The sequence below is a fragment of the Salipiger sp. ABF4_146 genome (assembly GCF_056161345.1).
In genome coordinates, this window is sequence record NZ_JBSWYX010000007.1 from 1 (window position 1) to 56,519 (window position 56,519).

Below are 56,519 nucleotides of genomic sequence, written 5' to 3' on the forward strand. Positions count from 1 at the left end.
CGCCCTCGCCCTGATAATAGACCTCGGTGCCGGTGACATCCGAGGGCAGCAGATCGGGGGTGAACTGGATGCGGCTGAAGTCGCATTCGAGGTTGCGCGCCAGTGCCTTGATGGCGCGGGTCTTGGCCAGCCCCGGCAGCCCCTCGACCAGCAGGTTGCCGTTGGCCAGAAGGCCGATCAGCAGCCGCTCGATCACCTCGCGCTGGCCGATGATCGCCTCGCCCATGCGCGCGCGCAGGCTTTCGATCTGCGCCCGCGTGCCGGTTTCGGTCATGCCTTCCATAGCTGACTTACCCTTCCACCCAACTCACTCACCCGGAAACACCGTGCGCCAGTCCTGCGCCATGTCGACAATCGTCCAGCCGAGGCCCGGCCCTTCGTCGAGCCCGCGATTCAGCGTGCCGATGTGCCCGTCTCGGTCATAGGCGAACTCGCGCTCGGCATCGGTGTGATGCACCAGCAGCCCGAACGACGGACCGTCGCCGGAGGTGGTGTATTCGAGCATCTGGAAATCGCCGTCGGAATTGCCCGCCGCAAAGATCGGCTTCTGGCCGATGTGGCGGATGATGCCGACGGGCTTGCCCTCTTTGTCGTCAATGAAGGTGACGCCGCCGTTCTTGGTCAGCATCGGCGTGCCATCGACCACCTCATAGGCGGTGTTGCCCTCGGTGCCGACCACCTGCCAAGGCGGAATGCCGTAGGTGTCCTCCGAGAAGGCGCGAATGAAGTCGATGCCGCCGCCCGAGACGATGTAGGTGCTGAACCCCTCGTCGCGCAGGTAGCTGAGCAGCTCGAGCATCGGCTGGTAGATCATCTCGATATACGGCTTGTCCGTCGTCGGATGCGGGGCCGTCGACAGCCAGTCATGCGCGTCGCTCTGGAACTCGTCCACGGTCAGGCCGGAGTGCGAGACGTTGATCACCTCCAGCAAGCCTTCCATCCCGCTGGCGAGGATGCCCTCGACGTCGCCCTCGGCCCCCGCCTTCAGCGCGTCGGAGGTGAGAATATCGGGATCGGCCTCGGCCTTCTCCTGCAATACATCAAGCGCGTAGAGCGCCTGAAAATAGACCGGCTGCTCGGTCCAGAGCGTGCCATCGTTGTCGAACGTGGCAATGCGGTCGGGCGCGGGCACGAAGTCGTCGGAGGCGGGATCAGTCACGCTCTCGACGAAATCGACGATCGCCGCCTTGGCCTCGGTGTCATTCCACGACGGCAGCGGATCGGCCAGCGCGGGGGCGGCAAGGCAGATGGCTGCGAAAGCGGCGGCGCAAGGAGTATAGGGGCTGTGCATTGATGTCCCTTCCAAGATCGGGCGGCCGCAGTACGGCGGCCCCCAGACAATCATCAAATAAATGCGGGGCTGGCACGGTCCGCGCCAGCCCCTTGCTCAAAACGGCCGCGTCAGTTGCTGCCCATGTTCGCGAGGCTGTTGTTCAGCTCTTCCTGAATCTGGTCGATCGAGAAACTGTCCGGACGTTGCGACGGCGGATATTCCTCGAACGTGGCGAAGAACTTGGCGATTTCCTGCGCCGCGGGCGCAACCAGATAGGCATGGTCGCTCAGCCAGTCCCAGTAGGTGTTCGACGTGATGTCGGCCCGCTCGTAGGGATCAGCACGCAGATCGAACATCTTGGGCACACGCAGTTCGGTAAAGGGTTCGGCCCAGACGGCCATGGTGCCCTTCATGCGCTGCTCTTTGAACACCACCTTCCAGTTCTCATACCGCAGACCGACGATCTCGCCGTCATCGTTGAGATAGAAGAACTCGTTGCGGGCCCCCTCGTCGGTGGCACCGGTCAGGTAGTCGAGCTGGTTGTAGCCATCGAGATAGTTCTTGTACTCGGAGCCGTTGATCGTGGTGCCCTCCAGCAGCCGCTCCTTGATGTCGGTATCGCCGACGGCGGCCATGATGGTCGGGAACCAGTCGAGTCCGGAGAACATCTCGTTGTAGACCGTGCCCGGCTCGATGTGACCGGGCCAGCGGATCAGCGCCGGGACGCGATACGCGCCTTCCCAGTTGGTGTTCTTTTCCGAACGGAAGGGCGTGGTGCCCGCGTCCGGCCAGGTGTTCTGGTGCGGCCCGTTGTCGGTGGTGTAGATCACCAGGGTATTGTCGGCGACACCCAGATCATCCAGCGCGTCGAGCACCTCGCCGATCTGCGCGTCATGCTCGACCATGCCGTCGGCATATTCGGTCGGCGCGGTCAGACCCGGCTCGCTGCGGTTCTCGTCGCGCACGTGGGTTTTGTAGTGCATCCGCGTGGTGTTGTACCACGTGAAGAAGGGGGTGCCCGACTCCACCGCGCGGGTCATGAAGTCGATCGCCCCGGCGGCGGTTTCCTCGTCAACCGTCTCCATGCGCTGGCGCGTCAGCGGGCCGGTATCCTCGATCTCGCCATCTGCATAGGAGTGGAGCACACCGCGCGGGCCGAAGCGTTCGCGGAATTCCGGGTCCTGCGGGTAGTTGAACTGTTCCGGCTCTTCCTCGGCGTTGAGGTGGTAAAGGTTGCCGAAGAACTCGTCAAAGCCGTGCTCGGTGGGCAGATGCTCGTCACGGTCGCCAAGGTGGTTCTTGCCGAACTGGCCGGTGGCGTAGCCTTGATCCTTGAGGGCCGAGGCCAGCGTCACGTCGACAGCCTGCATCCCCGCAGCGGCCCCCGGAAGGCCCACTTTCGACAGGCCGGTGCGCAGGGTCGACTGGCCTGTCAGGAACGTCGAACGACCGGCGGTGCAGCTTTGCTCGGCATAATAGTCGGTGAACTTTCCGCCTTCGTTGGCGAGCCGGTCAATATTGGGCGTTGTGTAGCCCATCAGGCCGAAACTGTAGGTCGAAAGGTTGGTCTGGCCGATATCATCGCCAAAGATCACCAGGATGTTCGGCTTGTCAGCGGTCTCGTCCTGCGCCCAGGCGGCGGAACCGAAGGCCACCAGACTGCCGACAAGGGCGGCCTTGAGTAGGTCGGGTCTCATGAAAATCTCCCAAGTGTGTCGTTCAAAATCGAAACCTCATTCAATTGCGCGGTATTGCCCGTTTCCGGCGCGTATCCCGCGTGAGCGCCCACGTTTCCCGATGCAAAAGACCGGACCCCGATCAACATCGGAACAGCGCGAACCCACAACCATAAGGCTTACGGCAATCAATTACCTCCACCCCACGTAGCAACTATTTCAATTACCTCACGTAAATGCAACAAGCGCGTGATCTTCCGAGAAAATTCGTGACGCAACGGCAGAGCGCCGCCGATCGTCAGGCCAAAGAACTACTGGATCGACACATCAATCGAATACGCCACCGTCTTGCCCGCGTCGCGGTCATTGCCCATCAGGTAGACGCGGATGGTGTAGGTGCCGTCCTCGGGCAGAGGCACCGTTTCGGATCGGTCTTCGTCGCGCGCCCCGACATAGAGCGCCACATCGTCGCTGCCCGGCGGCAGCACATTAAGATAGACCGAGCCGTGGCCATCGCTGGCGCCGACCTTCAGGTCGACAAAAAGCTCCTGCCCGGCGCCCGCGCCAAGGCGATAGTCGTGATACGCCTGCCCGGTGATCTCGCCACTGATCATCGTGCCGTAGTTACCGGGCGCAAAGCTCACCTCCTCGCTCTGCTGCGCCAAGGATGGCAACGCCGTGACGGCAAGCATGCCAAGGGCCACAACGCCGAAAGCCTGTCTCATCATGTCTCCTCCCTCCGGGGCGCGCGGCGCTCAGGGCGCGGTGCACCAGCCTTACCCTAACGTAAACAACGCCTTTTGAGCAGACTCGGCGTGCTCGCGCACAGGATCTCACTGTTTGAGCGCCGATGACCTTCACATTTCGGAAACACTGTGTTTGCAGCAAGCGGGCTTCCGCCACGAGATCGGCGACATTTAGCCCATATTTTCCGTGGATTACCTTTCGGCAACGCAGAAAGGTCCTCTGTTACCGCTCTGAAACATCCGAAAATCATTCCTAGGCGCGGCCCCTAAAGCCTGTATTCTGCCTCAGTTACCAGTTTGACGTCATTTCGAATCATTAGTTGTTACGAGTCTCGCTCGGTCGACCAAGCGCCTTTAACTGCTCGGCATTGTGTTTTGTTTTTTATCTGCCGGGTACCCCACGGATGGGGGCCCCTGTCCCAAGGCCCCGATCCCAAATACGTCCCAATAGCGGCTCTGCCCGTGCCCGGCACACTCGTCTCCCCAGCGATCATTGCCAGCACGGAGGTTTCGTGAGGGATCAGGAAGCCGCGCAGATTACCTGCGCGGCTTCATACGTGCGCAATCCTGACAGAAATCTACGCTTAGCCCGCGATCTCGTCGCTTTGCCGGACCCCGGCCACCAGATCGTCGCCCACGGTCTGCAAGACATCCGCAAGCTCGGTGAACCATCCCTCACGGTGGCTCGACGCACGCCGCGCCAGTGCCACCAGCCGCGCCGGTTCCGGCTGCGCAAAGCGGCGCAGGCGCATGCCGGGCGAGGCGCGCAACTCGGTCAACGCCGCCAGCTCGGGCATCAAGGTCAGCCCAAAGCCCGCCGCCACCAGCCGCGACAGCGTGGCCAGCGAGGTCGCCCCCATGTTGATGCGCGCGTTGCCCCTGCCCCGACCGCAGACCGCCAGCGCCTGATCGGTCAGGCAATGCCCGTCCTCAAGCAGCAGCAACTGGCTTTCGGCAAGCCCTTCGGGGCTGGACACGCGCGCGATCTGATCGAGCCGCGTCGCGCTGCCGGCAAGCAGGAAGCGATCTTCGAAGAGCGGCAGCACCTCGATGCCATCGTCCTCGATCGGCAAAGCCACCAGCGCCGCGTCAAGCGCCCCATCCGACAGCTGCGCCAGCAGCCGCTCGGTCTTGGCCTCGGTCACTTCGACGTCGAGCGAGATGTCCTCGGCGCGCAGCGCCGCCAGCGCCTCGGGCAGAAAGTACGGCGCGATGGTCGGGATCACCCCCAAGGAAAGCCGCCCGGCCAACCCGGCACGCCGCCGCGCCGCCTGTTCCAAACCGGTGATTTCCGACAGCACCCGCTCGGCGCTGTCGAGAACCTCGCGCCCAAAAGGGGTCAGCACCACGTCGCGCGACTGCCGCTCGACCAGCGGACCGTTCAACGCGGCCTCCAACTCGCGGATCTGCACCGACAGCGCCGGCTGCGAGACATGGCAGCTTTCGGCAGCGCGGCGGAAATTCCGTTGCTCGGCAAGGGCTTTGAAGTAGCTCAACTGGCGCAGGGTGACAGGCATAATGTTTTCCTATCACAGCGCAAGGAAACCGCAATTGGGAACTTATGACAGCGCCTCTAGTTGATCCCTCAGCAAGACACTCACGGAGGACGTCATGAGCAAGCGACTGACCACGTCCGGCGGCGCGCCGGTTCCCACGAACGAGACCTCGACCACCGCCGGCCCGCGCGGCCCGGTGCTGCTGGAAGACTATCAGCTGATCGAGAAACTCGCGCACCAGAACCGCGAACGTATCCCCGAACGGGTCGTGCACGCCAAGGGCTGGGGCGCGCAGGGGACGTTCACCGTCACCCACGACATCAGCAAATACACCAACGCCAAGCTGTTCTCGAAGGTCGGCAACACCTGCGACATCCTCTCGCGCTGGTCCACCGTGGCGGGCGAACAGGGCGCGGCGGATGCCGAACGCGACGTGCGCGGCTTTTCGGTGAAGTTCTACACCGAGGACGGCAACTGGGACATGGTGGGCAACAACACCCCCATCTTCTTCATCCGCGACGCCTACAAGTTCCCCGACTTCATTCGCACGCAGAAACGCCACCCCAAGACCAACCTGCGTTCGCCCGAGGCGATGTTCGATTTCTGGGCCGCACAGCCGGAGTCGGTGCATCAGGTGACGATCCTGATGTCGGATCGCGGCATCCCCAAGAACCCGATGCACATGCACGGGTACGGCTCGCACACTTTCTCGATGTGGAACGATGATGGCGAGCGCTTCTGGGTGAAATTCCACTTCCGCAGCCAGCAGCCGATCCGCAACTACACCAATGAGCAGGCCGAGAAGCTGGTGGGCGAGACCCGCGAGAGCTATCAGGAAGACCTGTTCAACGCGATCGAGGACGGCAACTTCCCGAAGTGGGAGCTGAATATTCAGGTCATGCCCGAGGAACAGGCCGCCGAGCTGGACTTCAACCCGTTCGACCTGACCAAAGTTTGGCCTCACAAGGACTTCCCGCTGATCCCTGTCGGCATGCTGGAGTTCAACAAGAACCCCGACAACTACTTTCAGATGATCGAGAACGCTGCCTTCTCGCCGTCGAACAAGATCCCCGGCATCGGCTACTCACCGGACAAGATGCTGCAGGGCCGTCTCTTCGCCTATGCCGACGCGCACCGCTACCGTCTGGGCACGCACTACGAGGCGCTGCCGGCGAACGCACCGAAAAGCCCGGTGCATCACTACCACAAGGACGGCTCGATGCGGTTCTTCCCACCGCAGACCGGCCATATCGATGCCTATTACGAGCCGAACCAATACGAGGAATCGGCCAAGGCAGACCCGTCGGTTCAAGAGCCGCCGCTGAAGATCTCGGGCGATGCCGACCGGTACGTGCAAGAGGACAAGGACGCCGATTACGTCCAGCCCCGCGCGCTCTACGCCGAGGTGATGGACGACGATGAACGCAAGCGCCTGCATCTGAACATGGCCCGCGCCATGGCGCCGGTGTCCGACAGCGTGCGCGAGCGGTGGTATGCCGTTCTGGGCCGCGTGCACCCCGACTATCTGGCTGGTGTGAAGAAGGCCGCGGCAGACCTCGAAAGCGGCGATATCGACGACTATCCCGGTATCCCGGTGACCGACGACACGCCGGTCCGCGCCGCAGAATAAGCGCGTCCCCGCGGGGACACCACAGAGCGCGTACAAAGGGGCGGTGCCAATGCGGCACCGCCCCTTTCGTCTTTGCCGCGCAGCGCGCCGCGCCTCAGCCGATCAGACCGCCGCCCGCCGCATCCACCTTCTCGTAGTGGCTGCGCAGGCGCTGCAGCGCGATGCGCAACACAACCTTGCCAGAGCGCGCCGCCCAGCCCATGCGGCGCTCGGTCTCTTCCAACCCTTCAAGGTAACAGCAGCAGCGCAGCGCGGCATCACCCAGCCCCGGCCCAAGATCGCGCAACGCGCCGGTGAACCGCGCCCGTGCCGCATCGCCGCCCGGCGCCGGCAGATCGGCCGCATCCACCCGCACACCCGCGGTCAGGAACTGGTCCCAGTTCTGCGCAACGCGCGGCCCCATCTGCGCCAGTTCGAAATCCTCGCGCAGCCGCTCTCCGGCCCGCACCAAGCCCTCGTCGAGAAATCGGCGGCCATCGCGGTCGCGGCGCCGCGCCAGCGCCGCCAGTGGGCTCTCACTCAGGGCAAAACGGCGTTTGCCGCGCGGATCGGCGTCTTCCTCGGCCAGTGCCTCTTCGGCCTCACGCCCGCTGTCGAACCCCGCCTGCGTTTCGGCAAAGCCGCGCAGGCGACTCTCCTGCTCGGCCAGCAAGCGCCCCAGCGCTCCGCGCCCCGCGGCGGTGATCCGATAGCGCGAGATGCGCCCCGGGCTGTCGCAGCGGATCCAGCCCTTTAGCGCCATGGCCTGTGCCACCGGCGCCGCCACCACCGCCACCCGTGCCGAGCCGCCGTCGCCGCAATCGCGGACCACCACGGCCTTGTCCATTTCCGCCGCGACGGCCAGTACCGACCCGGTTTCGCAAAGCCGCCGCAGCACCCGGCGCGCCTCACGCGCCAAGGTCGCCGCGTCCGGTGCCAGATCTCCGCTCTCGGGGTGTTTCATCGCTCCGATCTCCTTCGCTTGCGGCACGTCAGCGCCCCCCGCCGCGCCCAACCGGCGCAGCGCCTCGTCCACCAGCGGATCGTCCCGCAAGGATTCCATCCGCCGCACCTGTCGCAACACCGTAGAGGCATGACAGCCCTGCCCCCGCGCCAGCGCCCGAATGCCCGCGCCACCTTCGGTATGCGCCAGATAAAGACGGGCCATCTTGGGCACCCAGTTCGGCAGCCCGCCGGTATTTGCGTGGTGTTGGCTCGAAATCATTGAACAAGTCCCCCTAAGCTACGCCCTGATTTTGCAGGGTTTTCCACAGTGAACCTGAAATCTGCGCGCTGCGATCTTAGGCAAAAGTTAATGATTTTAGGAATTTACGAGAGTTATCCACAAAATATAAACAACCCTGAAGGCCGCGTACGCAAACACTCGCGAGGCGGCAACATGCGGTCCTCCCGTGCAAAGCTTGGTCTGTGTTCCCAAAGCCGGAGACGACCAGATGCAAGACCTCCAGAGCCGCCTTGGCGCCATGCGCCGCCCTCGCCTTCTGGTGCGCGCCGCGCGGATCGGCGCAGGCGAATACCGCCGCGAGACTCATCTCACGCGGCTTCTGGCGGTCGCAGCGACGCCACGCCCCGGCGCTGCACTGATCCGCCTGATCGAACTGGAAGAGGATTTGGACGCGGCGCGGCAGCGACGCGCGGCAGGCTATTCCGCCTGCCGGCACGTCGAGATGCTGGCCGCGATCATCGGCGAGGCCCGCGCGCTGAGCGCCGAGGCCTGAGCGCCCGGCTTTAACCGGGCAGGCTCAAAGGAATGCGTCGGGCACCGCCGCCTTCTTGCGCGCCACATAGTCGGTCAGCGCAGCCTCGACATCGGCGTCGATGGCGGGCTGCTCGTAGCTGGCCAGCAGCGCCTTCACCCGCGCCGTCGCAAGCTGCATCGTGTCGCGCGCGCCCTCTTCCGACCACGTCTCGAAGGGTTTGTAATCAAACAGGTCCGAGCGCCAGAAGGCGGTCTTGAAGTTCTCCTGCGTGTGCGCGCAGCCAAGATAGTGCCCGCCCGGTCCGACCTCGCGGATCGCGTCCAGCGCCTGCGTGGCCTCGTTGACGGTCACCCCCTGCGCGAACTTGTGCAGCGCGCCAAGCTGGTCGGCGTCCATGACGAATTTCTCGTAGGACGCAACCAGCCCGCCCTCGAGCCAGCCGCAGGCGTGCAGCATGAAGTTCACCCCCGCCTGCAGCCCCATGTTGAGCGAATTGGCGCTCTCATAGCCCGCCTGCGCATCCGGCATTTTCGAGCCGCAGAAACCCCCGGCCGAGCGGTACGGCAGCCCCAGACGCCGGGCCAGTTGACCGACCCCATAGGTGATCTGCGCCGCTTCGGGCGTGCCGAAGGTCGGTGCGCCGGAGTTCATGTCGATCGAGGTGACGAAGGCGCCGAAGATCACCGGCGCGCCGCGGCGCACCAGCTGCGCGTAGGCGATGCCCGCCATGCCTTCGGCCAGCACCTGCGTCAGCGTGCCCGCCACCGACACCGGTGCCATCGCCCCGCCGACGATGAACGGCGAGACGATGCAGGCCTGATTGGCGGCGGCATAGACCTCAAGCGCGCCCATCATCGTGTCGTCGAAGGTCAACGGCGAGTTGATGTTGATCAGCGAGGTCATCACTGTGTTGTCGCGCACGAACTCCTTGCCAAAGAGGATCTCGCACATCTCGACGCTGTCACGCGCGCGGCCCGGCTCGGTCACCGCGCCCATGAAAGGCTTGTCGGACAGCGTCATATGGGCGTGCAGCATGTCGAGGTGGCGCTTGTTCACCGCCACATCGGTGGGCTCGCAGAGCGTGCCGCCGGAATGGTGCAGCCAGCGCGACATCTGCCCCAGCTTCACGAAATTGCGGAAATCGGCGATCGTGCCGTAGCGACGGCCGTTTTCGGCGTCATGCACGAAGGGCGGGCCATAGACCGGCGCCAGCACCAGCGCGCGCCCGCCGATCTCGACGCTGCGCGCGGGGTTGCGGGCGTGCTGGGTGATGCGCGCGGGCGCATGGCCGCACAGCTGCCGCGCCAGCCCGCGCGGAATACGCACGCGCTCGCCTTCGATCTCGGCCCCGGCCTCGCGCCAGCGCTCCAGCGCGGCGGGGTTGTTGACGAAATTGACGCCGATCTCTTCCAGCACCGTTTCGGCACCAGCCTCGATCATCTCCAGCGCCTCGTCATTGAGGACCTCGAAATTGGGAATATTGCGCTCGATGAAACGGGCCGTCTCGACCTGCGCCGAGCCACGCGCCGCGCGCCGTGCCGCGCCGCCGCCGCTGCGTGTCCGTTTCCGCGTCCCTGCCTCAGCCATGGCGTCCTCCGAATTTGTCCGCGCGCCCCTCAGTAGTAGCCCAGCCCGGCGCTGGCCAGAGCCGAGTTTTGCGCCGCCCTGCGGCCAAATGCGACATCTGCGCCGCCTGAACCAACTGAAACGGGTTCTTAAGCTGTATCCGGGTAGCATGTTTTATGGGTGCGGGGCTTTGCAAAGGCCAAAGGGGGCTCACCATGAAGGATGAGCAACTGCACACACACACGCGCGCGCTCGGCAGCGCCGAGATCGGCGCGCTGGCACATCTTTACCGCAGCGAGGTGTATCGCTGCACGATCTGGCGCACCCGGCTCGACACCACGACAAACTGGGCTGTGGTGACGCTGGGGGTGGCGCTGTCGATCGCCTACGCCGCGCCGGATGCTTCGCCGCTGCCGCTGGTGCTGGTCGGCATCCTCAACCTCTTCTTCCTCACGCTCGAGGCGCGGCGCTACCGCTATTGCGACCTGTGGCGCCGGCGGTTCCGCAGCATGGAGGTGAATTTCTACGGGCCGATGCTGGGCGCCTGCCGCGACGACACGCCCGACTGGGCGCAGAGCTTGTACCGTGATTTCCGCCGCCCGGCGTTTCGCATCAGTTACCTGCACGCCATGGGGCGTCGCATCCGGCGCAGCTACTTCTGGATCATGCTGATTCAGATCATCGCTTTTCTTGGCAAGATCATCGTCCATCCCACCCCCGTCACTTCGCTCCAAGAGGCGATGGATCGCGCCGCCGTCGGCTCGATATCCGGCGAGGTGATGGCCATTGGTGGGCTGATCTATGCGGGCAGTTTCCTCACGCTGGCGCTTTGGGCCCGTCAGAAGGACAGGAAAGATCAAATCGAAAACGATATCCCCCTGCCCGACGCGGTCTACTGAGGCGCGATTAAGCCGCGGTTCAGACCTGTGCCGCAAAGTCTCCGAAGCATCGCCCGGGAATGCTTGGCGAAAACGCTCGGCCCGACGCCGCGCAGCAACACACGGACAGTAGGAGGCGTGTATGGCACCGCTCGAAAGAATCGCCGCAGTATGGGCGCCGTCCGCGCGCTGCGCGCTGCTCGTCCTGACGTTGCTTCTGCGCCCATTTGAGGCCGCAGCCGAGGCGAAGGTGACCTATCCGCCCGAAAGCCAGTCAGAACGCCAGTCAGAACGCCTGTCACAAGCGGATCAAACACGGCACCAACAAGGGCACCAAACAGGGCATCAACAAAGCCAAGGCGGCTCGCAGGGCCACGGCCAAACCAGCGCAGATGGCGGGGCGAATGGCCAAGGATACGGCGAGGCACATGGCGAGGCACATGGCGAGACACATCCAGCGGCGCAGGCATCGGCTGGCGGACACGGGGCCAGCGCGGGCCATGCGGGCGGGCAGCAGGCCCGTCCCCCGGAGGATAACGGCGCGCTATGTCAGGGCTTCGGCCCGCAGACGCCGCGCGACATTGGCAATGGCTACGGCCTAAATCCCGCGGCCTTCAGCCTCGCCCCGCCGCCTGAAGAGATGAACCTGTGCAATATCCACACCCACACGAATGCCGAACACCTTGGTCCCGGCTTTTCGATCTACGCCGGGCCGGGTGAGCATGGCGGCTTCAAATGCGCCGGCTCCGGCACGCTGTCCGAAGCCGAATTGTCGCGCCCCCGCAGCGGCAACGCCCGGTTCGAGGGGGTCGCCCCCGGTGACACCATCGAGGTGCATTGGGTCTATTCGTCCTGCGCGGTCGCTCCGGGACCGGGGCTTGGCGCCTGCCTTTCCGACGCCTGCGCCAACCCTGAACTGCGGGTCGAAGCGCAAGTCTTTCTGGTGGTCAACGATCGCAATGCGCTCGACTTTCGCGACTTCATCTATTTCGGCACCCTGCGCGGCGGGCGCTATCAGGCGCGCAGCCTGCCCACCGGCACCGGCACGCCCGTGGTGTTTCGCGGATCGACCACCGGCCCAAACTACAGCCAGCAGGTCTGCTCACCGCTGCAGGTCACATGGTCGGTGCGTCCGCGCTGCGCCCGGCTCGACATCGCCACGCTCGACGCATGGGCCAGCATGGGCAACGTCTTTGAAGAAACCCACAGCCACGGCGTTAGGCGGCTGGTGACGGCCCCTGCCCTGCTCAGCCCCATCGACTAGCCGGACCGCAAACGGGATGCGCAGCACGGGCGTGAGTGCAGAGTTGGTGTCGCCCCGCTTGGAGCGCATCAGTTTGGGGGCCATCAGTTTGGAGCGCATCAGGGCAGACAAAGCCAACATGCAACGGTCCGCCCACGCAACGGTCCGCCCGCACCGCACCGCCCGCCACTCCCCATGGAAATGCGGCAAATCCATTCATGCTGCACCCAGCCTCTTGCGCGCCGCGCGCCGCCCGCCTAAAGCAGCCGCATGACCCAGCATGATCGCCTCCTTATCATCGACTTCGGAAGCCAGGTGACGCAGCTCATCGCGCGGCGCCTGCGCGAGTTGAACGTCTACTGCGAGATCCACCCCTATCAGAACGTCACCGACGCGTTTCTGAAGGAGTTCGCCCCCAAGGCCATCGTCTTCTCCGGTGGCCCCGACAGCGTGACGCGCGAGGGTTCGCCTCGCCCGCCCAAATCCGCCTATGATCTCGGCGTGCCGATCCTTGGGATCTGCTATGGCCAGCAGGTCATGATGCAAGACCTCGGCGGCAAGGTCGAAGCCGGCCAGAGCCACACCGCCGAGTTCGGCCGCGCTTATGTGACGCCGAACGAAGACCGCCTCGACCTGCTGTCGGGCTGGTTCCTCGACGGCACCGGCCGCGAGCAGGTGTGGATGAGCCACGGCGACCACGTCTCGGAACTCGCGCCCGGCTTCAAGGTCTTCGCCACCTCGCCCGGCGCGCCCTTCGCCGTGACCGCCGACCCCGAGCGCAAGTTCTACGCCGTGCAGTTCCACCCCGAGGTGCACCACACGCCGAACGGCAAGACGCTCTACGAGAACTTCGTCAAGGAAGCCGGCTTCACCGGCGACTGGACGATGGATGCCTACCGCGAAGAAGCCGTGCGCCAGATTCGCGATCAGGTGGGCGACGCCAAGGTGATCTGCGCGCTCTCGGGCGGCGTCGACAGCTCGGTCACTGCCGCGCTGCTGCACGAAGCCATCGGCGACCAGCTGACCTGCGTCTTCGTCGACCACGGCCTGCTGCGTCTCAACGAGGCCGACGAAGTGGTGGCGATGTTCCGCGACCACATGAACCTGCAGGTGATTCACGCACAGGAACAGGACCTGTTCCTTGGCGAACTCGAAGGCGTGTCCGACCCCGAGACCAAGCGCAAGATCATCGGCAAGCTGTTCATCGACGTGTTCCAGAAATACGCCGACGGCATCGAGGGCGCGCAATATCTTGCGCAGGGCACGCTCTACCCCGACGTGATCGAGAGCGTCAGCTTCTCGGGCGGCCCTTCGGTGACGATCAAGTCGCACCACAACGTCGGCGGCCTGCCGGAAAAGATGGGCCTCAAGCTGGTCGAACCGCTGCGCGAGCTGTTCAAGGACGAGGTGCGCGTGCTGGGTCACGAGTTGGGCCTGCCGGCCAGCTTCATCGGCCGTCATCCCTTCCCCGGTCCGGGTCTTGCGATCCGCTGCCCCGGCGAGATCACCCGCGACAAGCTCGACATTCTGCGCAAGGCGGATGCGGTCTATATCGACCAGATCCGCAAGCATGGGCTTTATGACGAGATCTGGCAGGCCTTCGTGGCGATTCTGCCGGTGCGCACCGTCGGCGTGATGGGCGATGGCCGCACCTACGACTACGCCTGCGCCCTGCGCGCGGTGACTTCGGTCGATGGCATGACGGCGGATTACTATCCGTTTAGCCACGAGTTCCTTGGCGAGACCGCGACGCGGATCATCAACGAGGTGAAGGGCATCAACCGCTGCACCTACGACATCACCTCGAAGCCTCCGGGCACGATCGAGTGGGAATGATCTGAGATATACAAAGGCCGGGGTTCGCCCCGGCCTTTTGCTTAGCGGGGTGCCGCCTGCGAACATCCGGCCCGGCGTTCAGCCCGCCACCAGCGAGCCCACCCGCGCCACCTGCCCGCCGCCCACCGGCGCGGCGACACCTGTGGTCGAGGGGCCGGAAGTCGGCCAGCCCTGCGCCACGCGCACCGCCAGAAAACCGAACGCCTGTGCCTCAAGCATGTCGCCGTCGAGCCCTGCGTCTTCCACCGGCACCACCGGGCAGTCGAGCCCGGCTTGCAGCATCGCCATCATCACCGGATTGTGGCGCCCGCCGCCGGTGACCAGCAGCCGCTCGGGCGGGATCGGGCAATGCTCCATCCCCTGCATCACCGCCGCCGCCGCCATCGCCGTCATGGTCGCGGCGGCATCCGCATCCGAAAGTTCGCGCACCAGATCGAGCATCAGCGAGAAATCATCCCGATCGAGGGATTTCGGCGGCATGCGGCGGAAAAAGCTCTCTTCGAGAAACAGCTCCAGCGCGCCGTCAACCACCTCGCCCCGCGCGGCCAAAGCGCCATCGCGGTCGCACTCGAGGCCAAGCCGCTGGCCGACCAGATCGTTGATCGGCGCATTCGCCGGACCGGTATCGAAGGCCAACAGCGCGCCGGGCGCCTCGGGCGATGCCTTGCGCGGATCGACCCACGTCAAATTGCCAACGCCGCCGAGATTGAGGAAGGCCACCGGGCGCGTCGCGCCGATCTTCTTGGCGCAAGCGAAATGATAGAACGGTGCAAGCGGCGCGCCCTCGCCCCCCAGCGCCACATCCGCGGAGCGGAAATCCCACACCACGTCGCGCTCCAGCGCTTCGGCCAGCGCGCTGCCGTCGCCCAACTGATGCGTGCCGCGCCCTTGTGGGTCATGCGCCAGCGTCTGGCCGTGAAAACCCACCAGTTCGGCCTCGGGGAACTGCGACAGCAGTTCAATATGCGCGCGCTGCGTCACCTCAAGCGCCGCCGCAAGCACCTCGGCATTGCCGTCGTCCGGCCAGCACCCGAGCGCGGCGCGCAGCACCTGACGCTCCGCCTCGGAATACGCCCGATAGCCCGTGCGTCCAAACTCATGGATTTCTGCGCCATCGGTGCGGATCAGCGCCGCGTCGACCCCGTCGAGAGAGGTTCCCGACATACACCCAAGTGCCCAAACGGAGCGTGCACCCAACTTGCCCTTCACCTTCGCCTTCCCCGCGCTTATAGGAACGATCGAACTATAGAAGGGATCCGCGATGACCTACCATCCCAAATCGGACTTCATGCGCGTCATGATCGAGCGCGGCTATCTGGCCGACTGCACCGATTATCAGGGCCTCGACGAGGCGCTGAGCAAAGGCGTGGTCACCGCGTATATCGGCTATGACGCGACGGCGAAGTCGCTGCATGTGGGCCATTTGCTCAACATCATGATGCTGCGCTGGCTGCAAAAAACCGGCCACAAGCCGATCACCCTGATGGGCGGCGGCACCACCAAGGTGGGCGACCCCTCGTTCCGTTCCGACGAACGCCCGCTGCTCGGGCCCGAACAGATCGACGCCAACATCGAGGGCATGAAGCAGGTCTTCGCGAAATACCTGCAATACGGCGGCGGCGAGACCGACGCGCTGATGCTCAACAACGCCGAATGGCTCGACGGGCTCAACTACCTGGAGTTCCTGCGCGACATCGGGCGGCACTTCTCGGTGAACCGCATGCTGAGCTTCGAGAGCGTGAAATCGCGCCTCGACCGCGAGCAGTCGCTGTCGTTCCTCGAATTCAACTACATGATCCTGCAGGCCTATGACTTCCTCGAGCTGAACCGCCGCTATGGCTGCGTGCTGCAGATGGGCGGCTCGGACCAGTGGGGCAACATCATCAACGGTATAGACCTGACGCGCCGGGTGCTGGACCACGAGATTTTTGGCCTCACCTCGCCGCTGCTGACCACCTCGGACGGGCGCAAGATGGGCAAGAGCCAAGGCGGTGCCATGTGGCTCAACTCCGAAATGCTCTCGCCCTACGAGTTCTGGCAGTTCTGGCGCAACACCACCGACGCCGACACTGGGCGCTTTCTCAAGCTCTACACCGAACTGCCGGTCGAGGAATGCGAGCGGCTGGGATCGCTGCAGGGCTCGGAGATCAACGAGGCGAAGATCATCCTCGCCAATGAGGTGACCACGCTGTGCCACGGCGCCGAGGCCGCCGCCACCGCCGAGGCGACCGCGCGCGAGGTCTTCGAGAAAGGCGGCGTCGGAGATGATCTGCCGACGCTGGAGCTTTCCGCCGATGAGATCGGCGATGGTATCTCGATCGTGCAGGTGATCGTCCGCGCCGGTCTTGCCAAATCGGGCAAGGAGGCCAAGCGCCTGATCGCTGAAAACGGCGCACGCATGGACGACGCACCGCTGACCGACGCCGGGCTGATGCTCGACGCGGGCAAGCTTGCAGAGCCGGTGAAACTCTCGGCGGGCAAAAAGCGCCACGCGCTGGTCAAGCTCGGCTGAGGCGCGGGGACAGCACAGCAGATCAGGGGCGGCGCCACTGGCGCTGCCCTTTTTTGTTTCCGCGCCGCCTGCCGTCCTGTTCCATCAGCGCCGCGCGATGTCCGTTGGCCTCCGCGCCGTCTGCCGCGACCGTGGCCGCGCTGCATCGGCCGCAAGATCAGGGCTTGCCCCCGGCGCGGCGCCGGGCCAGTCTCGCGCCGCAAGAGGACCCCATGACACAGACCACACTAGACCAAGGCGCCCCGCGCCGCAGAGCGCCCGCCGCATGAGCGCCGTTCAGTTGACCGGCACGATGACCGCGCCGCCCGACCGCGCCGACGCCGTGCGCGCCGCCATGGCCGAGCACGTCCGCCTGACACGCGAAGAGCCGGGCTGCGTGTTCTTCGAACTGCGCGAAACCGATCCCGGCGTCTTTGAAGTCTCAGAACTGTTCCTGAGCCGCGCCGCCTTCGAGGCGCATCAGGCGCGCACCCGCGCCAGCGACTGGTTCGAGATCACCGGTGATCTGCCGCGCGATTACGCCATGGCGGACCTGTGAGTTCTACTGTCACCGCCAGCGCGGCGCCCAATGCCGTGCCGCGCGCCGCGCTGTGGATGATCGGCTCGATCATCTCGTTCAGCGCCATGGCGGTGGCTGGACGCTACGTGAGTTCCGGCCTCGATACCTTCGAGATCATGCTCTACCGTTCACTGATCGGCGTCGCCATCGTCAGCGCCGTGGTGCTGGGCACCGGCCGCCGTAAGACCATCACCACGCGCCACTTCGGCACGCAGATCACCCGCAACCTGTGCCATTTCACCGGGCAGAACCTGTGGCTTTACGCGATCACCGTGATCCCGCTGGCGCAGGTCTTCGCGCTGGAGTTCACCGGGCCGATCTGGGCGCTGTTGCTGGCGCCGCTGGTGCTGGGCGAGCGGCTGACATGGCCGCGCGCCGCCGCGGCTCTGGTCGGCTTTCTTGGCATCCTGATCGTGACACGGCCTTCGCCCGAAACACTCTCTCCGGGGATCTTCGCTGCCGCCGGCGCCGCGATCGGCTTCGCCGGATCGGCGATCTACACGCGCAAGCTCACCCGCAGCGAAAGCACCCTGTGCATTCTGTTCTGGCTGACGGTGACGCAGGCGGTGATGGGGCTGATCTGCGCCGGCTTCGACGGACAGATCGCCCTGCCCTCTGCCGCGGCATGGCCCGGTGTGGTGGTCATCGGTATCGCCGGGCTCTGCGCGCATTACTGCCTGACGACGGCGCTTGGCCTGGCCCCAGCGTCGGTGGTGATGCCAATCGACTTCACCCGGCTGCCGGTGATCGCCATCGTCGGCATGCTGCTCTACGCCGAACCGCTCGACCCATGGGTGCTGCTTGGGGCCGCGATCATCTTTGCCGCGAATTACGCCAATATCCTGCGCGAAACCCGGGCCGCACGTCGCGCCCCCGCGCCGCGCGCCTGACCCGGGAATTTGACGCCGGCCGCACACGCAAGTACCTGTCGGGGCGGACGAATGGAGAGCCGAAGAATGCTGTATGAAACCGCCGCCGACTGGCGCGCAGCGCCCCGCAAACACGTGGTGCTCTTTGCCATGTCGGGACTGGGCAAAACCCATGTTTCGTCGATGCTGCGACAGTCGGGCGACTGGTTCCACTATTCGATCGATTACCGCATCGGCACGCGCTACATGGGCGAATATATCGCCGACAATGCCAAAGCCGAGGCGATGAAGAACCCGTTTCTGCGTGAACTTCTGCTGTCGGATTCGATCTACATTGGCTCGAACATCACCTTCGAGAACCTCACCCCCGTCTCCACCTACCTCGGCAAGCCCGGCGATCCGGCGCGCGGCGGTCTCGACATGCAGACCTACCGGCTGCGGCAGGACCAGTTCCGCCGGGCCGAGGAGCAGGCGCTGCTCGACACCGGCTATTTCATAGAGCGGGCGCAGCAGCTTTATGGCTACCCGCATTTCATCTGCGACACTGGCGGATCGATCTGCGAATGGGTGGATGCGGAAGACCCTGCAGACCCGATCCTGTCGGAACTGTCTCGGCAGGCTCTGATGATCTGGATCCGCGGCAGCGACACGCATACCGATGAGTTGGTACGGCGCTTCGATCAGGCGCCCAAGCCGATGGCCTACCAGCCCGAGTTTCTTGCGGCGGCTTGGACGGAGTATCTGGACGAAAAGGGCCTGTCCGAACGCGCCGTCGATCCCGACGACTTCATCCGCTGGACCTACGCTCGGGCCTTGGCCCACCGCCAGCCGCGCTACGAGGCTATGGCGCGCAACTGGGGGCTTACGGTGGAGGCCTCGGATATGGCGACCGTGCGCGACGAAGCAGATTTCGTGGACGTGGTGGCCCAGGCTCTGGCCGCGCAAACCTGAGCCGAGGTATCGCGCTACACGGCCCCGGCGGCACCTGCCATGTGTAAGTCGCTCCGGTGGCGGCATGCGCTTCGCGCCAATGCGTAGACCGGATCGCCGCTTGATAAGAGCTCTGCTTTTGCACTGGATTCCTTGTCTTGCCAAAGCAGATCCCGTTCTTCTCACCGTTTGTTCTCGCATGGCTCCCGCCTGGAGCTGAACTGCGCCACTTGAGCCGTATCTCGGCTGGCGGCCGTTTGTGCCATGAGCCCCGACCCTGCTTGTTCACGAAGCCGCGCTTTTCGTGGGCGATGGCGCCGCAGCGGTCGTACCGAGGCGGAACCCTTGGATCAGGTCAGACAGCTTTCCGGCATCCCCGCGCAGCATGTGGGCCGCGGCGGTGCTTTCTTCGACCATCGCAGCGTTCTGCTGTGTGACGCGGTCGAGATTGCTGACGCCGGTGTTGATCTCGGTGAGCCCCTGCGCCTGTTCCGATGCGACCCCAGCGATATTGCTTACCAGCGCCGAGATCTGTCCGACCTGCGCCACCACCTCGCTCAGCGCCTCACCCGAGCGTTCCACCAGTTCGACACCGTCGCGCACCTGATCTGCCGAACCGCTGATCAGCGTCTTGATTTGCTGCGCCGCGTCAGAACTGCGCTGCGCCAGTGCGCGCACCTCCGAGGCGACCACCGCGAAGCCTTTGCCGGATTCGCCTGCGCGTGCGGCCTCGACCCCAGCGTTCAGCGCGAGCAAGTTAGTCTGAAACGCGATGTCATCAATCACCCCGATGATCTCGTTGATTTGCTGAGAACTGCGTTCGATGCCGCCCATCGCCTCGACCGCGGAGCGCATCACCTCGCCGTTCTGATCCGCCAGTTTCGAGGCGGTTTGCACGCTGCTTTCCGCATCGCGGGCCGATTGCGCAGCGTCCCGCACGCTCGAAAGCATCTCATCCAGGGCAGCGGCGGTCTGCTCGAGGGTCGCCGCCTGTGTTTCCGTGCGGCGGGACAGGTCATCCGAGGCGCGGGCAATCTCTTCGGCGCTGCCATGGATGTTGAGCGCGCCGGAATGAACGTCATGCATCGCCGCCCGCAAGCTATCGACAGCGCGGTTATAATTGCCGCGAAGCTCTTCGTATTCTTCGGGAAATAGATCGCGGATATTGTGTTCGAGCGAGCCATGCGCAAGCTCGTCCAGCGCCTCGCTGAGATGGCGGACAACGCGGTTCTGCGCTTCATGCGCCCGGCCGCGCGCCTCTTGCGCGTCGCGCCCGCGCCCCAGTGTTTCGGTCAGATCGGCCAGATGCCGGGCCAGTTCGCCGAACTCGTCGCGGCGGCCCACCATGGAAAGCTCGACTTCGTAGTCTCCTGCCGCGACCCGTGCCATCGCCTGCTGAAGCGCGGACAGCGGGCGCAACACGGCTCTGCGCAGCCAGATCAGGGCCATCACGATCAGCAGCACAAGGCTGCCCGCAGCGCTGAGCAGCATGAGCTGCCGATCGCCCGCGGTCGCCGCGCGCAGGCCAGCATCGCTCCAGACCTCGGCGACGGCGCCCAGTGGTTGCGCCTGCCCCGGCAGCCTTTCCGGAACCGCGACGAAGCGCCCGTCTTGAGCCTGTTGCAGTTCACCGCTGTCCAGCGCCGCCCTCGCCAGCGATTGCAGCTGTGTCTGAAGCCCTTCGAGCGCCCCGGCCTGCGCGAGAATGGCACCGTCGCTGCCGACAGCCAAGCCACCGATGAGGTCCGCGCCGCTGCTGTCCACGTGCTTTTCCAGCAGGCTTGTCATGCGCTGCGTGTCGCCAAAGCGCATGGCAGGGCCAAGGGTCGCTGAGGCGGCTTCGACCGATTGCCGGGCTGTCGCGGCGAGCCCGAGCATTGTGACCCTGTCGCTGAGCCGCCACGCCTGCCACGCCACCACCGTCGCAACGACAAGCGTGGAAAATACCAGCAGACCCGCGATCTTCAGCGCCACCGACCCCGGCAGGCGCAGGCCTTTGGCCGCGCGGAGTATACGCAACGCCCCGGCCCTCATTGCAACATCTCCGCATTGACCCCGACCGTCAGCGCGCCAAGCGGTGCGCCGCTTTGCGGATCGGCGACCGTCATCGAGATCTGCACCATATACAGCTGGCTGGAATCGTCGAACTCAACCGGGCCCACATGCCGTGCCTCGGCGCCGCGCGGATAGGTTTCGAGAAACTTCGCCTCGTCGCCCTGCCAGAAATCCGAGGTCACCTGCGAGACCGCCACGTTGAGGCCGCGGGCGTCCATCAAGAGCAGTTCGGTGACCCACCCGTCCGAGGCCTGCGCGCGGGCGCGCAGCATTTGCGACACCGGGTTGCCCACTACCGGCGCAATCGTTGGTCTGTCTGCCGCTCCGATCTCTGCGCGCCAGTCTGCGTCGAGCTGCTCGATCCGCGGGGCGTCATATGCGGCGGTCCGCGCGTTCTGCGTGCGCAGCGCTTCGATCAGTTGCGGATCGCTGCGCAGCGGCGCGATATGCGCATCGATCGCCGCCTCGAGGGCGGCGGTGTCGATCTGCTGCGCGCGCCCCGGCGCGGCGCAGCAAAGCGCCACAGCCACCAGTGCTGCGATGGTCCAGAGGGGTCTTCGCCCGTGCGCCGCGACGGCGGCCGCGTCTTGACGCGCCATGGCGTCTTCGGAGGCCATACGGGCACGGGGCGGGCGATGCTGTGCAAATCCGGGCAGGCAAACGCCGGTGGCGGTCATGTCGAACCTCCGCAAAGAAAGGGCACTCCCCCTCGTCTAAGGCCGATTTCCTCACGTCCGGTTAAAACCGGCGGCTTTTCCGCCCGCTCCGCATGAACGCGGCTCATTCCGAGTGATCATCGTCCAACGCCGCGCACCCCGGCCTCTGCCGCCCTCCCGCGAGGCGCGACGACCAGCTTGCAGCGGCCACCGCGGCGGGCCAGAAGGGACGCGAACCCGCTTTCGGAGGACTCTCATGCCCTATCTGACCCTCGCCCTCGCCGTGCTTGCCGAAACCATCGGTACCGCCGCGCTGCAGGCCAGCCAGCAGTTCAGCCGGCCGCTGCCTTCGGTGATCGTCGTGGTGGCCTATGCCGCCGCCTTCTACCTGCTGGCGCTGGTGCTGCGGTCGATGCCGGTGGGGCTCGCCTATGCCATGTGGTCGGGGCTCGGGATCGTCTTCATTTCGATCATCGGGCTGGTGGCCTTTGGCCAGAAGCTAGACCTCGCGGCGATCCTCGGAATAGGGCTGATTGTTGCCGGGATCCTTGTGATTCACCTGTTTTCGGGCGCCTCGCCGCATTAGGGCTAGCAATTTGTCCCTTCCCCGGATAACCCGCGCGCAAACCTCCCTTCAAAGGCATTCCTATGGACCTGCGCAATATCGCGATCATCGCACACGTTGACCATGGCAAGACCACGCTTGTGGACGAGCTGCTCAAACAGTCCGGCGCGTTCCGCGAGAACCAAGCCGTGGCCGAGCGCGCCATGGACAGCAACGATCTCGAACGCGAGCGCGGCATCACCATCTTCGCCAAGCCGACCTCGGTGGAGTGGAAAGACACCCGCATCAACATCGTCGACACCCCCGGCCACGCCGACTTCGGCGGCGAGGTCGAGCGTATCCTGAGCATGGTCGACGGCGTTGTGCTGCTGGTGGACGCGGCCGAAGGCCCGATGCCGCAGACCAAATTCGTCACCTCCAAGGCGCTCGCCCTCGGCCTGCGTCCGATCGTGGTGCTCAACAAGGTCGACAAGCCCGACGCCGAGCCCGACCGCGCGCTCGACGAGTGCTTCGACCTTTTCGCCTCGCTGGGCGCCGACGAAGACCAGCTGGACTTCCCGCATATGTACGCCTCGGGCCGCAACGGCTGGGCGGACGCCGATCTCGACGGGCCGCGCAAGGACCTCTCGGCGCTGTTCAACCTGATCGTCAACCACGTCCCCGCCCCGAAGCAGATCAAGCATCAGGACGAAGACTTCCGCATGCTGGCGACCACGCTGGGCTCTGACCCCTTCGTGGGCCGCCTGCTGACCGGCCGCATCGAAAGCGGCAAGGTCAAGGTTGGCCAGACGGTGCAGGCGATCAGCCGCGTCGGCCAGAAGATCGAGCAGTTCCGCGTCACCCGCGTGCAGGCGTTCCGTGGTCTTGCGCAGGCCGACATCGAGGAAGGTCTGGCAGGCGACATCGTCTCGCTCGCCGGCATGACCAAGGCGACCGTGGCCGACACCATCTGTGCGCTGGCGGTGGATGATCCCATCGATGCGCAGCCGATCGACCCGCCGACCATCACCGTCACCTTCGGCATCAACGACAGCCCGCTGGCCGGCCGCGATGGCAAGAAGGTGCAGTCGCGCGTCATCCGCGAGCGCCTGATGAAGGAAGCCGAGGGCAACGTGGCGATCAAGATCGCCGACACCCCCGGCGGCGAAGCCTTCGAGGTTTCGGGCCGCGGCGAACTGCAGATGGGCGTTCTGATCGAGAACATGCGCCGCGAGGGCTTTGAGCTCAGCATCTCGCGCCCGCAGGTGATCATGAAGGAAGAAGACGGCCAGCGCATCGAGCCGGTCGAGGAAGTCACCATCGACGTCGATGACGAATACACCGGCGCGGTGATCGAAAAGCTCACCGGCCCGCGCAAGGGCGAGCTGGTCGAGATGAAGCCCGCCGGCGCCGGCAAGACCCGCATCGTCGGCCATGTGCCCTCGCGCGGGCTGATCGGCTACCACGGTGAGTTCCTCACCGACACCCGCGGCACTGGCGTGCTGAACCGCGTGTTCCACGGCTGGACCCCGCACAAGGGCCCGATCGAAGGCCGCCGCGCCGGCGTCCTGATCTCGATGGAGAACGGCGAGGCCGTGGCCTATGCGCTGTGGAACCTCGAGGACCGTGGCAAGATGTTCATCGGCGCGCAGGCCCCGGTCTATCAGGGTATGATCATCGGCGAGCACAGCCGCGAGAACGATCTGGAAGTGAACCCGCTGAAGGGCAAGAAGCTGACCAACGTCCGCGCCTCGGGCACCGACGAAGCCGTGCGTCTGACCACCCCGGTCACCCTGTCGCTGGAAGAGGCCATCGCCTACATCAACGACGACGAACTGGTGGAAGTGACACCGAACGCGGTGCGTCTGCGCAAGCGCTACCTCGACCCGCATGAGCGCAAGCGGATGGCCAAGAGCCAGTAAGCCACGCGGCGTGGCTTCGGGGGCTTCGCCCCCGGACCCCCAACGTATTTGGCAAGAGAAGAAGATGCAGAGCGGCGCCTGTTAAGGGGCCGCTCTTTTTTGTTGTCTGTGTTCTTGCAGGTCTTGCGCCCGCGCGGGCGGTTCTTAGACGGGCGTGAATCTGGCGCCGAGCGTGATGGCACCGGGCCGGATCACCTCGGCGCACCAGCCGCCGTGGCCGCGCATGGCATTGTAGCCACCCCGCCCCAGCGCCTTTTCCATCCGCGAGCAGGGCGCGCAGACGGTGGTGAAGCGCAGGCGCGCTTCGCCGAGGGTCACCTCCCGTCCGCGCAGGGCCGAGAGGTTGATGCCGGAGATGACAAGGTTGCGGCGCAGCACCTCGGGGGCAAGCACCTCATGCCCGCAAAGCGCGGCGATGACAGGCAGGTGTTCGGCCTGAATGAGCGTGACGGCGCGCTTGCCGGGGCGGCTATGGTCGCCCTCCAGCCCGGCCTCGGAGATCATCGCCTCAGCCACCGGGCGCAGCGGCGCGAGGCGCTCGGCGCGCAGGCCGATCCAGTCGAGACGGCCCGGCGCGTGATGGGTTTCCAGAAGAGCCTTGAGGCTCACCGGGCCACTTGGATTCACTCGGAGGTTTCGACGATCAGCAGTTCACGCTCGGAGGCGCCGCGCGCGTGGCTCAGGGCCTCTTGGTACTCGGGCGAATGATAGCAGGTCTCTGCCGCCTCGACCGAGGGGAATTTCGCCACGACATTTCGCGGGCGCTCCTTGCCCTCGAGTTGCACGAAGCGCCCGCCACGGGCAATGAACTGCCCGCCATGCGCGGCAATCGCCGGGCCTGCCAGCTTGGCGTATTTACCATAGGCCTCTTCGTCGGAGACGGTGACATGGGCGATCCAGAGTGCGGGCATCAGTTCATTCCTTCGACGATGACGAGATCCCGCTTCGACGCGCTGAGCGCGGTGGGCAGGATTCGCTGGTATTCGGGAGAGTTGTACCAGCGCTCGGCGGCGATGCGGCTGGGAAATTCTATCACCACGTGACGGCCCGGCCCGTCGCCTTCGACAAAGCTCTGCGGGCCGCCCTTCACGATAAAGCGCCCGCCGAATTTCTCGGCGAGCGCAATGGTTTGGCCGGCATAGACGGCATATTCCTCGTAATCGGTCACGTCGATGCGCGCGATAACGTAGGCAGTCATTCAGGTCCTCCTCCCTCGGGTTGCTGTGGTGGCGCGCGATCAGCCCGCCAGCACGGCCTCGGCTGCGGCGATCGCCGCCTCGGCCTGCGCCGCGTCCTTGGCACCACCCTGGGCGAGATCAGGACGGCCACCGCCGCCCTTGCCGCCGAGCGCCGCGACCGCCGCCTTGACCACATCCACCGCCGAGACAGAGCCCGTCAGGTCCTCGGTCACGCCAGCAGCGACGGCCACCTTGCCGCCGGTGTCGGCGATCAGCAGCACCACGCCCGAGCCGAGCCGCGACTTGTGCTCGTCGATGAGCGGCGGCAGGTCCTTGCCCGAGACGCCCGACAGCACCTGGCCGACGAACTTCTTGCCGTTCACCTCGCGCGCGTCACCGCCGCCCTGCCCGGCCCCGCCGGCCATGGCAAGATCGCGGCGCAGCTGGGCCACTTCGTTCTCCAGCTTGCGGCGCTCGTCGAGCAGCGCCGACACGCGCGCCACAGCCTCTTCGCCCGACACTTTGAGCAGCGACTCGATGCCCGACAGCGCCTTGTCGCGGCCGCGCAATTCGGCCATGGCGGCGTCGCCAGTCAGCGCCTCGATGCGGCGCACCCCCGCCGAAGACGCGGTTTCCGAGGTCAGGGCGAACATGCCGATATCGCCAGTGTGGGCGACATGGGTGCCGCCGCAGAGCTCCAGCGAATAGGTCTGCCCGTCCGAGCCCTTGCCCGAGCCGGCCAGCGTGCCCATCGACACCACGCGCACCTCGTCGCCGTATTTTTCGCCAAACAGCGCCTGCGCGCCGATGGCGCGGGCGTCGTCGGGGGTCATGATGCGAGTGCTCACCGCCGAGTTCTGGCGGATGAAGGCGTTCACCTCGGTCTCGACCTTCGCCACTTCCTCGGCGGTCAGCGCCTTGGTGTGCGAGAAGTCGAAGCGCAGGCGTTCCGGCGCGTTCAGCGAGCCGCGCTGCGCGACGTGATCGCCAAGCGCGCGGCGCAGCGCCTCGTGCAGCAGGTGGGTCGCCGAGTGGTTGGCGCGAATCTTGCCGCGGCGCTTGTGATCCACATCCAGCCCCAGCGCGTCCCCTTTCGAGAAGGTGCCGGACTTGACGGTGACCATATGGCCGGTGATCTTGCCGCCCGCCAGTTTCTGCGTTTCGGTGACCTCGGCCTGATCGTCCTCGTTCTCCAGACGGCGCAGCCAGCCGGTGTCGCCGACCTGACCGCCGCTTTCGCCGTAGAACGGCGTCTGGTTCAGAACCACCCAGCCGCTTTCACCGGTCGCCAGCTTGTCGACCGCTTGGCCATCCTTGACCAGTGCGAGGATCTGGCCCTCGGCGGTCTCGGTGTCGTAGCCGAGGAAGTCGGTGGCGCCCTGCTCTTCGGCGATGTCGAACCAGATCGCCAGATCGGCGGCCTCGCCCGAGCCGGACCATGCGGCGCGCGCCTTGGCCTTTTGCTCGGCCATGGACTTGTCAAAGCCCTCGGTGTCGACCTCGCGGCCACGCTCGCGCAGGGCGTCCTGCGTCAGGTCGAGCGGGAAGCCGTAGGTGTCATAGAGCTTGAACGCCGCCTCGCCCGGCAGCTTGGCACCTTCGGTCAGGCCGACCAGTTCGTCGTCGAGCAGCTTCAGCCCGCGGTCGAGGGTCTGCTTGAAGCGGGTTTCCTCCAGCTTCAGCGTCTCTTCGATCAGCGCCTGCGCGCGGTGCAGTTCGGGATAGGCGGCGCCCATCTGGCGCACCAGCGCCGGCACCAGCCGGTGCATGACCGGATCCTTCGAGCCCAGCATGTGCGCGTGGCGCATGGCGCGGCGCATGATCCGGCGCAGCACGTAGCCGCGGCCGTCGTTGCTGGGCATCACGCCATCGGCGATCAGGAAGGAGGTCGAGCGCAGGTGGTCGGCGATCACCCGGTGGTGAGTCTTGCCCGGCCCGTCCGGATCGGTCGAGGTGGCATCTGCCGACGCCTCGATCAGCGAGCGGATGAGGTCGGTGCCGTAATTGTCGTTGGTGCCCTGAAGCAGCGCCGCAACCCGCTCGATGCCCATGCCGGTGTCGATCGACTGCATGTCAAGCGCGCGCATGGATCCGTCCTCGAACTGCTCGTTCTGCATGAAAACGAGGTTCCAGATCTCCACGAAGCGGTCACCGTCTTCTTCGGGCGAACCCGGAGGGCCACCCCAGTATTTGTCGCCGTGATCAAAGAAGATCTCGGTGCAGGGGCCGCAGGGACCGGTCGGGCCCATCATCCAGAAGTTGTCGTTGGTGGGGATGCGGATGATCCGGTCGTCGGGCAGGCCGGCGACCTTCTTCCACATGTCGGCGGCTTCGTCATCGGTGTGATAGACGGTGACCAAAAGCCGCTCTTTGGGAATGTCGAGCTCTTTGGTGATCAGCTCCCAAGCAAAGGGGATCGCCTCTGCCTTGAAGTAGTCGCCGAAGGAGAAGTTCCCCATCATCTCGAAGAACGTGTGGTGGCGCGCGGTGTAGCCCACGTTGTCGAGGTCGTTGTGCTTGCCACCGGCGCGCACGCATTTCTGCGCGGTTGTGGCGCGGGTGTAGTCGCGATGTTCGACGCCGGTGAACAGGTTCTTGAACTGAACCATCCCGGAGTTGGTGAACATCAGCGTGGGATCATTGCGGGGAACAAGCGGGCTCGAAGGCACGATCTCGTGGCCCTGCTTGGCGAAGTAGTTCAGAAACGTCGAGCGAATGTCGTTCAGCGTGGGCATGGGTGTTCTCTTGCGCCTCGTCTGCGGGTTCCGCTCGGGTGTATATCTCCATCCCCCGCCTGTCCATAAGCCGCCGGCGAAAAGCTCCATAAGCCGCCGGCGAAAAGCGTTGCGCGGATGCGGCATCGCGGCGCTGGCCCCATGCGGCCAGCGCGGCACCCGCCCGCGAGGGATGGAGATCGGCGCCTTAGGCCCGCCGCACCCGGCGCACGGGCAGCGCCTCGTCGGCGACCAGCCACAGGCCCGATCCGATCACCAGCGCCGCGCCCAGCATGGCCCCCAGCGTCGGCAGTTCGCCGAAGCCGAAAAAGCCGATGAGCACCATCCAGACGAACTGCAGGTTCATCAGCGGCGTGGCAACGAAGGCGGGCAGCAGCCGCAGCGCCTCGACCGAGACGACCCGCGCGCCGAACAGGAACACCGCGTAGCCCGCCACCCAAAGCACATCGGCCAGCGGCATCGGCTGCCAGACGAAGGGCAGCGCCGCCCCCATGCTCAGCGCCAAAGCGAGATTGGGCCAGAACACCTGCGCCAGCGGCTTGCGCTCGCGCTTCGCGATGCGACGGGCGACGACCATCGAGGCGGTGCCGCTCAGCGCCGCCAGCAACGCCCAGCCGTGACCGGCATCAAGCGCCACGCGGCCTTCGGGCATCAGAAACAAGATGCCCCCGGCACCGACCGCAAGCGCCAGCCACGCGGCGGGGCGCACCGGCTCGCCGAGCGCCGGGCCCGAGAGCGCGGCGGCCACAAGCGGCATCAGGCCGATGAACAAGAAGACATCGGCGAAGGGCAGCAGGCGGAAGGCCTGAAAAAAGCCAATCGCGGCGACCACGGTCAGCACCGCGCGCAGCGCCATGGTGCGGCGGCAACGCACCGCCAACGAGCGGCGCACGCCCTCGGGGCGCGCTGTACACATGGCAAACGCCAGCACCAGCGCCGAAGACAGCGCAAACAGTTGCGGCGCCGCGTAGCCGCCGGCAATCAGCTTGGTGATCCCGTCGGCGGCGGCGATGAGCGCGGTATAAAGCGCGACAAGCCCCGCTCCGAGCAGCGCCGAACGCCCGCCGCTCACCGCTGCCCCGCCCGGGCGAAGCCCGCAAAGAATGCGCCGAAATGCTCCAGCCCTTCGGCCATCTCATCGAGCAGCCCCAGCACTTGCGGCGACAGCGCCCGCCCCATGCGGCGGCGCATCAGCGGCCAGTCGGGCGAGCGCTCGGTGCCCACCGCGAGCAGTGCCTGCGACAGCTCGCGCAGCGGCGTTCCCTGCTGCGGGCCGCGCAGGAACCGCCGGCGCCCGGTCCCGGCGGGGATTTCAAACGCGGTCCGGCCCGCAACCGCGGCATGCCAGTTGCAGACGAGGAAATCGTGGTAGTCGTCCTGCACCGACATCTGCGCGCCCTCTTCTATAGAGAAGTCGCGAAGTTGCTGGCCAAGCCAGAGGGTCCAAAGCGCGGGCGGCGTCTCTGCGGCGTACCGCAGGGCGATGCAGACCTCTGACAGCAGATCGGGGTTCTGTTCAAGGTAGGCAAGGTTGCCGGCGAACTGCAGGCTCATCAGCGCCTCGGGCGGCAACTGTGGATCGCGGCAACCGTATTCGCTGAGATAGAAAACGATATGCGTGAGCTCGTAGGCGGCTTTCTTGTTGGGCAGGGTGAAGTTTCGCGTGCGGGCGCAGAAATCGCGCAGGCGGTCTTCGAGCCCCGGATCGTCAGCACCGCATGCTATGCCCCGTCGCGCCAGCAGGCGCCGGGCCTCCATCCGCTGCAGGTCCGAAAGCTCGGCTTCCGGCAGCGCATCTTTGGCAATGCGATCGGCCATGCGCAGCCCTGCCTCGCCGCGCAGGCCCAGATCCTCCAGGCCCAGGTCCTCAAGGTCGAGAACCAGCGAGAGAAGGAAGCGGTAATACTGCGGGAAGAACGCCAGCCGGTCTTCGGCGCCTTGATAAAAGTCATCATGCACCGCCAGCGCCTGCACCGGCACCTCCGCCCCGGTGCATTCGAGAATGTTCAGCAGTTCTGCGTTTTCCTTGAACCAGAACACGTCCTCGGTCCGCCGCCGATGCCGCGCAAAACAATCAATCAGGTCTGCGGCGCCCGCGCCCGGTGTCTGGCGCCCGCGCGACGGCGGGAAGGCAATGACATTTGCAGCGGGTGACGGGGAAGCGGAAGGCACTGGCGCGGACATGGCAACGGATCTCGATAAAATGGGATTAGGTCATGCGGGCGCCATTCCTGAGCGCCCGCGCGAGCAGTTCGGGGGATCAGGCGCCCGAGGTGAAAAGACCTGTTGCCTCACCTTCTGCGGTTTCCGAGCGCAGAGGCGCCGCGCCCGAAGTGAAAAGTGCAGCGCCCTCGCCCGCGGTTGTCTCGGCCCGCACCGGCGCGGCACCCGAGGTGAACAACTCCACCGCGTCACCGGCGGCCGTCTCGGAGAGGCTCGGCGCTGCGCCGGAGGTGAAGAGCGCCACGCCCTCGCCTGCGGTGGTTTCGCCGCGCACCGGCGCCGCACCCGAGGTGAACATCTCCACCGCGTCACCGGCAGCGGTCTCGGACTGGCGCGGCGCGGCGCCGGAGGTGAAGAGCGCCACGCCCTCGCCTGCGGCGGTTTCGCCGCGCACCGGCGCCGCACCCGAAGTGAACAACTCCACCGCGTCACCGGCGGCGGTCTCGGACAGGCTCGGCGCGGCGCCGGAGGTGAACATTTCCAGCCCCGCCCCCTCGAGAGCGTCAGCTTGCGCCAGCGGCGCGGCACCCGAAGTGAACAGCGAGCAGCCCTCGCCGGAGAACAGGTCCGCTTCGGCAGCGGTGTGAGGGGCGGAGGCAATAAAAGTCTTAAGCAGAGCGGACATAGGAAACTCCCTGGTTGGATAAGCACTGAAATCGTGCTTCAGGGTTTCCCGGCAAACTTGCTTCAGGCAATATAGTTTCTTGCCTGAGTTGCATTATACCGGAGTTGCTCACAGAAACAATACGCCACAGTGATACTGCCTGACGCAACAATACGACTTGCCCACAGAAAGAAATTTTCTGGGGATGCTTTCCTTTGCGTCATCGAACCTGGGAATTTTCGATTCGCAGGGGCCCCGAATCCCCTCGGATTTGACGCCCTGCCCTTGTTCCCGACTCGGCTTTGGGCGATAGGTTGCGCAACTTGCGGAGGGCACCAGATGAAGATCGCCACCTTCAACATCAACGGCATCAAGGCGCGCATCGGCGCGCTGACCGACTGGCTCGACGAGGTGCAGCCCGACGTGGCGCTGCTGCAGGAGATCAAGTCGGTCGACGAAGCCTTCCCGCGCGACCTGATCGAAGAGCGCGGCTACAACGTCGAGACGCACGGCCAGAAAGGCTTCAACGGCGTCGCGATCCTGTCGAAGCATCCGCTCGAAGACGTGCGCCGCGGCCTGCCCGGTGACGACAGCGACGAGCAGGCGCGCTGGATCGAGGCGACGGTGGTCGGCGAGAAAGAGGCGCTGCGCCTGTGCGGGCTCTACCTGCCGAACGGCAACCCGGTGGAGTTCGATGCCGAGGGCCAGCCGATCCGGGACGGCAAATACGGCTACAAGCTGGACTGGATGGACCGGCTGCACGTCCGCGCGCAGGACCTGCTGGCCGAAGAAACCCCGGCGCTGATGGCGGGCGATTACAACATCATCCCGCAGGCCGAGGACGCCGCCAAGCCGCAGGCCTGGGAGAAGGATGCGCTGTACCTGCAGCAGAGCCGCGACGCGTTCCGCCGCATCCTCAACCTCGGCTTCACCGAGGCGTTCCGCGCCCGCGTGCAGGGGCCGGGGCATTACTCGTTCTGGGATTATCAGGCCGGCGCTTGGCAGCGGAACAACGGCATCCGCATCGACCACGTGCTGATGACCCCCGCCTGCGCCGATCTGATGGTTGAATGCGGCATCGACCGCGATGTGCGCGGCCGCGACAAACCGTCGGACCACGTGCCGGTCTGGGTCGAGCTGGCACTCTGAGCGAAACGCAGCGCCTTTAGAACACGGGGCCTTTGCCCCCGTGCCAAGCGACGGGCCATGCTTGCACCTGCGCGGCACCCGTCTTACATCTGAGTAGAACAGTAAGACAGCGGAGTCCGCCCACATGGCAATCGAAGCGACGGAGATCGAACAGCTCATCCGCGCCGCCTTTCCCGAGGCCAAAGTCACCATCACCGACCTTGCCGGCGACGGCAATCACTACGCCGCCGAGGTCATCGACGAAAGTTTCCGCGGCCAGAACCGCGTGCAGCAGCAGCGGGCGGTCTACGCCGCGCTGAAGGGCAAGATGGACGGCAACCACGGTGAGCTGCACGCGCTGGCGCTCACCACGAAAGCCCCGGACTAAACCATTCCACGCCGCGCGCCCGTGCCGTAGCGCCCCGGCGCGCGCAGACAGGAGACACGAGATGACGACCGAAGCGACCACCCAGATCGAAGAGACGGTGAAAGCCAACGCCGTGGTGCTCTATATGAAAGGCACCAAGACCATGCCCCAGTGCGGCTTTTCCAGCCGCGTGGCCGGTGTGCTCAACTACATGGGCGTCGAGTATGTCGACGTGAACGTGCTGGCCGATGACGCCATCCGTCAGGGCATCAAGGATTACTCGGACTGGCCGACCATCCCGCAGCTTTACGTGAAAGGCGAGTTCGTCGGCGGCTGCGACATCATCACCGAGATGACCCTCTCGGGTGAGCTCGACAGCCTGTTCGAGCAAAACGGCGTCACCTACGACAAGGACGCCGCCGAGAAGATCCGCGAAGCCAACGGCTGACCGCGGCTGCTCGCTTGAGCCAGATCGACATTCGCGCGGCGGCGGATCCCCGGGATTTCGCCGCCGTGCGCACCCTGTGCCTCGCCTACCGCGAGGACCTGCGCGACCACCACCCGGACGCCCCGGCGCTGGTGACGCTGCTCTACCCCGACCCTGCATATACTGATCTGCTGGAGGCTCTGCCCGGCAAGCATGACGCCGTGCTGTTGGCGCGGCTCGATGGCACGCCGGCGGGCTGCGCCATGTCGCAGCCGCTGGCCGACGGCAGCCTCGAGATCAAGCGCGTGTACGTCACCCCCACCGCACGCGGGCACGGGCTCGCGCAGCGGCTGATGGAGGAACTGGCTGCGTGCGCCCGCGTCAAGGGCGTGCCATTGCTCAGGCTCGACACGATGAAGACGCTGAGCGCGGCGCGGCGGCTCTACGCCCGGCTCGGCTTTGCCGAACGCGGCCCCTACCAGCCCGTGCCCGACGCGGCGCTGCCGCACCTGTGCTTCTACGAGCGCGCGACCTAAGGCACGCCGCTTCGGCCACTGCGGGCGCGGCCCTGACGCCTCGGTCCAAGCGCCTCGCCGCTGTTTCGGCGGTGCCAGCGCACCGGCCGCCAACCGCCAAGGGGGGCAAGGGCGGCAAGCCGATCGCCACGCTTTGCCGACACCATCTGTCCACAAAGGCACAAAAAAGGCGCCCCGCCCGGGACGCCTCGCAAAGAAAGCTGTGCGCAATGTCAGCTTTCGGGGGTCGGCTCCTCGTAGACGCCCTGCTCTTTCAGCGCATCAATGACCTCCTTGGGCATATAAGTCTCGTCGTGTTTGGCAAGAATTTCCGTCGCCTGAAAGACCCCGTCCACATAGCGCCCGGTGCCGACCATGCCTTGGTTCTCGTCAAACAGGTCGGGCAGCACACCGGCGAACACCACCGGCACCGAAGCCCCGCCATCGGTGACCGAGAAGCTGATTTCATGTCCCTGACCGCGCACCAGCGACCCGGCTTCGACCAGCCCCCCAATGCGGAAGGTCTCGCTTGGCGAGGGCGGCGCGTCGACGACCTGACTGGGCGAGCGGAAGAAGTTGATCCCGTCGCGCATGGCGTAGCCGATCAGCGCGGTCGACACCGCCAGCGCCACTGCCGCCAGTGCGACGATCTGGATGCGCCGCTGCTTCTTCAGCGATTTGAGACCCATTCTTCACTCCTCAGCACGTATGCCGTTCTCCCTATATGGCATCTTAAGCCGCCAAGAGAACTGTTCCAAATCAAATTGCGTCACCGCGCCGCGCCCAGATCTCTGCGCCCTGACCTCTGCGCCCCGTCCTCTTCGTCTAGACGAAAATATCCCGGGGGTGCGGGGGCAGCGCCCCCGCCTCTGTCGCGCAGGGCCGCAGACCTCAGAGGCTCTCGAAGCTCAGCGGCCGCTTCAGGAACTGCGTGGCATGCACAGATACTTTCCGCGGATCACCGGTGGTCAGAAAGCGGCTCTCGCGGCCCGGTCCGTACATGTCAGGATGACGCTGCAGGTAATCCGCCAGCGACGAGGCCACCAGATTGGCCTGCGAGTAGACCTTCACCTCCGGCCCCAGCGCCTCCTGAAACACCTCCTGCATCAGCGGGTAATGCGTACAGCCGAGGATCGCCGCCTGCGGCTCGGGCATCTTGCGCTTCAGCGCCTCGACGTGGCTGCGCACCAGCGCCTCTGCAAGGATCATGTCACCGTCTTCGATGGCATCCACCAGACCGCCGCAGGCCTGCGCCTCGACGTCGACACCGATGGCGCGGAACGCCAATTCGCGCTGGAAAGCGCGGGCGCGCACGGTGGCCGGCGTGGCAAAGAGCGCGACGTGCTGCACGGCAACCTCGCGCGGCGGCGAGTTGTCGCCCCATTGGCGCTCGGTCAGCGCCTCGATCAGCGGAACGAAGACCCCCAGCACGCGCTTGCCGGGCGGCAGACCGCCCTCCTGCATGCGTCGCAGCGCCGCCGCCGAGGCGGTGTTGCAGGCAAGGATCACCAGATCGCAGCCGGCGTTCCAGAGATTGTGCACCGCCTCGACCGTCAGGTTGTAGATGTCTTCGGCATCGCGCACGCCGTAGGGCGCATGCGCGCTGTCGGCATAATAGACAAAGGGCACCTCGGGCAGCCGCTTGGCCACCGCGTCGAGCACCGTCAGCCCGCCGAGCCCGGAATCGAATACGCCCACCGCCATCTCTGCCCTCCTTGCCGCGCCGTTGCGCGCCTGCATTCAGCCGGGCTTTGCCGGTCTGCCTTGGATGTCCGCCGCGCGAGTCGCGTGACGGAAGCCTTGGGAATCGGTCTTACGGCGCTTTGGCTGGGAGATCCATTGCAGCCTGCGGCGCGCTCACGACATCGTTCGGTGCCTTCGACGCGCGGCAGCAAGGCGGGGGCGCTGCCCCCGCACCCCCGGGATATTTGCATCTAGACGAAGCGGCGAGGCGGCGCATTTGCCACCGCCTCGCTTGATGGCGTCACTCGGCTGCCTGCGCGAAGGGCGTGCCGCCGGCGCGGATCATGGCGAGCAGCTCTTCGCGGCGCTTGGCGGCGGCGCGCTCGGCGGCCTCTTTCACCGGGCCGAAGCCACGGATCTTCAGCGGCAGCTCGGCCAGCGCCACGGCGGCCTCCAGCGTCTCGGGCGTAACCTTGGGAAGCACCTCGGCCATGTCGCGCTCGTATTGCGCGATCAGGGCGCGCTCCATCTTGCGCTCGGCGGTGCGGCCGAAGGGATCGAGCGGCGTGCCGCGCAGCCACTTCAGCTTTGCCAGCAGGCCGAAGGTCTTCAGCATGCCCTCCCCGTAGATCTTCTTCACCGGACGTCCGTCCGAGCCCTCTTTCGACAGCATCGGCGGCGCGAGGTGGAAGCTCATCTCGAAGCCCGGCTCGAAGGTCTGCTCGGCTTTCTTGCGGGTTTCGAGGTGCATCCGGGCCACTTCGTACTCGTCCTTATAGGCGAGCAGCTTGTGATAGCCCTTGGCCACCGCCTCGCGCAGGCGGGTGTCCGTGATCGGGCCGAGCATGGCGCGATACCGCTTCGCCAGACGTGGGTTCTGATAGGCCGTGAGATGCGCCTCGCGGAAGGCAATCTTCTCGTCGAGGGATTTGGGTTTCTCCACCACCTTGGGCGCGGACAGCGCCGCCGCCTCGGCGGGATGGATCACCGCCCAGCGGCCGATCTCGAAGGCGCGCAGGTTGCGCTCCACCGCAGCGCCATTGAGGCGGATGGCGTCCTCGATGGCGTCATGCGGCAGCGGCAGAAGCCCCTGCTGCCACGCCGCGCCAAGCAGCATGATGTTCGAGAAGATCGAGTCGCCCATGGTGACGCGCGCCAGTTCGGTGGCGTCGAAGATCGCCAGATTGTCCGGCATCCGCGCTTCCAGCGCCACGCGCAGCTGATCGAAGGGCAACGTGAACTCGGGCTCGCGGGTGAACTCGCCGGTGATGATCTCGTGGCCGTTGACCACCGCGCCGGTACGGCCACGCTTGGTCAGCCCCAGCGTCTTGGCCCCGGCGCTGACCACCAGATCGCCGCCGATGAGCGCGTCGGCCTCGCCGGTGGCCACGCGCACCGCCGAGATGTCTTCAGGGCGGTTGGCCAGCCGCAGGTGGATGTGCACCGCGCCGCCCTTCTGGGCGAGGCCGGCCATCTCCATCATCCCCGCGCCCATGCCGGCGATCTGCGCCGCCTGCGCCAGCACTGCGCCCACGGTCACCACGCCGGTGCCACCGACGCCGGTGATCACCACGTTGTGGGTCTTGTCGATCTGCGGGATTTGCGGCTGCGGCAGATGCGGCAGGTCCAGATCCGTGGTCTCGCCCTTGCGCATCTTTGCGCCCTTGAGCGTGACGAAGGAGGGGCAGAAACCCTTGAGGCAGGAAAAATCCTTGTTGCAGCTCGACTGGTCGATGGCGCGCTTGCGCCCCAGTTCCGTTTCCACCGGCACGATCGACACGCAGTTCGACTGCACGCCACAATCGCCGCAGCCCTCGCAGACGTCGGTGTTGATGAACACCCGCTTGTCGGGGTCGGGGAAGCTGCCCTTTTTGCGGCGGCGGCGTTTTTCAGCCGCGCAGGTCTGTATGTAGAGGATGACCGAAACGCCGCCGATCTGCTCGAAACGTTTCTGCACCGCCTCCATGTCCGCGCGCTCGAATGTCTCGATGCCGCCCGGGAAGAGGTCGAAGTTCACCTCCTCCTTCTCGTCGTAGACCACCGCCAGATGCTCGACGCCCATCGCCTTCAACTCGCGCGCGATGCGGTCGGCGGTGAGCCCGCCCTCGTTGGGCTGGCCGCCGGTCATGGCCACGGCGTCATTGTAGAGCAGCTTGTAGGTGATGTTGGTGCCCGCGGCGAGCGCCGCGCGGATCGCCAGCGATCCGGAGTGGTTGTAGGTGCCGTCGCCGAGGTTCTGGAAGACGTGGCTGCGCTTGGAGAACGGCGCCTCGCCGACCCAGTTCACACCTTCTCCGCCCATATGGGTGAAGCCGGTGGTCTCGCGGTCCATCCATTGCACCATGTAGTGGCAGCCGATGCCGGCATAGGCGCGCGCGCCCTCGGGCAGCTTGGTCGAGGTGTTGTGCGGGCAGCCCGAGCAGAAATACGGCAGCCGCGCCGCCAGATCAGGCGCATTGTCGGCCTTGCGTGCCGCGTCGAGCGCCGAAAGGCCTGCCTTGATGCCATCGGTGCCGCGGCCCTCCTCGACGAAGATCTCGCCCAGCTTCTGCGCGATCCACACCGGATCGAGCGCGCCGCGCGTGGGGAAAAGCTCCTCGCGGTGCATGCCGCCTGCCCCGCCCTTGTACCAGCCGTAGACCCGGCGACCGCGACGGTCGTCAAAGATCGCCTCTTTGACCTGCACCTCAATGAGTTTGCGCTTTTCCTCGACGATGACGATCAGATCGAGACCTTCGGCCCAATCATGGAAACCCTTCATGTCGAGCGGGAAGGTCTGGCCCACCTTATAGGTGGTTAGACCCAGCCGCTCGGCCTCGGCCTCGTCGATATTCAGCAGCGACATGGCGTGCTGAAGGTCGAGCCAGTTCTTGCCCGCAGCCACAAGGCCGATCTTGGCGCCGGGCTTGCCCCAGACGCGCTTGTCCATCTTGTTGGCGTGCGAGAACTCTTCGGCGGCGAAGCGCTTGAAGTCGATCATCCGCGTCTCTTGCAGATGCGGCGTATCGCCTAGGCGGATGTTCAGCCCACCCTCGGGCATCGCGAACTCCGGCAGCACCAGCGACATGCGATCCGGGCGGCCATCGACCACGGCGGTCGCCTCGACCGTATCCTTCATGGTCTTGAGGCCACACCATACGCCGGCAAAGCGCGACAGCGCAAAACCGTAGACGCCGTAGTCCAGCACTTCCTGCACACCAGCGGGCGAGACCACGGGCATATAGGCGTCCACCAGAGCCCATTCCGACTGGTGCAAGACGGTGGAGCTTTCGCCGGTGTGGTCATCGCCCATGGCCATCAGCACGCCGCCGTGCTGCGAGGTACCCGCCATATTGGCGTGGCGCATCACGTCGCCGGACCGGTCGACGCCCGGCCCCTTGCCGTACCAGAGCCCAAAGACCCCGTCGTATTTGCCCTCGCCGCGCAGTTCGGCCTGTTGCGACCCCCAGAGCGCCGTGGCCGCGAGATCCTCGTTCAGACCTTCCTGAAAGACGATGTCATTTTCGGTCAGCAGCTTTCCGGCGCGCTTCATCTGGATGTCGACGGCGCCCAGCGGCGAGCCGCGGTAGCCCGTGACATAGCCGGCGGTGTTCAGCCCGGCGGCGCGATCGCGCTCTTTTTGCATCAGCATCAGGCGAACCAACGCCTGCGTGCCATTCAAAAGGACCGGACTCTTGCTTAAATCGAACCTGTCCTGCAGGGAAATTGCTTGCTTGCTCATGCGCGCCTCCCTTCGCTCATAGTGCTTGCAGCTATCGTCCTATGTTAGGTCACACATACTGACCCGGATAGGGAAATCTTCGTTATTTTCCCACAGTCGGCGAAGATGTGTTTCCGTTTACCGTTCCTGTCGTATACAGGGCGCCAAAGTTGAATAAGATGCCGCCATGGATTGGGATAAGCTCAGGATCTTTCACGCTGTCGCGGATGCCGGCAGCCTGACTCATGCGGGAGATGCGCTGCATCTGTCGCAATCCGCCGTGTCGCGGCAGATTCGCGCGCTGGAGGAGGCGCTGGATACCACCCTCTTCCACCGTCACGCCCGCGGACTGATTCTCACCGAACAGGGCGAGCTGCTGTTCGACGCCACCGCCTCGATGGTGAAGCGGATCGACAGCGCCACCGCGCGCATTCGCGACAGCGAAGAGGAAGTGTTCGGCGAACTGAAGGTCACCACGACACACGGCTTCGGCGTGCTCTGGCTGGCACCGCGTCTGACCAAGCTTTATGAAAAGTATCCCGATCTAAAGATCGACCTGATGCTCGAAGAGCGGGTGCTCGACCTGCCCATGCGCGAGGCCGACGTCGCGATCCGCATGAAGGAGCCGAGTCAGGCCGACCTGATCCGCAAGCGTCTGATGTCGATCCGCATGCGCATGTATGCCTCGCCGGCCTATCTGGAGGCGAACGGCCTGCCCGAGTCGCTCGAAGATCTGTCCGAGCATCGGCTGATCTGCCAGAATCCAAACTCGGCGCAGGTGCTGTCGGGCAAGGCACTGGTGCAGAAACTGCTGACCTATGACATCCGCACCGGTCTGACGGTGAACAATTACTTCGGCGTGTTGCAGGCGGTGATCGCCAACCTCGGCATCGGCGTGCTGCCGGACTACATTATCGAGGACTTCCCGCATGTGGTGCGGGTGCTGCCCGACGTGGAATCCAACGAGGTGCCCGTGTTCCTCGCCTATCCCGAAGAATTGCGTCATTCCAAGCGTGTAACGGCGTTCCGCGACTTCGTGCAGGACGAGATCTTCGCGCATCGGCGGCAGCTCAAAGCGATGGGAGCCGACTGAATTTGCTCAAAAGTCAGGCGCCATGCAAACACTGCATGGCAGGAATGACGCTTCACAGCGATTTCGGCCCTTGATCGACTCAATACTGATCACATATTCAGCACACGAAGCTTGAAGCGCCCTAGCGCGCGTCATCTTCAACCTCCCTGTTGGACTTCGGCCGAGCTTTGTGCTCGGCCTTTTTTTTGCGGAATCGCCAGAGGTTACTTTGGCGGAACCGGCGCCTGCGGTAGCCTGCCTGAGCGACAGGAGGATGCCATGGCAGCGGATGAGATTTCCCCCGGCAACGCAGCGCAGCAGACGTTCTGGACCGACGGACCCGGGCTGACGTGGGTCGCTATGCGTGACGAGCTTGACACATTGCATGCGCATCTGTCGGAACTGGTGCTCGCCGCCGCAGCGCCGCAGCCCGGCGAAACAGTGATCGATCTGGGGTGCGGCGCCGGGGCCACGACGCTTGCTCTGGCAGCAGCCGTGGCGCCCGAGGGCCATGTCACCGGCGTAGACGTCTCCTCCTCTCTATTAGAAGTGGCGCGCGCCCGTGCCGCTTCGCTTGGCGGCATCCGCCCCGAGTTCATTCATGCCGACGCGCAGGTCTGGCAGCCAGCCGCGCCCGTCGACCTTTGCGTGTCACGCATGGGGGTGATGTTCTTCGACGACCCGGACGCAGCCTTTGCCAATATCTTGCAGTTTCTTCGCCCCGGGGGGCGGCTCGCCTTTATCTGCTGGCGCGGCAGCAAAGAGAACCCGTGGTTTGATCTGCCGATGAAGGCCGCGGTTGCACAGCTTGGCCCGCCAGACGCCGGTGATCCCGATGCGCCCGGCCCAATGGCCTTTCGCGACCCCGAGCGCGTGCGGCGCATTCTCTCGCGCGCTGGCTTTGAGGGCATCACCATCAAGACAGTGGACGCTGACCTGCGCCTGCCAACCGGCACCGCTGCGGCGGAACTGGCCACCCGCATTGGCCCCGCCGTGCGCCATATGCGTGACAAGGTGGCCTCCGAGGCGCAGGCCGAGGCGATCCGACGGGATATTGAAAACGCCTTTGCCGGAATCTCGACCAACGGCAACGCCACAATCCCCGCAAGAATGAACCTTGTGACCGCGCAGAGGCCCTGACCCCTCTTCCCCCTTTCGCGCCCTTGCCTTAAAGAGCGCACCAACCACGCTAAGGGGAGTCAGGATGCAGGAACCGTCCATCACCGAAGAGCTCATTGCCGCCCACGGGATCAGTCCCGACGAATACGAGCGGATCCTGCAGATCATCGGCCGCGAGCCGACGTTCACGGAGCTGGGGATCTTCTCGGCCATGTGGAACGAGCACTGCTCTTACAAAAGCTCGAAGATCCACCTGCGCAAGCTGCCGACCAAAGGCCCGCAGGTCATCTGCGGCCCCGGCGAAAACGCCGGCGTTGTCGACATCGGCGACGGTCAGGCGGTCATCTTCAAGATGGAAAGCCACAACCACCCCTCGTATATCGAGCCCTATCAGGGCGCGGCGACGGGCGTGGGCGGCATCCTGCGCGACGTGTTCACCATGGGCGCGCGCCCGGTCGCGGCGATGAACGCGCTGTCGTTCGGCGAGAAAGACCACCACAAGACCCGCCAGTTGGTGCACGGCGTGGTCGAGGGGGTCGGCGGCTACGGCAACTGCTTCGGCGTGCCGACCGTCGGTGGTGAAGTGCGCTTCCATTCCGCCTACAACGGCAACTGCCTTGTGAACGCCTTCGCGGCGGGCCTCGCCGACACCGATAGCATCTTCTACTCCGCCGCATCCGGCGTTGGCCGCCCGGTGGTGTACCTTGGTGCCAAGACCGGCCGTGACGGTGTCGGCGGCGCGACCATGGCCTCGGCCGAGTTTGACGAGACCATCGAGGAAAAGCGCCCCACCGTTCAGGTTGGTGACCCGTTCACCGAAAAACGCCTGATGGAAGCCACGCTCGAACTGATGCAAACCGGCGCGGTGATCTCGATCCAAGACATGGGCGCCGCGGGCCTGACCTGCTCGGCCGTGGAAATGGGCGACAAGGGCGACCTCGGCGTGCGTCTCGACCTTGAGAAGGTGCCGACACGCGAAGATGGCATGACCGCCTACGAGATGATGCTCTCGGAAAGCCAAGAGCGCATGCTCATGGTGCTCGACCCGGCGAAAGAAGCCGAGGCCAAAGCCGTGTTCGACAAGTGGGACCTCGACTTCGCCATCGTCGGCGAGACCATTGCCGAAGACCGCTTCCTCATCGTGCACAATGGCGACGTGAAAGCGGACCTGCCGCTCAAGGCGCTCTCTGGCACCGCGCCCGAGTATGACCGCCCGTGGGTCCCGACCCCCGCGGCTGAGCCGCTCGACGACGTTCCCGGCATTGATCCGATCGACGGTCTGAAGGCGCTGGTCTCCTCGCCGAACTATTGCTCGCGCGAGTGGGTCTACGAGCAGTACGACAGCCAAGTGATGGCCGATACCGTGCGCATCCCCGGCTTCGGCGCTGGCGTGATCCGCGTGCACGGCAGCCACAAAAAGCTGGCATTCACCTCGGACGTGACACCGCGCTACGTGCGCGCCAACCCGGTTGAGGGCGGCAAACAGGCGGTGGCCGAAGCCTATCGCAACCTCGTTTCGGTTGGTGCCCGCCCGCTGGCGACCACCGACAACATGAACTTCGGCAACCCTGAAAAGCCCGAGATCATGGGGCAGTTCGTCGGCGCGATCGACGGCATCGGCGCAGCCTGCCTCGCGCTCGACACGCCGATCGTCTCGGGCAACGTCTCGCTCTACAACGAAACCGACGGCGAGCCGATCCTGCCGACGCCCACCATCGGTGCCGTTGGACTGATCGCGGCTGGCGAGGAGCCGATCCTTGGCTACGCCCGCGAAGGCCATGTGGCGCTGCTGGTTGGCGAGACCACCGGCCACCTCGGCCAGTCGGCCCTGCTGGCCGAAGTCTTCAATCGCGAAGACGGCGATGCCCCGGCGGTCGACCTCGATGCAGAGCGCCGCAACGGCGAGTTCATCCTCGCCAACCGCGACTGGATCCGCAGCTGTACCGACCTTGCCGACGGCGGTCTGGCGATGGCGGCCTTCGAGATGGCCGAGGCTTCGGGCGTCGGCGTGCACCTCGACGCCGCCGACACGCCGACGCTGTTCGGTGAGGATCAGGGGCGCTACCTGATCGCCTGCAACTTCGACAGCGCCGAGGCTCTGATGACCGCCGCGTCACAGGCCGGGGTCACCCTCAGCAGCGTCGGCAAATTCACCGGCGATACCGTGCGCTTCGGCTCCAGCGAGGCACCCCTTGCGGAGCTCGCTGCCGCCTACCGTGGCAGCTTTGGCGAGTACTTCGGCTAACCCACCGCCCGACGCGCCGCTCTCCGGCGCGTCCATCCACTTGCCGGCCCCCAGAGCCGGAAGACATCGCCGCACCCTTATCGGGTGCGGCGACTTTTTTGTCTTCCGTTACAGCCCTCTGACACAAATCGGCAGTCTGTGTCCGGGGCGCTGACCTTGCCTGCCCCTACGTCCAGACCTAGGTTGTACCGCAGTTACCACCGGTGAGAGCAGACAGCCTCATCGTTGCAACTTGAGACAGGTACCGCGCCGGCACGACACGACGCCCCATAATATTTGAGTACACCGACCACCATGAACAATTGGGACGACCTTCGTTTCCTAGTCGCACTGTCGAAGACCGGCACCATGACAGCTGCAGCCAAACTACTGGGAACCAATACTGCCACCGTCTCGCGACGGATCGAACGGCTGTCGGAAACGCTAGGCGTGCCCGCTTTCGTGAAGACCGCCGATGGCTGGCGCCCCTCCGAAGCGGTGCGAGACCTGATCGATGTCGCCCTGAATTTCGACGGCCAACTGAAAGCGACCCTGAACAATCAGGACTCGGGCTTCGAAGCCGATATGGTCCCGCTTGCGCTGGGAGCCTCACCGATCATCAGCGCCCTGCTGCTTTTTCCGGGCCTCGACCCCAAGGACAATCCCTTGCCCGGCGTGCAGCTCTCTCTCACCGATCGACTCGACCGCGAGGGACTGGGGCAGAACGACCTCGTGGTTCAATTCGGCCGCCCGGATCAGGGCCGGATCATCGCCCGTAAGGCGGGCGATCTGACCTTCCGGCCCTACCGGTTCAAGGACGCCGATCCCGATGGCGATTGGATCGGTCTCAATCAGGCGCCAAACCGGTCGCGCATCCTACGCAGCGCGCATGATCATTTTGGCAAAGAGCCGAAAATCCGCGTCGATCATTTCATGGCGCTTTATACCCTGATGCAGACCACACGACTCGCTGGCCCGCTGCCCGATCTTCTGGCGCAGCGGACCCCCGACCTTGTCCCCGTCTGCCCCTCGGCAGCGCCGGTGACGCTTGATTGCTGGCTCTTCTATCACGAAAGCCGCCGTTCGGATCCGGGGATGCGGCGCGCCGTCGATTGGGTCATCCACTGTTTCGCGACACATGGCGCGGCATGCGTCCAGGCCGAGAACGCATGAGCGCGCGAATACCAAACACCATGCGCAACCATCGGTTTACGCAACGTCAACTTTAACCTATTAACGCTTGGCTTTGACACAGAGCAGTGTAACAGTTCAGATGTGAAAAGTTCCGTGAGGTCACACCACGGACGTAACGAGCAAAAGAATGGTCAGCTTAATACCAACATTGCAATGTGCCCTGCGGGTCGCGCTCGCCCTTACCCTCGGCGATACCGTGACCAAAGAGATATTCACCGCCGACCCAACCCTCATCGGCGCCCTCTCCGTGCAGCTACCGGGCCTTGCGACCTCTCTCTTGTGCGCACTCCTCGCCTCGATCGCCATCTGGCTGATCCTTGGCATCGGGGTGCGCGCCGTGGCCCTGATCGGATTGGGCCTTTACTTCGCTCACGCGCTTTTGGCGACGGGGCTGGACCAATTCGACATCACGACCCTATACGGCTGCGGCTTGGTCGCCTTGCTGGCTATTCCGCTGGTTCTCTTCGGCGGCGGACGGTTCAGCATAGCCCACCCCATTGCGCCTGACACGAACTAGGCTCGAAAGCACACCACTCACGAACACACTCAAAGCGGCCCCTCGGGGCCGCTTTTTCTTGTCCGCATCTGGAATGATGGGCAGAGCGGCGGCGCACCGCCCCGCCAAAGCTCACAGCCCGTAGAGCGCCCCGAACTTCTCTTCGAGATACTCCAGTAGAGGCGCTTCGCTTGGGGCAAACCCGCAGGCCTTCTCGATCACCTCGCGCGGGGCGTAAAGGCCGCCATGGCGCTGCACGGTCTCGCGCAGCCAGCCGGTGGCCGCCGACAGGTCCCCCGCCCGCATCTGCGCGTCGAGATCGGGGACGGCCGCGCGCAGCGCCTTGTGCAGGCAGCCCGCATAGACGTTGCCGAGGCTGTAGGTCGGAAAGTAGCCAAACAGACCCGCCGACCAGTGCACATCCTGCAGCACCCCGTCCGAGGCCTTGTCGACGGCAAAGCCGAAGTCCGCGTTGAAACGGTCGTTCCACGCCGCCTCGAGATCGTCCACCGCCAGATCACCAGAGATCAGCGCCCGCTCCAGATCGAAGCGCAGCAGCACGTGCAGATTGTACTGCACCTCGTCGCTCTCGGTGCGGATATAGTTGTTCTGCACGACGTTGGCCGCCCTGTAAAACGCGTCGGGGCTGAGGCCGATGTCGCCGAAAGCCTCGGTCACCTGCCCGTGCAACCAGTGCGTGAACGCCGCCGAACGCCCCATCTGGTTCTCGTAGATGCGGCTCTGGCTTTCGTGCACGCCCATCGACACCCCCTCGCCAAGCGGGGTAAAGCGATACGCGGGGTCGATCGCCTGCTCATAGGCGGCATGGCCGGTCTCGTGGATGATCGAGTAAATGCAGTTGAACGGATCGAGCGCATTGGTCCGCGTGGTGATCCGCACGTCGTCACCGCTGCCCGAACTGAACGGATGCACCGCCTTGTCGACGCGCCCGCGGCTCAGATCATAACCAAAGGTCTCGGCCAGCTTGCGCGACAGTGCCATCTGTGCAGCGTCGTCATAGGTGCCGCTCAGCGGCGCCGGCGCGGGCTTTTCGAGGATCGCCTGCCGCAGCGCCACTAGCCGCGGCCGTAGCGCGCCAAACATGTCGGACAGCTGCTGCGCCGTGGCGCCCGGCTCGTAATCGTCGAGCAGCGCGTCATAGACATCGCCGCCATCGGCGAGCGCAGCGCCCTCTTCGCGCTTCAGCGCCACCACGTCGCGCAGCACAGGGGCGAAGGCGGCGAAATCATCATCCGCCCGCGCCTCGGCCCAGATGCGGTGCGCCCGGCTGGTCAGCCGCGCCAGATCGGCGGCCAGCTTGCCGGGCACGCGGCCTGCGCGCGTGTAGCTGCGGGTGATGTGGCGCAGCTGCGCCTGCCCGACCTGATCAAGCTCTTCGGGGCGGATCACCGCCAGCCGCTCACCAATGCGCGGATCGGTGCGGCGGGCGTGCAGCACGCCCTCCAACGCCGCGATCTCTTCAGACCGCTGGTCCGCCGCGCCATGCGGCATGGTGGTCTCCTGATCCCAGCCAAGGCGGCCGGCAACCTGCGCCAGTGCCCCGGTGTCGCGCTCGAACGCCATCAGATCATCGAAAGCGGACATGTCAGCGGGGCTCCCGAATGGATTGTGTCTTGGGGAACTGCGCACCGAAACGGGCGCGCAGGATCAGCACCCAGAGCACCACGGCGCCCAGCTGGTGGGTGATCGCGATGTGCCACGGCGCGACGTAAAGCACCGTCGCGATGCCCAGCACCACCTGCACGCAGAGCACCGCCATCACCGCGTTGAACCGGAAGCGCGTGTCGGCGTTGGCCGACTTGCGGCCCTTCAGCCACGTCGCGATGCCGAAGACGAACAGCAGGTAACCGGCCATTCGGTGCATGAACTGCACCAGCCCCGGATCTTCAAAAAAGTTGCGCCAGACCGGGACCAGATCGAAGGGCTGCGGCGGAAAGAACCCGCCCGCCATCAGCGGCCAGTCGGTGTAAGAGCGCCCGGCGTCGATCCCCGCGACCAGCGCGCCCAGCAAAATTTGCAGGAAGGCGAAATGCATCAGCCCCGTCGACATGGAGAAGAGCTTCGGCTCTCGCAGGCGCCGGGCTTGCATCAGGTCGCGCTCGGGCCGTCCCAGCAGGAAGATGTCCCAAGCGATGAAGCCAAGGATGATGAACGCCAGCCCAAGATGGGTGGCCAGCCGATACGAAGCCACGGCGACCATGTCGCCGACGAGGCCCGAGGCGACCATCCACCAGCCCACGGCGCCCTGCAGCCCGCCAAGCGCCCCCAGCAGCAGCAAGCGCCCAGTCCAGCCCGCGGGAATCTTCCGCGCGATCAGGAAACCGAAGAAGCCAAGCGCCCAGACCAGCCCGATCACCCGGCCAAGCTGCCGATGCCCCCATTCCCACCAGTAGATGCCCTTGAACTCCGCAAGGGTCATGCCCTTGTTGAGCAGCTCGTATTGCGGGATCTGCTGGTAGAGGGCGAACTCTTCCTGCCACTCAGCCTCGCTCAGCGGCGGGATGGCGCCGTGCAGGGGCTTCCATTCGGTGATCGACAGGCCACTGTCGGTCAGCCGGGTCAGCCCGCCGACCACGATCATCGCCATGACCAGCACGAACAGCAGCATCAGCCAGACGCGGATCGCGCCGCGCGCGCCGCCACGCCCCTTGTCGATCATGCCGCCCGCCGGGGCAGCTTTCTGGGTCTCCGCCCCAACCTCCTCAAAGAGCTTGCGGTTTCCGGCCATGATCTTCTCCTTCATCCGTCGTGGCGACGATAGGCGGCGCCTGCCGCGCCATCAAGTCAGCCACGTTCCTTCCAGCGCACCATCTGGCGCATTACCCCATGCAGGGTCTTTACGTCTTCGCGGGTCAGCGGCATGCGGCTCCAGAGATTGCGCAGCGTCAGCTTCATGCTCTCGGCCTTGTGCTCGGGAAAGAAGAAGCCCGCCTCGGTCAGCCGGTCCTCGTAGTGCTCCGCCAGCTTTTCCACCTCGATCCCGGTGGCCCATTCGGCGCCCGCCATCTCGACCCGCTGCGCCGCGATATCTGACGAGGCGCGCTGCCATTCGTAGGCGCAGAGCAGCACGCATTGCGCGAGATTGAGCGAGGGAAACTCGGGGTTCACCGGCACGTTGATCAGCGCATTGGCCACGGCGACATCGGCATTCTCGAGGCCGGCGCGTTCGGGGCCGAACATCACCGCCACCTTACCGCCCTGTGCAAGACGCGCGGCAGCTTCCTTCATCGCCTGCTCGGGCGAATAGACCGGCTTGGTCAGCCCGCGCATCCGCGCGGTGGTGGCGAACACCAGATCGCAATCCTCGACCGCCTGCGCCGTCGTCTCGACCAGCCGCGCCTCGTCCAGCAGCCGCCCCGCGCCCGAGGCCATGGCCGTCGCCGAGGGGTTCGGCCAGCCGTCGCGCGGGCTGACCAGACGCATGCGGTCCAGGCCAAAGTTCCACATGGCGCGCGACGCCGCGCCGATATTCTCGCCCATCTGCGGCCGTACCAGCACAAACGCCGGCTGCCTCGTCTCGCTTGGCATGACAAACTCCGTAAATTCCGCTCCCGCATAGTCCCGCCCGCCGCCAAGAGCAAGAAAGCCGCACCTCGCGGCTCCGATTTGTCACAGGCGGCACCTACGCTTGCGGCCCGCCAGCCGCCCTGCCACTGAGGCCCGGAGCCAAGGACGACCGCCAGATGCCCCTCAGAGACGCCACCCTCGCCGACGCGTCCAGCCTTGCCGCCCTGTCGGTCGAGGTCTGGCTCGGCACCTATATACGCCACGGCGTGAGCGCACGCTTCGCCGACTACGCGCTAGACACCTTCACCCGCGCCAATTTCGAGCGCTGGCTGCAAGGCCCGGCGGACAGGTTCATCGTCTCGCAAAACCGCGACGGCATCGACGGGTTCCTGCGCCTTTCCAGCGATGCCCCCGGCCCGCTGCCCGGCTGCGGCACATGGGAGATCGCCACGCTCTACATCCAGCCCCGCCACCATGGCCGCGGAGTGGGCCGGACGCTGCTGCAGGCCGCCCTGAGCAGGGCCAGCGACGGCGGCGCGACCTCGGTCTGGCTGACGACGAATTCCGAAAACACGCCCGCCATCGCCTTTTACCAGCGCATGGGCTTTCGGCACATCGGCGAGACCCAGTTCCGCATCGATGACGAGGCCTACCCCAACCACGTCCTTGTCACAGACCTCGCGCGCCCACGCGCCTAAACTACCGCTTCGCTTAGATAAAAATATCCCCGCCGGAGGCATCCGACGCCTATGCTGGGGACAGCCCACTGGCAGGAGCGCCACGCATGAGCCTCGATGATGGCCTCACTGAAACCGTCCGCGACGATCTCGGCCCGCTGCCGGGGCTGCGCGAAAAGCGCATGTTCGGCGGCATCTGCTTTCTTCTGGAGGGCAACATGCTCTGCGGCATTCGCGCCGAAGGCGGGCTTTACCGAGTCGGCAAGGCGGCGCAGGACGCGGCCTGTGCGCTGGATGATGTTGGTCCGGCGATGATGGGCACGCGGCGCATGGGCGGCTTTGTCGAGGCCGGCCCCGAGGCGATGGCCGACGACGCCACGCGCGCCCGGCTGACCGAGCTTTCGCTGCAGTTTGTCCGCGCGCTGCCGCCGAAATGACGCTGCCCCCTTTTCTTGCACCCTAAAGCCGCGATATAGGGGCGCAATTCGCAAGTCAGGAGCCGCGCCATGGCCGAAGCAGATCAGCCTCAGCTCTATCTGGTCACCCCGCCCGAGTTCGATCTCTCGAGCTTCCCCGACCAGCTCGCCTCGGTGCTCGAGGCCGAGGAGTTCGCCTGCATCCGCCTGTCGCTCGCCACGCGCGACGAGGACCGGCTGCAGCGCGCCGCCGACGCCGTGCGCGAGGTGGCGCATCGCTTTGATATCGCACTGGTGATCGACACTCATGTGGTGCTGGCACAGCGGCTGGGTCTGGATGGGGTGCACCTCACCGACGGCTCTCGCTCGGTCCGCGCCGCGCGCAAGGAACTGGGCGCAGATGCCATCGTCGGCGCCTTCTGCGGCAGCTCGCGCCACGACGGCATGAACGCCGGCGAAGCCGGGGCCGACTACGTCTCTTTCGGCCCGCTCAGCGGCGCCGCGCTCGGCGACGGCACGCTGGCCGACTACGAGGTGTTCGAATGGTGGTCGCAGATGATCGAACTGCCCGTGGTGGCAGAGGGTGGCCTGACGCCCGAGCTTGTTGCCAAACTGGCCCCGGTGACCGACTTCTTTTCCATCGGCGAAGAGATTTGGAACGCCGAAGACCCGGTTGCCGCGTTGCGTGAGCTTACCTCGGCAATGCGCTGATATATCAGCGCATTTTTATCGGATCACCCCACAGTTCCCGGATGCGCTGCGCTCAACCGCGCTTCCGCTTCCCGCGCCAGAGCCTTGCGTCCGGAAAACTCCGCCACCCGCAGCGGCGGGTGATAGATCACCTCCACATGGCCCTGCCGCCGCGCGCCCAGCACCCGGATAAGATGCGGCCCCAGCGCCATATCGCCCCACCATCCGTAGAAGGCCGGCGATGCGCCCGGTGGCGCATGGTAGACGACCGTGACCGGCTGCAACTGCATGTCGCGGCGAATGTTCTCTGACAAGAACGCGGAAAAAAGCGTTGTTTTAAAAGGAAGAACCCGCAGACCGTCTGTCGAGGTGCCTTCCGGAAAGAACAGCAGCCGATCGCCCGCCGCAAGCCGCGCTTCGATTACCTGTCCCTGCGTCGCCGCCTCGCGCCGGTCGCGCTTGATGAACACCGTGCCGACGAGTTTCGCCAGAAGCCCGATGCCCGGCCAGCCCGCCACCTCTGCCTTCGACACAAAAAGCACATTGCGCCGTGCGTTCAGCACAAAGATGTCGAGCCATGAGGAATGGTTGGCCACATAGGCGCCGCGCCCCGTCATCCGCGGCCCCTGCACCGTCAGCCGCAGCCCGAGGATGGCCAGCGCGGTCCGGCACACCGCCTGCGTGACAAACGGCGACCAGACCCGCCGCCCGCGCAGGACCACCCGCTCCGCCAGAAGCATTAGGATTTTCAACACCACCCCGACCGACAGCAGCAGCACGATCAGCGCACCGCGCAGTGCCGCGCGCAGGTAGTCCGCCCAGCCCAATGCGACGACCGGCGGCTCAGCGCCGCGCCACGTCGGATCGCTCACCCCCGACCCCGTGTGTAGCGCGACGCGGCCTGCGCGTTGAGCTTTTGCGTGTCCATCACCAGACAGACATCCGTGGTATTGAACGCATGGTCGACAAAGGCGCCCTCGCCGACGGTGCCGCCAAGCCGCAGATATCCCTTGATCAGCGCGGGCGTCTCGACCATCGCCCGGCGACGGTCGATCTCGTCCTCCGGCAGCAAGTCCATGGCTTGGAAAGCGCGGCTGCGCACCCGCAGCGCCTCGGGCGCCAGATGCCGCGCATGCAGCAGCGACAGCGGGTGCGCCAGCGCCTCGACATCCGTGCCATGAAAGGACGCGGTGCCAAAGAGAATCTCGATCCCGTGCGCGGCGACATAGTCTGCCAGCGCCTGCCACATCAGCATCACGCCGGGCCCGCCCCGGTACTCGGCATGCAGGCACGAGCGTCCCAGTTCCAGCAGGCGCCGGCCGGACGCGCGCAGCGGCGTCAGATCGTATTCATCCTCGGAGTAGAACTGCCCGGCGGCAGCGGCCTGATCGTCGCGCAGCAGGCGATAGACGCCCACCACCTGACCGTCGCGCCGCGCATCGCTCAGCAGAAGGTGATCGAAGAAAGGGTCGAAGCGGTCCCGCTCGAGCCTGCGCGCGTGATCCACCATGTCCCCGCCGCCGCCCAGTTCCGACACGAAGACCTCGTAGCGCAGGCGCTGCGCCGCTTCGATCTCCGCGTCCGTGCGCGCCAGCCGCACCGTCAAATTCCTGTCGTCCAGCGCCATGGCCGCCCTCTGCTGCTTGCCGCGGTTCTAATGCGGCGCGCGGCAAAGGAAAACAGTTTTCCCGACGCGGCGTGACTGCTGCGGCGTTCGGAGATGTTGGTTAACTATTCGTAAACGACTGCGCGCTAAGGCTAGGTGTCGAAAACCGGCAGGAGGGTGACCCGCTCGCCATCGAGCACGACCTTGCCCTGCTCCCTGAAATTGACAGTGATACGGCCGCCGATATTGGACTGCACCTGCCCGATCCCCCAATCCGGTTTGTCGGGATGCTGCACCAGCATTCCCGGTTCCAGAAATGCGTTGAGGTCACTCATATATGTCCCCTTTCATCGAGGCTTGAATGGAAGATCTTAACGCCAAACTCGCAACGCTGATAGCGTCGCGACTCTGCCACGATCTGGTGAGCCCCGTCGGCGCCATCGCCAACGGTCTGGAATTGCTCGCTCTCACGGGCGAGATGGTGGACAGCCCCGAGCTTGCGCTGATCAATGACAGTTGCACCGCCGCACGCGCGCGGATCAATTTCTACCGTCTCGCCTTTGGCGACGCGGACGGCGAGCAGATGATCGGCCCATCCGAGGCGGCGCGGGTTCTGCGCGACTATTGCAGGGGCGGACGCCTCAGCTCCGACTGGCGCCGCAGCAGCGACGCATCGCGCAGCGAGACGCAACTGGCGATGCTGGCTTTCCTGTGCTGCGAAAGCGCTGCCGCTCGGCGGACAGGTCGAAATTGAAGAGCACAGGCGCGGCTGGCGGATCACCGGCACAGGTCCGCGCGTCGCTCATGATCCGGCGATCTGGGCGCTGCTGGACAATCCCGGCGCCCTATCCGGCGCCCTGTCCGGCGCCTCCGGGGCGCAGGTCCATTTCCCTGCGCTTGCGGTGTTGGCGGCCCGCAACGCGCGCCGGATTGTCGCGACCGCGGGCGCCGCCGCGGTCACGCTGGAGATTGCCTGAGGCCCGTCGCAGGACGCCCGGCGGCGCCTCTCCGGCTCAGCCCCGCACCGCGCCCTCGGAGCGCACCACATATTTGAAGCTGGTCAACTGCTCGGCGCCAACCGGCCCGCGGGCATGCATCTTGCCGGTCGCGATGCCGATCTCGGCGCCCATGCCGAACTCGCCGCCATCGGCGAACTGGGTCGAGGAGTTGACCATGACGATCGCGCTGTCGACCCGCTGCACGAACTTGTCGATCGCCGCATCGTCCTGCGACAAGATGCAGTCGGTGTGCTGCGAGCCATGCTTGCGGATATGCGCGATGGCGTCATCCTCGTCGGCGACGACCTTCGCCGCGACGATCTTGTCGAGATACTCGCGGCCCCAATCCTCCTCGGTGGCCGGCACCACGCCGTCGATCTGCTGCAGGGCGGAATCGCCGCGCACCTCAACCCCGGCATCCAGCAATGCGCGGATCACGCCCTGCCCGACGGTGTCCATCGCCTCACGGTGGATCAGCAGGCACTCCGCCGCGCCGCAGATGCCGGTGCGCCGGGTCTTTGCGTTCAGCACAACCTTCAGCGCGGTGACCGGATCGGCACCCTTGTCGATGTAGATGTGCACGATGCCCTCGAGGTGGGCAAAGACCGGCACCCGCGCCTCGCGCTGGACCAACCCGACCAGTCCCTTGCCGCCGCGCGGCACGATGACGTCGACGTAGTCGGTCATGGTGAGCAGCTGCTGCACCGCGGCGCGATCGCGCGTGGGCACCAGCTGAATCGCATCCTCGGGAAGCCCCGCCTTGCGCAGCCCGTCGACGAGACACTCGTGAATCGCCCCCGAGCTGTGAAAGCTCTCCGAGCCGCCCCGCAGGATCACCGCATTGCCGGACTTCAGGCACAGCGCGCCGGCATCGGCGGTGACATTGGGACGGGATTCGTAGATCACGCCGATAACGCCGAGCGGCGTGCGCACGCGCTTGATATGCAAACCGCTGGGCTGATCCCACTCGGTGATCACCTGCCCCACCGGATCGTCCTGCGCCGCGATCGCGCGCAGCCCGCCGACAATGCCCTGAAGCCGCTCTTCGGTGAGTTTCAGCCGGTCCATCATCGCATCCGACAGGCCTTTCTCACGGCCAAAGGCGATGTCTTTCTCGTTCGCGGCGAGGATGTCGGCGCGGCGCGCCCAGACGGCATCCGCCGCCGCCTGCAGCGCCTCGGTCTTGCGCTCTGGCGGGGTAAAGGCGAGCTCCGCGGCGGCGGCCTTGGCACGTTTGCCGAGGCTCGTCATGATCGCTTGGATATCGCTGAGGTCTTTCATCGCTCTTTACCCTTGGTGATGGGATTTGGAGCCCTCTTATAGCCCCGTGACCTTGAGGGATACAGAGCGGATTGCGCGATCTCCCAGCCAATCAACGGGATGGCCGCCGCCGGGCCGTGCGTATTTCGAAAGAGAAGAAGCCAAGGACCTTCTTCTCTTTGCAAATACGCACAACGACCGCGCCAGCGGCGCAGCGCCGGGCAAAGGCGCTCAGAGCGCCATATCGTCGCGGTGGATCAGCACGGCGCGGCCGGGATAGCCCAGCACTTGCTCGATCTCAGAGCTGTGGTGGCCGATGATCGCCTGCGCCTCATCGGCGGTGTAGCGCGTCAGCCCCTGCCCGAGCGTGCGGCCCGCGCCGTCGCGGATCATCACCGGATCACCACGACCAAAGGCGCCCTCGGCGAGTATCACCCCGACCGGCAGCAGCGACTTGCCCTGCGTCAGCGCCGTAGCAGCACCATCGTCGAGGGTCAGCACGCCGCAGGGTTTCATCGACAGAATCCACGCTTTGCGCGCCGCATGCGGGTCGGTCTGCGGGGTGAACCACGTGGCATTGGCGCCGTTCTCCAGCGCGGTCAGCGGCTGCAGCACCGAGCCCTCGGTGATCGCCATGGCGCAGCCCGCCGCGGTGGCGGTCTTGGCGGCCATCAGCTTGGTCTTCATGCCGCCTTTCGACAGGCCCGATCCCGCGTCGCCGGCCATGGATTCGATCTCTGGGGTGATGTCGTGAATCACCTCGTAGCGCCGGGCATTGGGGTCCTGCGCCGGGTTGGCGGTGTAAAAGCCGTCGACATCCGACAGCAGGATCAGCTGGTCCGCGCCCACGGTCACCGCGACCTGCGCCGCCAGACGGTCGTTGTCGCCATAGCGAATTTCGTCGGTGGCCACGGTGTCGTTTTCATTGACGATGGGCACAGTGCCAAAGCCAAGCAGCGTTTCCATCGTCGCGCGGGAGTTGAGATAGCGCCGACGCGAGGCAGAATCCTCAAGCGTCACAAGCACTTGCGCCGTGGTCAGCCCATGCGGCTCGAGCGCCTCTTCCCACGCGCGGGCAAGGCGGATCTGGCCCACCGCGGCGGCGGCCTGACTCTGTTCAAGCGGCAGCGCCACCGGCGGCAGCTTGAGGATGCCGCGCCCAAGCGCGATCGAACCCGACGAGACCAGCACCACATCGGCGCCGCGCGCCTTCATCCGGGCGACATCGGCGGCCATAGATGCCAGCCAGTCACGGCGCAGATCGCCGGTTTGCTTGTCGACCAGAAGCGCCGAGCCGATCTTCACGACGAGGCGACGCGCCTCGCTCAGGGTTGCCATGGGGTGTCTTCCTCGGGCGCCTCGCGCAGGCGGTTGTCGTCGATATGGGCGCGCAGGGCGCGCAGCACTTCGGTCACGCCCTCACCGGCCGCGCCGGACATGAGCATCACCTTGGTACCGCATTTCTCTTCGAGTTCTTCGCGCAGGAACGTACGCTCTTCGTCGTCGAGCGCGTCGATCTTGTTGAGCACGGTGACGCGGGGCTTGTCGGCGAGCCCTTCGCCATAGGCCTCGATCTCGTTGATGACCGTCTCCCAGTCCTCGAGCAGCGTGCCCGAGGTGCCATCCACCAGATGCAGCAGCACGGCGCAGCGCTCGACGTGACCAAGGAAGAGATCGCCAAGGCCCCGCCCCTCGTGCGCGCCTTCGATCAGGCCGGGAATGTCGGCGACGACAAACTCCTTGCCATCGACGCCGACCACCCCGAGATTCGGGTGCAGCGTGGTGAACGGGTAGTCGGCAATCTTTGGCCGCGCGTTCGACGTGGCGGCAAGGAAGGTCGACTTGCCGGCGTTGGGCAGGCCGAGCAGGCCGACGTCGGCAATAAGCTTCAGGCGCAGCCAGATGGTGCGCTCAATCCCCGGCTGGCCGGGGTTGGCGCGGCGCGGCGCCTGATTGGTGGCGGTCTTGAAGTGCAGGTTGCCCCAGCCGCCGTTACCGCCCTTGGCCAAAAGCACGCGCTGGCCCAGTTCGGTCAGATCGGCGATTACCGTCTCTTCGTCCTCGTCAAGAATCTCTGTCCCCACGGGGACACGCAAAACGATGTCGTCGCCATCGGCGCCGGTGCGCTGGCGGCCCATTCCCGGCACGCCATTGCCGGCGAAGAAGTGCTGCTGATAGCGGAAGTCGATCAGCGTGTTGAGCCCGTCCACCGCTTCGGCCCAGACGTCTCCGCCGCGCCCGCCGTCGCCGCCATCGGGCCCGCCGTATTCGATGTATTTCTCGCGCCGGAACGACGTGCAGCCTTTGCCGCCCTGACCGGAACGGATGTAGACCTTGCAAAGATCGAGGAATTTCATGGTCGGGCTTTCCGGCTGGGTGACGTCAGGGCGCATCGCATAGGGTTGCAGCGCGGTTTAGCGCGCTTCGGCGCGCGGCTCAAGTTGCGGGCCGGGCGTCCTTGGGGGCGCTGCCCCCGCCGCGCGGCGCGCGGCTCCCCCGGGATATTTCTGTCTAGACGAAGGGCACGGGGCCCCTCCTCCGGAAAAACCACCCCCGAAAAGCAGAAACGCCGCGCGGCCCATAAGGCT

Annotated in this window: 52 protein-coding genes and 1 pseudogene; 24 read left to right on the forward strand and 29 right to left on the reverse strand. The window is 65.5% G+C overall.

Features of this window, described 5'->3' with window-relative positions; translation table 11 throughout:
- The 5 genes from ACXAJT_RS11350 to ACXAJT_RS11370 all read right to left on the reverse strand — a co-directional run.
- A partial coding sequence (locus ACXAJT_RS11350) for an AAA family ATPase (protein ID WP_475235363.1) occupies window positions 1-283 on the reverse strand: 283 nt, incomplete at its 3' end.
- 24 nt (window positions 284-307) lie between these two features.
- Complete coding sequence (locus tag ACXAJT_RS11355; RefSeq protein ID WP_475235364.1) at window positions 308-1,291, reverse strand: HAD family hydrolase; 984 nt, start codon at window positions 1,289-1,291, stop codon at window positions 308-310.
- Between the two features lie 110 nt (window positions 1,292-1,401).
- Complete coding sequence (locus ACXAJT_RS11360; protein ID WP_475235365.1) at window positions 1,402-2,970, reverse strand: arylsulfatase; 1,569 nt, start codon at window positions 2,968-2,970, stop codon at window positions 1,402-1,404.
- A gap of 290 nt (window positions 2,971-3,260) precedes the next feature.
- Window positions 3,261-3,674, reverse strand: a complete 414-nt coding sequence (locus tag ACXAJT_RS11365) for a hypothetical protein (RefSeq protein ID WP_475235366.1) — start codon at window positions 3,672-3,674, stop codon at window positions 3,261-3,263.
- A 605-nt stretch (window positions 3,675-4,279) separates the two neighbouring features.
- Entirely contained in the window at window positions 4,280-5,212 is a 933-nt protein-coding gene (locus ACXAJT_RS11370; protein WP_475235368.1) for a LysR substrate-binding domain-containing protein, read from the reverse strand.
- A 94-nt stretch (window positions 5,213-5,306) separates the two neighbouring features.
- Here ACXAJT_RS11370 and ACXAJT_RS11375 point away from each other — a divergent pair, with 94 nt between their 5' ends.
- Window positions 5,307-6,821 carry a catalase gene (locus tag ACXAJT_RS11375; RefSeq protein WP_475235371.1) on the forward strand — a complete coding sequence of 505 codons (1,515 nt, stop codon included), beginning with the start codon at window positions 5,307-5,309 and terminating at the stop codon, window positions 6,819-6,821.
- Window positions 6,822-6,915: 94 nt separating this feature from the next.
- On the opposite strand, the gene ACXAJT_RS11380 is transcribed toward ACXAJT_RS11375, so the two are convergent.
- On the reverse strand, window positions 6,916-8,025 hold the full coding sequence (locus tag ACXAJT_RS11380) for a DUF6456 domain-containing protein (protein ID WP_475235372.1): 1,110 nt from the start codon (window positions 8,023-8,025) through the stop codon (window positions 6,916-6,918).
- Between the two features lie 229 nt (window positions 8,026-8,254).
- Between ACXAJT_RS11380 and ACXAJT_RS11385 the strand changes: the two genes are divergently transcribed.
- Complete coding sequence (locus ACXAJT_RS11385; RefSeq protein WP_475235375.1) at window positions 8,255-8,539, forward strand: DUF6477 family protein; 285 nt, start codon at window positions 8,255-8,257, stop codon at window positions 8,537-8,539.
- A gap of 24 nt (window positions 8,540-8,563) precedes the next feature.
- Here ACXAJT_RS11385 and ACXAJT_RS11390 read toward each other — a convergent pair whose 3' ends face one another.
- Complete coding sequence (locus ACXAJT_RS11390; protein WP_475235376.1) at window positions 8,564-10,108, reverse strand: trimethylamine methyltransferase family protein; 1,545 nt, start codon at window positions 10,106-10,108, stop codon at window positions 8,564-8,566.
- Window positions 10,109-10,302: 194 nt separating this feature from the next.
- Between ACXAJT_RS11390 and ACXAJT_RS11395 the strand changes: the two genes are divergently transcribed.
- The 3 genes from ACXAJT_RS11395 (at window position 10,303) to guaA (ending at window position 14,044) form a co-directional block, all read left to right on the forward strand.
- Window positions 10,303-10,986 (forward strand): DUF2270 domain-containing protein, encoded by a 684-nt coding sequence (locus ACXAJT_RS11395; protein ID WP_475235378.1) that lies wholly within the window; start codon window positions 10,303-10,305, stop codon window positions 10,984-10,986.
- 121 nt (window positions 10,987-11,107) lie between these two features.
- On the forward strand, window positions 11,108-12,229 hold the full coding sequence (locus tag ACXAJT_RS11400) for a delta-class carbonic anhydrase (protein WP_475235379.1): 1,122 nt from the start codon (window positions 11,108-11,110) through the stop codon (window positions 12,227-12,229).
- A 249-nt stretch (window positions 12,230-12,478) separates the two neighbouring features.
- Entirely contained in the window at window positions 12,479-14,044 is a 1,566-nt protein-coding gene (guaA, locus tag ACXAJT_RS11405; protein ID WP_475235383.1) for a glutamine-hydrolyzing GMP synthase, read from the forward strand.
- A gap of 78 nt (window positions 14,045-14,122) precedes the next feature.
- Here guaA and ACXAJT_RS11410 read toward each other — a convergent pair whose 3' ends face one another.
- The gene (locus tag ACXAJT_RS11410; RefSeq protein WP_475235386.1) at window positions 14,123-15,208 is read right to left on the reverse strand and encodes an anhydro-N-acetylmuramic acid kinase; all 1,086 of its coding nucleotides are present in this window, start codon (window positions 15,206-15,208) and stop codon (window positions 14,123-14,125) included.
- 97 nt (window positions 15,209-15,305) lie between these two features.
- Between ACXAJT_RS11410 and tyrS the strand changes: the two genes are divergently transcribed.
- The 4 genes from tyrS (at window position 15,306) to ACXAJT_RS11430 (ending at window position 18,935) form a co-directional block, all read left to right on the forward strand.
- Window positions 15,306-16,556, forward strand: coding sequence for a tyrosine--tRNA ligase (gene tyrS, locus ACXAJT_RS11415; RefSeq protein WP_475235388.1), 1,251 nt, complete (start codon window positions 15,306-15,308; stop codon window positions 16,554-16,556).
- Window positions 16,557-16,821: 265 nt separating this feature from the next.
- Window positions 16,822-17,094, forward strand: a complete 273-nt coding sequence (locus ACXAJT_RS11420; RefSeq protein WP_475235390.1) for a putative quinol monooxygenase — start codon at window positions 16,822-16,824, stop codon at window positions 17,092-17,094.
- A 56-nt stretch (window positions 17,095-17,150) separates the two neighbouring features.
- Window positions 17,151-18,005, forward strand: a complete 855-nt coding sequence (locus tag ACXAJT_RS11425; RefSeq protein WP_475235796.1) for a DMT family transporter — start codon at window positions 17,151-17,153, stop codon at window positions 18,003-18,005.
- Between the two features lie 66 nt (window positions 18,006-18,071).
- Window positions 18,072-18,935, forward strand: a complete 864-nt coding sequence (locus ACXAJT_RS11430; protein ID WP_475235391.1) for an ATPase — start codon at window positions 18,072-18,074, stop codon at window positions 18,933-18,935.
- A gap of 264 nt (window positions 18,936-19,199) precedes the next feature.
- Here ACXAJT_RS11430 and ACXAJT_RS11435 read toward each other — a convergent pair whose 3' ends face one another.
- Window positions 19,200-20,933, reverse strand: a complete 1,734-nt coding sequence (locus tag ACXAJT_RS11435; RefSeq protein WP_475235392.1) for a methyl-accepting chemotaxis protein — start codon at window positions 20,931-20,933, stop codon at window positions 19,200-19,202.
- 11 nt (window positions 20,934-20,944) lie between these two features.
- Window positions 20,945-21,646, reverse strand: a complete 702-nt coding sequence (locus ACXAJT_RS11440) for a hypothetical protein (RefSeq protein ID WP_475235393.1) — start codon at window positions 21,644-21,646, stop codon at window positions 20,945-20,947.
- 235 nt (window positions 21,647-21,881) lie between these two features.
- On the opposite strand from ACXAJT_RS11440, the gene ACXAJT_RS11445 reads away from it, so the two are divergent.
- Both ACXAJT_RS11445 and typA read left to right on the forward strand, forming a co-directional pair.
- Window positions 21,882-22,211 carry an SMR family transporter gene (locus tag ACXAJT_RS11445; protein ID WP_475235398.1) on the forward strand — a complete coding sequence of 110 codons (330 nt, stop codon included), beginning with the start codon at window positions 21,882-21,884 and terminating at the stop codon, window positions 22,209-22,211.
- Window positions 22,212-22,273: 62 nt separating this feature from the next.
- The gene (gene typA / locus ACXAJT_RS11450) at window positions 22,274-24,091 is read left to right on the forward strand and encodes a translational GTPase TypA (RefSeq protein WP_475235401.1); all 1,818 of its coding nucleotides are present in this window, start codon (window positions 22,274-22,276) and stop codon (window positions 24,089-24,091) included.
- Between the two features lie 144 nt (window positions 24,092-24,235).
- On the opposite strand, the gene ACXAJT_RS11455 is transcribed toward typA, so the two are convergent.
- The 7 genes from ACXAJT_RS11455 to ACXAJT_RS11485 form a co-directional block, all read right to left on the reverse strand.
- The gene (locus tag ACXAJT_RS11455; protein WP_475235403.1) at window positions 24,236-24,700 is read right to left on the reverse strand and encodes an MOSC domain-containing protein; all 465 of its coding nucleotides are present in this window, start codon (window positions 24,698-24,700) and stop codon (window positions 24,236-24,238) included.
- 14 nt (window positions 24,701-24,714) lie between these two features.
- Window positions 24,715-25,002, reverse strand: coding sequence for a DUF1330 domain-containing protein (locus ACXAJT_RS11460; protein WP_224902932.1), 288 nt, complete (start codon window positions 25,000-25,002; stop codon window positions 24,715-24,717).
- Window positions 25,002-25,289, reverse strand: a complete 288-nt coding sequence (locus ACXAJT_RS11465; protein WP_475235404.1) for a DUF1330 domain-containing protein — start codon at window positions 25,287-25,289, stop codon at window positions 25,002-25,004. The genes ACXAJT_RS11460 and ACXAJT_RS11465 overlap by 1 nt, the downstream gene beginning before the upstream one ends.
- A 39-nt stretch (window positions 25,290-25,328) precedes the next feature.
- A complete protein-coding gene (alaS, locus tag ACXAJT_RS11470) occupies window positions 25,329-28,004 on the reverse strand; it encodes an alanine--tRNA ligase (protein WP_475235406.1) in 2,676 nt (891 codons plus the stop codon).
- Window positions 28,005-28,191: 187 nt separating this feature from the next.
- A complete protein-coding gene (locus tag ACXAJT_RS11475) occupies window positions 28,192-29,076 on the reverse strand; it encodes a DMT family transporter (RefSeq protein ID WP_475235407.1) in 885 nt (294 codons plus the stop codon).
- Complete coding sequence (locus ACXAJT_RS11480) at window positions 29,073-30,188, reverse strand: DUF6902 family protein (protein WP_475235408.1); 1,116 nt, start codon at window positions 30,186-30,188, stop codon at window positions 29,073-29,075. Before ACXAJT_RS11480 ends, ACXAJT_RS11475 begins: the two co-directional genes overlap by 4 nt.
- Window positions 30,189-30,264: 76 nt before the next feature.
- A complete protein-coding gene (locus ACXAJT_RS11485) occupies window positions 30,265-30,852 on the reverse strand; it encodes a hypothetical protein (RefSeq protein ID WP_475235410.1) in 588 nt (195 codons plus the stop codon).
- Between the two features lie 318 nt (window positions 30,853-31,170).
- Between ACXAJT_RS11485 and xth the strand changes: the two genes are divergently transcribed.
- From xth to ACXAJT_RS11505, 4 genes are all read left to right on the forward strand, one after another.
- Complete coding sequence (gene xth, locus ACXAJT_RS11490; protein ID WP_475235412.1) at window positions 31,171-31,980, forward strand: exodeoxyribonuclease III; 810 nt, start codon at window positions 31,171-31,173, stop codon at window positions 31,978-31,980.
- A 124-nt stretch (window positions 31,981-32,104) separates the two neighbouring features.
- Window positions 32,105-32,347 (forward strand): BolA/IbaG family iron-sulfur metabolism protein, encoded by a 243-nt coding sequence (locus tag ACXAJT_RS11495; protein WP_066100688.1) that lies wholly within the window; start codon window positions 32,105-32,107, stop codon window positions 32,345-32,347.
- A 61-nt stretch (window positions 32,348-32,408) separates the two neighbouring features.
- The gene (gene grxD / locus ACXAJT_RS11500; protein ID WP_475235413.1) at window positions 32,409-32,774 is read left to right on the forward strand and encodes a Grx4 family monothiol glutaredoxin; all 366 of its coding nucleotides are present in this window, start codon (window positions 32,409-32,411) and stop codon (window positions 32,772-32,774) included.
- 14 nt (window positions 32,775-32,788) lie between these two features.
- Window positions 32,789-33,289, forward strand: a complete 501-nt coding sequence (locus ACXAJT_RS11505) for a GNAT family N-acetyltransferase (protein WP_475235415.1) — start codon at window positions 32,789-32,791, stop codon at window positions 33,287-33,289.
- Between the two features lie 212 nt (window positions 33,290-33,501).
- Here the strand turns inward: ACXAJT_RS11505 and ccmE are convergent, their stop codons facing one another.
- The 3 genes from ccmE to ACXAJT_RS11520 form a co-directional block, all read right to left on the reverse strand.
- On the reverse strand, window positions 33,502-33,957 hold the full coding sequence (gene ccmE / locus ACXAJT_RS11510) for a cytochrome c maturation protein CcmE (protein ID WP_475235417.1): 456 nt from the start codon (window positions 33,955-33,957) through the stop codon (window positions 33,502-33,504).
- A 202-nt stretch (window positions 33,958-34,159) separates the two neighbouring features.
- On the reverse strand, window positions 34,160-34,972 hold the full coding sequence (murI, locus tag ACXAJT_RS11515; RefSeq protein WP_475235419.1) for a glutamate racemase: 813 nt from the start codon (window positions 34,970-34,972) through the stop codon (window positions 34,160-34,162).
- Window positions 34,973-35,252: 280 nt separating this feature from the next.
- Window positions 35,253-38,672, reverse strand: a complete 3,420-nt coding sequence (locus ACXAJT_RS11520) for an indolepyruvate ferredoxin oxidoreductase family protein (RefSeq protein WP_475235421.1) — start codon at window positions 38,670-38,672, stop codon at window positions 35,253-35,255.
- Window positions 38,673-38,838: 166 nt separating this feature from the next.
- Between ACXAJT_RS11520 and ACXAJT_RS11525 the strand changes: the two genes are divergently transcribed.
- The 5 genes from ACXAJT_RS11525 (at window position 38,839) to ACXAJT_RS11545 (ending at window position 44,777) form a co-directional block, all read left to right on the forward strand.
- The gene (locus tag ACXAJT_RS11525; RefSeq protein WP_475235423.1) at window positions 38,839-39,744 is read left to right on the forward strand and encodes a LysR family transcriptional regulator; all 906 of its coding nucleotides are present in this window, start codon (window positions 38,839-38,841) and stop codon (window positions 39,742-39,744) included.
- Between the two features lie 258 nt (window positions 39,745-40,002).
- On the forward strand, window positions 40,003-40,863 hold the full coding sequence (locus ACXAJT_RS11530) for a class I SAM-dependent methyltransferase (RefSeq protein WP_475235424.1): 861 nt from the start codon (window positions 40,003-40,005) through the stop codon (window positions 40,861-40,863).
- Window positions 40,864-40,927: 64 nt separating this feature from the next.
- Window positions 40,928-43,087 carry a phosphoribosylformylglycinamidine synthase subunit PurL gene (gene purL / locus ACXAJT_RS11535; protein WP_475235425.1) on the forward strand — a complete coding sequence of 720 codons (2,160 nt, stop codon included), beginning with the start codon at window positions 40,928-40,930 and terminating at the stop codon, window positions 43,085-43,087.
- Window positions 43,088-43,381: 294 nt separating this feature from the next.
- Window positions 43,382-44,239: a LysR family transcriptional regulator gene (locus ACXAJT_RS11540; RefSeq protein WP_475235429.1), complete on the forward strand. Its 858-nt coding sequence runs from the start codon at window positions 43,382-43,384 to the stop codon at window positions 44,237-44,239.
- Between the two features lie 148 nt (window positions 44,240-44,387).
- Window positions 44,388-44,777, forward strand: coding sequence for a hypothetical protein (locus tag ACXAJT_RS11545; protein ID WP_475235430.1), 390 nt, complete (start codon window positions 44,388-44,390; stop codon window positions 44,775-44,777).
- 111 nt (window positions 44,778-44,888) lie between these two features.
- On the opposite strand, the gene ACXAJT_RS11550 is transcribed toward ACXAJT_RS11545, so the two are convergent.
- From ACXAJT_RS11550 to ACXAJT_RS11560, 3 genes are read right to left on the reverse strand one after another with little or no spacing between them, the layout of a single operon-like run.
- Window positions 44,889-46,361, reverse strand: a complete 1,473-nt coding sequence (locus tag ACXAJT_RS11550) for a carboxypeptidase M32 (RefSeq protein ID WP_475235431.1) — start codon at window positions 46,359-46,361, stop codon at window positions 44,889-44,891.
- Window position 46,362: 1 nt separating this feature from the next.
- On the reverse strand, window positions 46,363-47,505 hold the full coding sequence (gene ctaA / locus ACXAJT_RS11555; RefSeq protein ID WP_475235432.1) for a heme A synthase: 1,143 nt from the start codon (window positions 47,503-47,505) through the stop codon (window positions 46,363-46,365).
- Between the two features lie 56 nt (window positions 47,506-47,561).
- A complete protein-coding gene (locus ACXAJT_RS11560; RefSeq protein WP_475235433.1) occupies window positions 47,562-48,305 on the reverse strand; it encodes an RNA methyltransferase in 744 nt (247 codons plus the stop codon).
- A 155-nt stretch (window positions 48,306-48,460) separates the two neighbouring features.
- Between ACXAJT_RS11560 and ACXAJT_RS11565 the strand changes: the two genes are divergently transcribed.
- The 3 genes from ACXAJT_RS11565 (at window position 48,461) to ACXAJT_RS11575 (ending at window position 50,088) form a co-directional block, all read left to right on the forward strand.
- On the forward strand, window positions 48,461-48,982 hold the full coding sequence (locus ACXAJT_RS11565; RefSeq protein WP_475235435.1) for an N-acetyltransferase family protein: 522 nt from the start codon (window positions 48,461-48,463) through the stop codon (window positions 48,980-48,982).
- A gap of 86 nt (window positions 48,983-49,068) precedes the next feature.
- Window positions 49,069-49,398: a TfoX/Sxy family protein gene (locus ACXAJT_RS11570; protein ID WP_475235437.1), complete on the forward strand. Its 330-nt coding sequence runs from the start codon at window positions 49,069-49,071 to the stop codon at window positions 49,396-49,398.
- Between the two features lie 69 nt (window positions 49,399-49,467).
- On the forward strand, window positions 49,468-50,088 hold the full coding sequence (locus tag ACXAJT_RS11575) for a thiamine phosphate synthase (protein WP_475235438.1): 621 nt from the start codon (window positions 49,468-49,470) through the stop codon (window positions 50,086-50,088).
- Between the two features lie 23 nt (window positions 50,089-50,111).
- Here ACXAJT_RS11575 and olsA read toward each other — a convergent pair whose 3' ends face one another.
- The 3 genes from olsA to ACXAJT_RS11590 form a co-directional block, all read right to left on the reverse strand.
- A complete protein-coding gene (gene olsA, locus ACXAJT_RS11580) occupies window positions 50,112-50,939 on the reverse strand; it encodes a lyso-ornithine lipid O-acyltransferase (RefSeq protein WP_475235442.1) in 828 nt (275 codons plus the stop codon).
- Entirely contained in the window at window positions 50,936-51,694 is a 759-nt protein-coding gene (gene olsB, locus ACXAJT_RS11585) for an L-ornithine N(alpha)-acyltransferase (RefSeq protein WP_475235444.1), read from the reverse strand. Before olsB ends, olsA begins: the two co-directional genes overlap by 4 nt.
- A gap of 131 nt (window positions 51,695-51,825) precedes the next feature.
- Window positions 51,826-52,008, reverse strand: a complete 183-nt coding sequence (locus ACXAJT_RS11590; protein ID WP_475235446.1) for a DUF3553 domain-containing protein — start codon at window positions 52,006-52,008, stop codon at window positions 51,826-51,828.
- 248 nt (window positions 52,009-52,256) lie between these two features.
- On the opposite strand from ACXAJT_RS11590, the pseudogene ACXAJT_RS11595 reads away from it, so the two are divergent.
- Window positions 52,257-52,650 (forward strand): annotated as a pseudogene (locus ACXAJT_RS11595) (histidine phosphotransferase family protein).
- Window positions 52,651-52,686: 36 nt separating this feature from the next.
- On the opposite strand, the gene ACXAJT_RS11600 reads toward ACXAJT_RS11595, so the two are convergent.
- The 3 genes from ACXAJT_RS11600 to obgE all read right to left on the reverse strand — a co-directional run bounded on the left by ACXAJT_RS11600 (window position 52,687) and on the right by obgE (window position 56,288).
- Window positions 52,687-53,952: a glutamate-5-semialdehyde dehydrogenase gene (locus tag ACXAJT_RS11600; RefSeq protein WP_475235447.1), complete on the reverse strand. Its 1,266-nt coding sequence runs from the start codon at window positions 53,950-53,952 to the stop codon at window positions 52,687-52,689.
- A gap of 210 nt (window positions 53,953-54,162) precedes the next feature.
- The gene (gene proB / locus ACXAJT_RS11605; RefSeq protein ID WP_475235448.1) at window positions 54,163-55,269 is read right to left on the reverse strand and encodes a glutamate 5-kinase; all 1,107 of its coding nucleotides are present in this window, start codon (window positions 55,267-55,269) and stop codon (window positions 54,163-54,165) included.
- Complete coding sequence (obgE, locus tag ACXAJT_RS11610; RefSeq protein ID WP_475235450.1) at window positions 55,257-56,288, reverse strand: GTPase ObgE; 1,032 nt, start codon at window positions 56,286-56,288, stop codon at window positions 55,257-55,259. The genes proB and obgE overlap by 13 nt, the downstream gene beginning before the upstream one ends.
- Window positions 56,289-56,519 lie beyond the last annotated feature (231 nt).

Coding starts and splice junctions, on each gene's coding strand:
- ACXAJT_RS11355 (WP_475235364.1), bottom strand. CDS start 1,291: ATGCACAGCCCCTATACTCCTTGCGCCGCCGCTTTCGCAGCCATCTGC.
- ACXAJT_RS11360 (WP_475235365.1), bottom strand. CDS start 2,970: ATGAGACCCGACCTACTCAAGGCCGCCCTTGTCGGCAGTCTGGTGGCC.
- ACXAJT_RS11365 (WP_475235366.1), bottom strand. CDS start 3,674: ATGAGACAGGCTTTCGGCGTTGTGGCCCTTGGCATGCTTGCCGTCACG.
- ACXAJT_RS11370 (WP_475235368.1), bottom strand. CDS start 5,212: ATGCCTGTCACCCTGCGCCAGTTGAGCTACTTCAAAGCCCTTGCCGAG.
- ACXAJT_RS11375 (WP_475235371.1), top strand. CDS start 5,307: ATGAGCAAGCGACTGACCACGTCCGGCGGCGCGCCGGTTCCCACGAAC.
- ACXAJT_RS11380 (WP_475235372.1), bottom strand. CDS start 8,025: ATGATTTCGAGCCAACACCACGCAAATACCGGCGGGCTGCCGAACTGG.
- ACXAJT_RS11385 (WP_475235375.1), top strand. CDS start 8,255: ATGCAAGACCTCCAGAGCCGCCTTGGCGCCATGCGCCGCCCTCGCCTT.
- ACXAJT_RS11390 (WP_475235376.1), bottom strand. CDS start 10,108: ATGGCTGAGGCAGGGACGCGGAAACGGACACGCAGCGGCGGCGGCGCG.
- ACXAJT_RS11395 (WP_475235378.1), top strand. CDS start 10,303: ATGAAGGATGAGCAACTGCACACACACACGCGCGCGCTCGGCAGCGCC.
- ACXAJT_RS11400 (WP_475235379.1), top strand. CDS start 11,108: ATGGCACCGCTCGAAAGAATCGCCGCAGTATGGGCGCCGTCCGCGCGC.
- guaA (WP_475235383.1), top strand. CDS start 12,479: ATGACCCAGCATGATCGCCTCCTTATCATCGACTTCGGAAGCCAGGTG.
- ACXAJT_RS11410 (WP_475235386.1), bottom strand. CDS start 15,208: ATGTCGGGAACCTCTCTCGACGGGGTCGACGCGGCGCTGATCCGCACC.
- tyrS (WP_475235388.1), top strand. CDS start 15,306: ATGACCTACCATCCCAAATCGGACTTCATGCGCGTCATGATCGAGCGC.
- ACXAJT_RS11420 (WP_475235390.1), top strand. CDS start 16,822: ATGAGCGCCGTTCAGTTGACCGGCACGATGACCGCGCCGCCCGACCGC.
- ACXAJT_RS11425 (WP_475235796.1), top strand. CDS start 17,151: ATGATCGGCTCGATCATCTCGTTCAGCGCCATGGCGGTGGCTGGACGC.
- ACXAJT_RS11430 (WP_475235391.1), top strand. CDS start 18,072: ATGCTGTATGAAACCGCCGCCGACTGGCGCGCAGCGCCCCGCAAACAC.
- ACXAJT_RS11440 (WP_475235393.1), bottom strand. CDS start 21,646: ATGACCGCCACCGGCGTTTGCCTGCCCGGATTTGCACAGCATCGCCCG.
- ACXAJT_RS11445 (WP_475235398.1), top strand. CDS start 21,882: ATGCCCTATCTGACCCTCGCCCTCGCCGTGCTTGCCGAAACCATCGGT.
- typA (WP_475235401.1), top strand. CDS start 22,274: ATGGACCTGCGCAATATCGCGATCATCGCACACGTTGACCATGGCAAG.
- ACXAJT_RS11460 (WP_224902932.1), bottom strand. CDS start 25,002: ATGCCCGCACTCTGGATCGCCCATGTCACCGTCTCCGACGAAGAGGCC.
- ACXAJT_RS11465 (WP_475235404.1), bottom strand. CDS start 25,289: ATGACTGCCTACGTTATCGCGCGCATCGACGTGACCGATTACGAGGAA.
- alaS (WP_475235406.1), bottom strand. CDS start 28,004: ATGCCCACGCTGAACGACATTCGCTCGACGTTTCTGAACTACTTCGCC.
- ACXAJT_RS11480 (WP_475235408.1), bottom strand. CDS start 30,188: ATGTCCGCGCCAGTGCCTTCCGCTTCCCCGTCACCCGCTGCAAATGTC.
- ACXAJT_RS11485 (WP_475235410.1), bottom strand. CDS start 30,852: ATGTCCGCTCTGCTTAAGACTTTTATTGCCTCCGCCCCTCACACCGCT.
- xth (WP_475235412.1), top strand. CDS start 31,171: ATGAAGATCGCCACCTTCAACATCAACGGCATCAAGGCGCGCATCGGC.
- ACXAJT_RS11495 (WP_066100688.1), top strand. CDS start 32,105: ATGGCAATCGAAGCGACGGAGATCGAACAGCTCATCCGCGCCGCCTTT.
- grxD (WP_475235413.1), top strand. CDS start 32,409: ATGACGACCGAAGCGACCACCCAGATCGAAGAGACGGTGAAAGCCAAC.
- ccmE (WP_475235417.1), bottom strand. CDS start 33,957: ATGGGTCTCAAATCGCTGAAGAAGCAGCGGCGCATCCAGATCGTCGCA.
- murI (WP_475235419.1), bottom strand. CDS start 34,972: ATGGCGGTGGGCGTATTCGATTCCGGGCTCGGCGGGCTGACGGTGCTC.
- ACXAJT_RS11520 (WP_475235421.1), bottom strand. CDS start 38,672: ATGAGCAAGCAAGCAATTTCCCTGCAGGACAGGTTCGATTTAAGCAAG.
- ACXAJT_RS11525 (WP_475235423.1), top strand. CDS start 38,839: ATGGATTGGGATAAGCTCAGGATCTTTCACGCTGTCGCGGATGCCGGC.
- ACXAJT_RS11530 (WP_475235424.1), top strand. CDS start 40,003: ATGGCAGCGGATGAGATTTCCCCCGGCAACGCAGCGCAGCAGACGTTC.
- purL (WP_475235425.1), top strand. CDS start 40,928: ATGCAGGAACCGTCCATCACCGAAGAGCTCATTGCCGCCCACGGGATC.
- ACXAJT_RS11540 (WP_475235429.1), top strand. CDS start 43,382: ATGAACAATTGGGACGACCTTCGTTTCCTAGTCGCACTGTCGAAGACC.
- ACXAJT_RS11545 (WP_475235430.1), top strand. CDS start 44,388: ATGGTCAGCTTAATACCAACATTGCAATGTGCCCTGCGGGTCGCGCTC.
- ACXAJT_RS11550 (WP_475235431.1), bottom strand. CDS start 46,361: ATGTCCGCTTTCGATGATCTGATGGCGTTCGAGCGCGACACCGGGGCA.
- ctaA (WP_475235432.1), bottom strand. CDS start 47,505: ATGGCCGGAAACCGCAAGCTCTTTGAGGAGGTTGGGGCGGAGACCCAG.
- ACXAJT_RS11560 (WP_475235433.1), bottom strand. CDS start 48,305: ATGCCAAGCGAGACGAGGCAGCCGGCGTTTGTGCTGGTACGGCCGCAG.
- ACXAJT_RS11565 (WP_475235435.1), top strand. CDS start 48,461: ATGCCCCTCAGAGACGCCACCCTCGCCGACGCGTCCAGCCTTGCCGCC.
- ACXAJT_RS11570 (WP_475235437.1), top strand. CDS start 49,069: ATGAGCCTCGATGATGGCCTCACTGAAACCGTCCGCGACGATCTCGGC.
- ACXAJT_RS11575 (WP_475235438.1), top strand. CDS start 49,468: ATGGCCGAAGCAGATCAGCCTCAGCTCTATCTGGTCACCCCGCCCGAG.
- olsB (WP_475235444.1), bottom strand. CDS start 51,694: ATGGCGCTGGACGACAGGAATTTGACGGTGCGGCTGGCGCGCACGGAC.
- ACXAJT_RS11590 (WP_475235446.1), bottom strand. CDS start 52,008: ATGAGTGACCTCAACGCATTTCTGGAACCGGGAATGCTGGTGCAGCAT.
- ACXAJT_RS11600 (WP_475235447.1), bottom strand. CDS start 53,952: ATGAAAGACCTCAGCGATATCCAAGCGATCATGACGAGCCTCGGCAAA.
- proB (WP_475235448.1), bottom strand. CDS start 55,269: ATGGCAACCCTGAGCGAGGCGCGTCGCCTCGTCGTGAAGATCGGCTCG.
- obgE (WP_475235450.1), bottom strand. CDS start 56,288: ATGAAATTCCTCGATCTTTGCAAGGTCTACATCCGTTCCGGTCAGGGC.